We start from the raw sequence: 55,955 nt of genomic DNA on the forward strand, positions 1-55,955 counted from the left end.
ATGGCGTAGGTTACCGATGATCCACCGAGCCGTTCGACACGGATACCGGCGGTGATCCGGTCAGGAAACATTGCCTCCGCATGATAACGGCAGCCGGTTTCGACAACCAGACCAACAATGGCGCCGCCGAGTGGATCGAGCAGTCCCGCTTCAATCAGCCAGTGATTGATGGCTGTATCAAACAGCTGATAGTGCACCACATTGTTCATATGGCCATAGACATCATTATCGGCCCAGCGGGTCTGCAGGCTGCGGAAGACTTTGAAGTCGGTGAGAAGGGGTGGGGGCGTGCGTGTCATGAGTCTGCTTTCACCATGTCATGCGTGTGTGCACAAGAGTGCTGGTTTGCCAGAGCATCGCTTTCGGGACGTGTTGAAAACAACCGGCCATAAAAGCGCACCCCCAAATGATTCTGGACTTTGCTTTCAGAACTGTCGAGACTAAAGGATCAGCCCGAAATTTCGGAAAGAATTTCGGTCAGCCCCACACGTCCGGTCAGCGGGACAAGCGGTGTTCGAGTTTCGGATTTGCGATGTGATGCTCTGGACCGAAGGACGCGCCCATGAGCGGATTGTGATGGCGAACATGAAAATGACGAGGCGACATGAACGATATTGCCATTGAGCTGAAGGGGATCGACAAGAAGTTCGGCCTCGTTCACGCCAACAAGAACATCAACATGCGTGTTCGCAAGGGCACGATTCACGGCATCATCGGCGAGAACGGTGCTGGCAAGTCGACACTGATGTCGATCCTGTACGGCTTCTACCAGGCCGACAATGGCCACATTTTCGTTGATGGCAAGAAGACCGTCATCAAGGACCCGAATGCCGCCATCTCCGCGGGTATCGGCATGGTTCATCAGCATTTCATGCTGGTGGAGAATTTCAGCGTGCTCGAAAACATCATGTTGGGTGCGGAGGAAAGCCAGGTCCTCAATGCAGGCATCACCAAGGCCCGTCAGGAACTCAAGCGGCTGGAAAAAGAGTATGAGCTCGAGGTTGATCCAGATGCGATCATCGAGGAGCTGCCGGTCGGCATTCAGCAGCGTGTGGAAATCCTCAAGGCGCTCTATCGCGGCGCCGAGATCCTTATTCTTGACGAGCCCACCGGCGTGCTGACCCCGGCCGAGGCTGATCACCTGTTTCGCATTCTCGAGCAGCTCAAATCCCAGGGCAAGACCATCCTGCTGATCACCCACAAACTGCGGGAGATCATGGCGGTTACCGACGAAGTATCGGTGATGCGACGTGGAGAAATGGTCGCAACCCGGACAACGTCGGAAACCTCCGTGGAGGAGCTTGCCGAATTGATGGTTGGCCGCCACGTGCTGTTGCATGTGGAAAAGGGTCCTGCATCCCCGGGCGAGGTTCTGCTGTCCGTCGAGAATCTGACAGTGCGCGACAGCCGCGGCGTCGACATGGTCAAGAATGTCTCGTTCAATGTCCGGGCAGGCGAGATCGTCGGCATCGCCGGCGTTGCCGGCAATGGTCAGTCCGAATTGCTGCAGGCCGTTTCCGGCATTCGCCGGGCGGTGACGGGAAAGGTGCTGCTGCAGGGCGAGCCCATCCATGTCACCGGCAAGGTTGATCCTTCAGAGCTGCGTCACCGCGGCCTGGCCCATGTGCCCGAGGATCGGCAGCATATGGGGCTGGTGCTGAAATTCGACGAGAGCGAGAATTCGATACTCGGCTATCACGACGACCCGAAATATCTCAGCGGCATGTTTCTCAACATCGATGCAATCCGTAAGGATGCCGCCGAGAAAATCGAGAGATATGACATCCGGCCGCCCAATCCGCGGCTGAAAACCGCGAATTTTTCAGGCGGTAACCAGCAGAAGATCGTGCTGGCGCGCGAAATGGAGCGCGATCCGGCAGTTCTCATCATTGGCCAGCCGACCCGCGGCGTTGATGTCGGCGCCATCGAATTCATTCACAAGCGCATCATCGAAATGCGCGATGCTGGCAAAGCTGTCCTGCTGGTCTCGGTCGAACTCGACGAAATCCGGTCTTTGTCGGACCGGGTACTGGTGATGTTTGACGGCCGCGTTGTCGGCGAGCGCGCGCCGGATGCCAGCGAAGGCGAGCTTGGCCTGCTGATGGCCGGCGTGGAAGATACCAAGGAGGCAGCACAATGAGTGTGCCCTATGCAAAGCTGCCCGCCTGGGTGGATTACGGACTGATCCCGCTGATCAACCTGGCCGTCGCCTTTCTTGTTGCTGGCCTGGTGGTGCTGGCCGTTGGTGAAAGCCCGCTGCGCGCCGCAAGCCTGCTGATCGAGGGCGCATTCGGCTACGGCGAAGGCATCGGCTTTACGCTCTATTATGCCACCAACTTCATTTTCACCGGCCTGGCCGTCGCCATCGCCTTCCATTGCGGGCTGTTCAACATCGGCGGCGAAGGCCAGGCCTATGTCGCCGGCCTCGGCGTGGCGCTGCCCTGTCTGTGGCTTGACCAGTTTGCACCCTGGTATGTCATCTTCCCGGTCGCCATTCTCGGTTCCGCGCTGGTTGGCGGCTTCTGGGCGATGATCCCTGGATGGCTGCAGGCCAAGCGCGGTAGCCACGTGGTGATCACGACCATCATGTTCAATTTCATCGCCTCGAGCCTGATGGTCTATGTGCTGGTTGATGTGCTCAAGCCTGCGGGCTCTATGGCACCGCAAACTCGCACATTCGCCGAAAGCGGACAGTTGCCGCGGCTCGACTGGCTGCTGGCATCCTTCGGGCTCGATATCGGTGGCGCGCCGTTCAACCTGTCTTTCCTGCTGGCATTGGTCGCTGCCTTTGTGGTCTGGGTGGTCGTCTGGCGCACGAAGCTTGGCTATGAGATCCGCACCATGGGGCACAGTCCTTCGGCGGCAAGTTATGCAGGCATCCGCCAGAGTCGCATCATCATCATCACCATGATGATGTCCGGTGCGCTGGCCGGCATGATGGCGCTGAACCCGATCATGGGCGACCAGCACCGCATGCAGCTCGATTTTGTCGGCGGCGCCGGCTTTGTCGGCATCGCGGTGGCCCTGATGGGCCGTTCGCATCCGGTCGGTATTGTTCCGGCGGCTATTCTCTTCGGCGTGCTCTATCAGGGCGGCGCTGAAATCTCGTTCGAGATGCCGCAGATCTCGCGTGACATGATCACCATCATCCAGGGCCTGGTGATCCTGTTTGCCGGAGCTCTCGAGAACATGTTCCGTCCGGCCATCACCGCGTTTTTCGCGACGCTTGGTGGAGCCCGCTCCGACAAACCCCTGCCAGCGGCGGAGTAAGACCATGGAATATTTCGACACCCTCATCGTCATTCTGCAGTCCACCGTCCGTGTGTCGGTGCCGTTGATCCTGGCAGCACTCGCGGGTCTCTACTCCGAGCGCGCCGGCATTTTTGACATCGGGCTGGAAGGCAAGATGCTTGCCGCAGCCTTTGCCGGAGGCGCCGCGGCTTCTGTGACCGGTTCGGCTTTCATCGGGCTCTGTGCCGCCATCTTCGTCTCGGTCTGTCTGGCGCTGGTGCATGGCTTTGCCTCCATCACCCAGCGCGGCAACCAGATTGTCTCCGGTGTGGCAATCAATTTCATCGCGCTCGGCGCCACGGTCATTCTGGGCCAGGCCTGGTTCCGGCAGGGCGGCAGGACACCGCAATTGAGCGGTGATGCCCGCTTCACCACTGTCGAACTTCCTTTTGCCGCCGAGATTGCCGACATTCCGGTCATTGGCTCGATCTATTCGAACCTGCTGTCGGGCCATTTCCTGCTCACCTATCTGGCTTTCGCCCTGGTTCCGTTCACCTGGTGGGTGCTCTACCGGACCCGCTTCGGGCTGCGGCTGCGCGCGGTCGGGGAAAACCCGGGCGCGGTTGATACCGCCGGGATTTCGGTCACCTGGATGCGCTATCGTGCGGTGATCTGCTGCGGCATCCTCTGCGGCATCGCCGGAGCCTATCTGTCGATGGCCATGACCGCTGGTTTCGTCAAGGGAATGACCGCCGGCAAGGGCTTCATCGCACTCGCAGCGCTGATCTTCGCCAAGTGGAAGCCGGTTAACGTGATGTTTGCCTGCCTGCTGTTCGGTTTCCTCGACGCAATGTCGATCCGCATGCAGGGCAACGAGCTGCCAATCATCGGCGTGGTGCCGGTGCAGTTCATGCAGGCCTTGCCCTATCTGCTGACCGTGATCCTGCTCGCAGGCTTCATCGGCAAGGCCATCCCGCCGCGCGCTGGCGGTGTGCCCTATGTGAAGGAACGATAAGATGGCTCATGATCTGTTTGAAGCTGCCCGCGACGCCATGGCCAAATGCCATGCGCCCTACTCGAAGTTCCCGGTCGGCGCGGCCATTCGCGCCGATGACGGCAAGATCCACGCAGGCGCCAATATCGAGGTCCTTTCCTTCCCCGAGGGCTGGTGTGCGGAAACAACCGCGATCAGCCACATGGTCATGGCCGGCGGCACACGTATCCGCGAAGTCGCGGTGATTGCCGAAAAGCTCGAGCTGTGCCCGCCCTGCGGCGGCTGCCGGCAGCGGCTGGCCGAATTTGCCGATGCCGACACGCTGATCCATCTGTGTGATGCGGAAGGCGTCAAGCAAACGCTGCGAATGGACGAACTGCTTCCCTATGCCTTCAAGACTGAGGTGATTGGATGAGTTCGGCGATCGACGTCCTTATCGACCGTCTGCATGGGCTTATGCCGCGTCATGCGCTCGTGCTCGGGTCCGGACTGGGGTCACTGGTCGAAACGGTGACGGATCCGATCCGCATTCCCTATGCCGATTTGCCGGGATTTCCCGAAAGTGGCGTTTCCGGTCATGCCGGCGAGGTTGTCGCCGGGCTGATTGGCAAGACGCCGGTGGTCATCCTGTCGGGCCGCGTGCACTATTATGAGCATGGTAAAGCTGATGCCATGCGGGTGCCGCTGGAAGCTCTCAAGGGGATTGGCGTGACCGATCTGATCTTGACCAATTCGGCCGGATCGCTGCGTCAGGACATGCCGCCCGGATCCGTCATGCGGATCTCCGACCACATCAATTTTTCCGGCACCAACCCGTTGTTTGGCGAACCGAGCGATCGCCGTTTTGTCGGCATGACAAATGCCTATGATGTCGAGCTTGGTGACCGCATGAAGACGGCCGCCCGAAATACCGAAACCGAACTGCATGAAGGTGTCTACATGTGGTTTTCCGGCCCGAGTTTCGAAACCCCGGCTGAAATCCGCATGGCGCGAACCTTTGGCGCTGATGCGGTGGGCATGTCCACTGTCCCCGAAGTCATCCTCGCCCGGTTTCTGGGAATCAACGTGATTGCCGCATCGGTGATCACCAATTACGGGGCAGGCATGACCGGCGGCGAACTCAGCCACCAGGAAACCAAGGACATGGCGCCCATAGGCGGCAAGCGCCTGTCCACGATCCTGACCGCAATGTTTGAAAACACGGACCAATCCCATGGCTGACCCGATCGATCTCTCGTCCCTCAAGGCCGTTGCCGCCGCAGCATTTGCCTGCCTCGATCTGACCGAACTTGGCGATTCCGCCACCGAGGAAGCAACGCTCTCGCTGGTGGAAAGGGCAATCAACGATCATGGATCAGCGGCGGCCGTCTGCATCTGGCCGCGTTTCGTTGCAGCCGCACGCAAAAAGCTGGGCGAAAATTCACCGGTTCGCATCGCCACCGTGGTCAATTTCCCCTCTGGCGATTTGCCGGTCGATAAAGTCGTCGCGGAGACCGCGGGCGCCGTGGCTGACGGAGCAGACGAGATCGATCTGGTCATTCCGTGGAAGGCATTTGTCGCAGGCGACGAGAAGGCAGTGCGCGAGATGATCCGCGCAGTCCGTGCTGCAGCCCCGGCACCGGTCACGCTCAAGACCATCCTTGAGACCGGAGAAATCAAGGACCCGGCGCTGATTGCGCGCGCGTCCGATATTGCCCTGGAAGAGCAGGCTGACTTCATCAAGACCTCTACCGGCAAGGTGGCAGTCAACGCCACCCTGGAATCGGCCCGGATCATGCTCGAGGCGATCAGGCGGTCAGACCGCAAGGCAGGCTTCAAGCCCGCCGGCGGCATTCGCACGGTTGAGGATGCACGCGCCTATTTCGCCCTGTGCGACGAAATCCTCGGCCCGGGCTGGGTTGCGCCGGCGAATTTTCGTTTCGGCGCCTCCGGGCTGCTGGGAGACATCATCGCCACGCTTGAAGATCGCTCCAAACTCGCCGGTCAGGGAGAGGCCTATTGAGTTTCCTTCCGCAGGAGATCATCCGCACCAAGCGCGATGGTGGTGAGCTTGATCCCGCCGACATCGCTGTTTTCATCCGCGGCCTCACCGATGGAAGTGTAAGTGAGGGTCAGGTCGCCGCGTTCGCCATGGCGGTGTTCTTTCAGGATATGAGCCGCAGTGAAGCGGTGGCGTTGACCGTCTCCATGCGCGATTCCGGCGAAGTTCTGTCCTGGCCGGAACTCGACCGACCGGTGGTCGACAAGCACTCAACGGGCGGCGTCGGCGACAACGTCTCCCTGATGCTGGCCCCGATCGCTGCAGCCTGCGGACTGGCGGTTCCGATGATTTCCGGCCGGGGATTGGGTCACACCGGCGGAACGCTCGACAAGATGGAATCGATCCCCGGTTACACGGCGATGCCGGACAGTGTCCTGTTTCGCAAGGTTGTCGGCTCGTCTGGCTGCGCCATCATCGGCCAGACCGGCAATCTCGCGCCAGCCGACAAGCGATTTTACGGAGTGAGGGATGTGACCGCCACGGTCGAATCCGTTCCCCTGATCACAGCTTCGATCCTGTCGAAAAAGCTTGCCGCCGGGCTTGGCGCCCTGGTGCTCGATGTCAAATGCGGCAACGGCGCATTCATGGACAGTCCGGACCGGGCCAACGAGCTGGCGCGCTCCCTGGTTGAAGTGGCCGTTGGCGCGGGGATGCCGACCACCGCGCTCGTCACCGATATGAACCAGCCACTGGCTAGTGCCGCCGGCAATGCGGTGGAAGTCAGGAACGCAGCCGATTTTCTGACCGGAAAAGCCCGCGACGGCCGGCTGCTGCAAGTCACTCTGGCCCTTGCCGCCGAAATGCTGGTGTCAGGTGGTCTGGCTGCAGATGTGGAAGAGGCGACAACGCGCGCGCTTGCGGTGTTGGACGATGGAAGTGCCGCCGAACGGTTCAACCGGATGGTGGCTGAACTCGGCGGGCCGCTGGATTTTCTTGGCGATCCGGACAGTCATCTGGAAAAGGCCCCGCTTGTCTCTGCCTGTCTTGCAGGACGGGACGGATATGTAACCGGCTATGATACGCGCGCTGTCGGATTGAGCGTCGTGGCGCTCGGCGGTGGGCGGACCCGTCCGGGCGACCCGGTGGATCATGCCGTGGGTCTGACCGGATTGCTGCCAGTAGGCACCCGTGTCGAGAAAGACACGCCGATCGCTCTTGTCCACGCACGCAACGCCGACCAGTTGGCCGGTGCCGAGCAGGCGCTGCGCAAGGCGATCCATTTCGGCGATGCCGCTATCGCCGATGTGCCGGTTGTGATCGGCCGGCACGGATGATGCAGGGCCCTTGGCCTTCAGACGGCTCCATCCAAAGATGATCGGCTAGTTGACCAGCTCCAGTTTGTTGTTCGTGACGCGATAGGAGTGGAGCTTGTTCATGAAACTCATGCCGATCAGCGTTGACGAAAGCGCTTTGTCATCAAGCACAAAGGCTTCGACATTGTCGACCGAAATAGATCCGATCTCCATCCGGTTGAGGGTAACCAGCGCTGCGGTCGTGGTTCCGTTGGCGGTACGCACCTGGTGCTTGAAATCCGAAGAGGCCAATCCCAGTCCAAGAGTGCGCGCGGTCGAGGTGTTGATCGCAACATAGGTCGCCCCGGTGTCGATCAGTCCCCGGACATTGCGCCCGTTGATGCGGAAGTCCCCAGTGAAATGACCATCACGGTTTATCGGCACCAGCGCAGCTCGAACACCCGTTGTGTAATGAGCCACCGGCTTGGCAGCGGTCTTCTTTGCCGGGACGGCAGCGGACTCATGACGGGCACCTTCCGATCCGGTGTTTGCATCCGTGAGAGCTGATATGTCCTGCGCATAGTAGGGCAGGCCCGAAACGACCAGCACCGCGCAGAAAACGAAAAACAGATTTTTGATCACGCCGGTACTCCATATAATACCGGACTATTGAACAGGCTCTGCGCTAATGGTCGATGAACAGGCGGGCCTTTGCCTGCAAATTCCGCCAGTTTGGTTAAGAGCTTCCGAAAACGGCCTGCAAGATCCTATTTTGTGCCGTACATGCGGTCGCCAGCATCGCCGAGGCCGGGAACAATGTATCCCTTCTCATTGAGGTGGCTGTCGATCGATGCTGTGTAAATCGGCACATCCGGGTGGGCGGCCTGGAAATTGCGGATGCCCTCGGGTGCCGCGAGCAGGCAAAGAAACCGGATATTGCGTGCGCCGCGCTCCTTGAGCTTTTCGATCGAGGCGATGGATGAGTTTCCCGTGGCCAGCATCGGGTCGACAACAATGATCAACCGATTGCTGACGTCTTCAGGCGCCTTGAAGTAATATTCGATGGCTTCCAGCGTTTCGTGATCGCGGTAGACACCGATATGGGCGACGCGGGCGGAGGGAACCAGGTCCAGCATGCCTTCCAGCAAACCGTTGCCGGCACGCAGGATCGAGGCAAATACCAGCTTCTTGCCTTCAAGAACGGGCGCTTCGATCTCCACCAGAGGTGTCTCGATCGTCTCCATGGTCAATTCCAGATCCCTGGTGACCTCGTAGCACAACAGTGTCGAAATCTCCCTCAGCAGCCGCCTGAACCCCGCCGTCGAGGTTTCCTTCTTGCGCATGATGGTGAGCTTGTGCTGCACCAGAGGATGATCGATGACCGTTACACCGTCCATGTCGTTCTGCCTTGAAGCTATGATCGGGCGTCACGTTGATCGTGAAAAATCCATGCGCGGAAACTGCCCGGTCTCGTGAAACACTTCACCGGCACAAGCGTCTAAGACGCTCGGATGCACGGTGCTGACCTGTTTTGATTTAGACACAGATTACCGGGTCCGGGCAACCACTGGGTAGGCTTTCAGTCAAGCTGTCCCAAGAGAAATGTCCTTGTTGGCTCGTCTATGAACGCAGCCTCGATAGATGTGCGGCTGATCGCAGTCAGTTCCGCCGCATCATAGCCCCATGCGTCCGCAGCCATCTGATATTCCCGGCCTACGGAAGATCCGAAATGGGGTGGGTCATCAGAACTCAGTGTGACTTTCACTCTGGCCCGCCGAAGCCGGTCAAACGGATGGCTTGAAATGTCAGGATACACATTCAGCGCCAGGTTGGATCCGGGGCAGACTTCCAGAACCACGCCGGCATCAGCGATCCGCTGCACAAGGGCGCTATCTTCAGAAGCGCGCACGCCATGGCCGATCCGCGACGGGCGGACATGATCGAGCGCATCGCGGACGCTGTCCGGTCCCGCGAGCTCTCCGGCATGAATGGTGATGCCAAGACCGGCGTCGCGCGCGATGTCAAAGGCGCGGGCAAAATCGGCGACTTTGCCGAACCGTTCCTCTCCGGCCATGCCAAATCCGGTAATCAACGGGTGTGGTCTGCTGCTTGCGACCCGTGCCGCCGCTTCCACCTTTTCCGCCCCCAGATGCCTTATGCCGACAATGATCATGCGGCACTCGATCCCCGTCGAGGCCTTCGCCGCAGCGATGCCATCGGCCAGTCCGTCAAAATAGGCTGATGGTGACAGTCCCGCAGCCACCGCATGATCGGGCGAAACGAAGATTTCCGCATAAATCGCGTTCTCCGCGGCAATACCTTCAAGATAGGTCCGCGCCAGCAAAGCGTAATCTTCCTCGCTGCGAAACAGCGATGCGGCGCCGTCATAGGCAACAAGAAATTCTGTGAAATCCGACCAGACATATTTATCGCCGGAGATGAAGCCAGACACATCGGCATTGTATTTCCGGGCCTGCGTCTTCACCAGTGAAGGAGATGCGGCGCCTTCGATATGGCAGTGCAGCTCTACCTTCTTGATCTTTGCCGTCACAGGAAGCTCCTTCCATTGCCGGTTGCCGGCAGGCCCAGATGCTGGGCCAGCGTGGCGCCGATATCGGCGTAGCTTGTGCGAACTCCGATGTCGCGTGCCGCAATCCCGGGGCCAAACCCCAGAACCGGAACACGCTCGCGGGTGTGGTCAGTGCCGCGCCAGGTTGGATCACAGCCGTGATCCGCAGTCATGATCACCAGATCGCCGCGCTTTAGGAGCTTGGCAAAACGTGGCAGCATCGCATCGAGCTGTTCCAACGCCGCGGCGTAACCCGCCACATCCCGGCGATGCCCGTACAGCATGTCGAAATCCACGAAATTGGTGAACACCAGATCACCATCCTTGGCGTCCTCTGTCGCCTTCAGCGTGGCCTCGAAAAGTGCGGGGTTGCCGCTGGCCTTGCGCACATCGGTCACTCCCTGATGGGCAAAGATGTCACTGATCTTGCCGACCGCAAAAACCCGGTGGCCGCTGTCGCTGACCTGGTCCAGCAATGTCGGCCCTGGCGGCGGCACTGAAAAGTCACGCCGGTTTCCGGTGCGGTCAAACCCGGTCTTGGCAGAGCCCACGAAAGGCCGCGCAATAACCCGGCCGATATTGAGCGGATCGATAAGCTTGCGCACGATCTGGCACAGATCGATCAACCTCTCGAGCCCGAAGCTTTCTTCATGAGCGGCAATCTGGAACACAGAGTCCGATGACGTGTAACAGATAGGCTTGCCGGTTTTCAGATGCTCCACGCCCAGCCGGGCAATGATATCTGTTCCGGAAGCATGGCAGTTGCCCAATATGCCAGGCAATCCCGCTTCCGAGACTATGGCCGCAACCAGCTCCTCGCTGAACGCAGGTCCGTCATCGGGGAAGTAACCCCAGTCGAACATGACCGGCTGGCCGGCAATTTCCCAGTGTCCTGAAGGCGTGTCCTTGCCGTGAGAGACTTCGCTGGCGGCACCGTGGATCCCGCGTGGCCGGGACGCGAGCGCCCAGCCTGCGGGCAAATCGCCCGTTGCATTCACCGCCGCTTCAGCCAGCCCGAGCGATTGCATGTGCGGCAATGACAATGGCCCCTTGCGCAACCCCGGACGATCGGCGAGGCCTGCCGCGCATTGCTCAGCGATGTGCCCGAGCGTGTTGGAACCCAGATCACCGTAGGAGTCCGCATCGGGACCTCCACCGATCCCAAAGGAATCGAGAACAAACAGAAATGCACGCGCCATGAAAATTGTCTCCCAGTGATTGGCAATTTAGCCGGTTTCAAGCGCAACCGGAAGGCTTGAGATTGCCCTCGCCTGGTAACCTTGTTTTCACCATAACCGTGCATTTCACCGCGGTCGTGGTATAGACCGGCCATGGTTGTGATCAAGCGCATAGTCAGATTTGCAGGATGTTTTCGCGCACTCGGCTGCGCGACAATGCTGCTTGTGATGGTCTGGGCCGGCGCGGCACGGGCTGATTATCGTGATTCGGTTTCTGCACTGCGGATAGGCCTTGTCGAAACGCATGTGGCGGCAGCCGACCCTATCAAGCTTGAAGCGATCCGGCTCGCTTTCGCCAACACCTTGGGAATACCTGTCGAGATTATCAAACTGGGCAGTTATGCCGCCCTGATTGACGCGCATGCGAGCGGCCGCGTGGGCTATGCAATCCATTCCGCAAGGTCATTTGCAGCCACCGAAGCTGCCTGCGGTTGTGTTCGGGCTTTTCGCAGCCCTGTTGCCGCCGACGGCTCCACAGGTTTCCGGTCAGTGCTTGTTGCGCGCGACAGCGTGAACAAACCTGTTGCCGAACTGAAGGTTGGCTATTCCAACGAAGCATCGGTTTCAGGGTGGCAAATTCCCAATCAGGCAATGAGTGCTGGCAGCCTAGAGCAACCAAACCTGGTTCGTGGTGGAGGCGTTTCGGCCGTCATTGATCTGTACCAGTCCGGCAAGATAGATGGTTTTTTTGCATGGTTGCCGGATGTTCCCGGAGACGCAGGATCGGACCTGAAACACCTGTTTGGCGGCTGGAATCAGCCAGTGATTTCGGCCGCCGATCCGCTGCGGATTATCTGGTCTTCGCAACGTATTCCCTACGGCCCGCACGCTGTGCACCGGTCTATGCCCGAAGATCTGGTTGATGCACTGGGCGTCTTTCTTGATGAGATGGCGTTAAAAGCCCCGGGTTTGCTCGATATTTTCGAGCCGGCTTACGGCGGCGGCTACGTCATCCCGGATCCGGAAGATTATCGCAACATCAGGGGACTGGTCGAAGCACTGTCCGATCGGCAATCTGCGTCAAGGATACCCTGACCGATCAGACACGCATTGGTGCAGATCATATATTGGGGAGTGATGCCGTTTGATGCTCCTAACAGTTGGAGCAGGTCACGCTATCGCCAATGCGCTGGCGAAGATGGTAGGTCTTCTTCATGTTGAGTGTACGGATATCGACGTCTGAAAGCCCCGGCATGATCAGCAGAAGTTTGTGATCAAACTCTATTTCGGTGCGAACCAGAAACGTGTTCGGGATTGCAAGATCCTTGGGAAGCGTTTGTGTGGAATCTTTGGCATAGGGCTGCGTATTGTCTTGCTGCCAAGACCATGTGGCTTTGCCAACGCCGCTGCCATCAATGTTAATTCCCGTGATTTTCACCTTCATGCCGTCCGTGCGAAACGGCATCATTACACTTTGCGCCACGTTGACCATGGACTTGAGAAAGGCCTTGTCGACAGTTTCGCCCTGGGTCACGAGATCAGCAACGGTGCTTGACGCGCGGGCCAGCTTCTTGCTGACCGACATGGCTACGGATATCTCCAAAGATCCCATGTAGAGTACGATCAGAACCGGCGCGATCAACGCAAATTCAACAGCGCCCACGCCGGATTTGTCGCCACGAAGCCTCGTAACTGCTCGGTTCAACTTTACCAGGATGCCATTCATGGCCGTGTTTCCTTGTGGTTTTCGCCTGTCGAGATTTTCATGATTTCACTCACGGGTAGTTCTCGTTGCGAAAAGCAGCCGTTGCCACCATGAGGTAGTCTCGCGGCATCTCACCGTCCTTGCGGATGTTGGTGATGAAAGGCCTGACCAGATCGGTCATCACCTCCCAGCGATAATAGGCCCGGACAATATTGATGCTCTTTGGTCCCCCCGGGCTATAAGCGAAATCGCTCGAATCCAGGTCCGAAAACTGGTCGTTGCTGACCTTTGGAATGTTATTGGGAATGTCTGCAAAAGTCGCAAACTCCCGAACATCGAGATAGAGCTTCTGGTCGTTTGGATCTTCTTTGGCTGCGCACTTGATCATCAGGCTAATTTCGGCGCAGAACTTGGTGCGGAAAGCAGCTTCGTCCAGATTCTTGATCTGGCCGGTGCGAACCTGCCGCGCCATCGTATCCACGGCGTTTTCAAGCAGTTGCTCGCCGGCAAATGCGATGAAGGCTTCGATCGTTGCAAAGATCAGCAGAAAAAAGGGAAACGCGAGCAATGCAAATTCGATTGCCGCAGTTCCGTCGCGTGACTTCCGGAAACGCGCCAGCATCAGCCGCGGCGGCCTTCGCATTGTGTTGATTTGATCGTCGACACTCATCGTCGGACTCCCGGAGATTCGTTTCCTGGGGACGACGCTAGGATAAACAGGTTGAATATTGGTAACGCAGCTTTGGAAGCTGCTCGAGTGGTAAACAAATACCTAAACGGCACTTTCGCTTACCCAGGAATAAAAATACTGGATCAGGGGTTTGGTGTTGCCGTTGTCACATGTTCTTCACATGCTGGCGAACAAGAGAAGACCGACCTTGATGTCTGTTTGAAAACGCGAAGCGTGTTTGCTTCATCCACCGACACAAGAATGCGTTCATCAACGATCGCATCGCCCGCCTGATCAAGAATCACCAGATTTGTGGTGCCATAGGATTTGCCGGTTAGCACAATGGTCTGCGGATCGGAAACCGTCACATCCGCAACATTGGCATTTCCGATGATGACTTTGCTCACGGGACGGTCAAGTTTGAGAATCCGGGCATGATCCATGAATACGCGGATGACATCCTCGGCAGCCTGAGCCGGAAGCGAAAGCATCGCGGCCAAGGTCAGGCCGCATGCCATGGTGGCAAGCCGACGATGCACAGAGATGGTTTGGGTCATGCCGTTTCCTCGGAACTTCGGATATCCTCCCTAAAATCGCCGGGATTGGTGAATGAAGGCTTAAGGTCTGCCGATAGGAGCGAATTCTTTATCCAGGACCCATCTGTGACTTCGGCTGAGCCTCACAGAGCGAGCCCGGGTGATGAAGGCACACTTTATAATAACGCAGGCCAACAGGATCTCGGGCAGGTCTCCTGGCGGGTGCGTTTGCCATAGCAGGAGTATGATTGTTTGGGGGGTAGATTAGTGAGCCAAAATTTAGTGCATTGTTTACCATGCGATGTGCTTTGGCCGTGAAAGAATTTGCTAACCTTGTTCATTAAGTGGTTTGAAAACCCCCTCTCCTATGATCGTGACATCCGACCAACCAAAGCAGCTGGCGGAGTGCTGAAAACACTAGTGGATGAAGGAACAAACCCATGAAGAATCTTTTGAACCGTTTTGTCAAAGACGAATCTGGCGCGACCGCAATCGAATACGGCTTGATCGCGGCTCTCATTTCCGTTGCTCTGATCACAGGCGCAACCACGCTCGGCAACACACTGAACAACCAGTTCCAGTTCTTGTCGAACAAGATGAACGACTCGCAGTAAGACATTCTGTTGGTCGATATCATTTGATTGAAAGGCCGCCCCGTGGGGCGGCCTTTTCCATTGGCACTGGAAGCGGTTTCTTAAGGACTCGTCGCTAGGCTGACACAAAGCGCAGGAGAACATCGATGGTAGAGGCCGCAATATTTGTCATTCTTCCGCTTTGCCTCGCCATGGCGGCATTCTCCGATATCCTGACGATGAAAATCCCCAACCGTATTTCGGTCATCCTGGCGTCGTCGTTCTTTGTGATTGCCCCATTCAGCGGCATGGACCTTGTTACTTTCGGGTGGTCTGTGGTTGCAGCTCTTGCGGTCTTTGCCGCCTGTTTTGCGTTGTTCGCTGTCAATGTGATGGGCGGAGGCGATGCCAAAATCCTCACCGCGGCCACGCTTTGGTACGGATATTCATCGGATCTCGTCTCGTTACTCGCGCTCACCGGCCTCTTGGGCGGCGCGCTTGCGGTGCTTGTGCTCACAATTCGCGCCAATCAGAATTTTCTGCTTGTCGCTCCAATTCCGATTCCGATGCATTTCTTCAAGGACCGCGCCGGAATTCCTTACGGCGCGGCCATCGGCGCTGCGGCTTTCATGACCTTTCCTGATTCTCAGATCTTTGTTCAGGCGCTCGACCGTCTGAACTAAGCTGAAGTCTTGGATTGCGGCTGTTGCCATCTGCATGGCCATTGAGCCAGGTCGCCGACAAGCTGACAACCTGACATCTGAGGCAACAAAACACCGCGGGTTCACATGAGCACGCGGCGTTTTGAGTTGTCTGATTTCTGGTTCGGCAAAAGCACGCCAACCATCCCGCCACATCGCAACACGCGGCACGCCATCACGTCGGCAATTTTACGTTAACCGTGTTTGCTATCGGGTCATTAACCATAATTACACGATTGCGAATGCATTCTCCGGCGAGAGTACCCAATATCCGTTTGAGGAAACAGTATGAAAACCGCCCGCGTCGTCATCATGTCAGTGGCTGGACTGGCCGCAGCAATGGCCGGGTATCTGGCCGTGAACCTGACTTCACCAACAGTTCAGGTAACCGAGGTCTCCTCAGAACCTGTCATCCAGAAAATGCCGACCATTGACGTGCTTGTGACAACCGCCAATTTGCCGGTTGGCGCACGTCTGGGAGAAGATTCCCTGGAATGGAAAGGCTGGCCGGAAGATGGCGTCATCGAAGGGTTGATCCGCCGCGACAACCGTCCCGAAGCCATAACCGAGCTTACCGGCGTGGTTGTTCGTCTACCGTTGTTCGCCGGTGAGCCGTTGCGCAACGAAAAAATCGTCGATTCGTCCTCTCGCATCATGTCATCGCTGCTTCCGGCCGGTAAACGCGCCATAGCGACTGAGATTTCTGTGGCAACCAGCGCCGGCGGGTTCATCCTGCCCAACGACCGTGTGGACGTGATCATGGTGCGCCGCAAAGCTGCGGAAGAGGGATTTCTGACCGAAGTCATTCTGTCCAACATCCGGATCCTCGCCATCGATCAGCGCATTGAAGAGAATGCGGACGGAAGTCGGACCGCGGTTGGCACAACGGCCACTCTCGAGCTGACTCCGGAGCAAACCAAAATCATCACAGTCGCGCAGCAGATGGCTGACCGGTTGACCCTCGCATTGCGCAGTGTTGCCGATGTTCAGGAACCCGACAGCGACGGCGCGAAATATCTACTGAGCGGCGAAGACGGCAGCGCAGCCATCCAGCTGATCCGCTCTGGCACCATAACCAAAGTTGGCGCCACCAACTGAAGCGGAGAATGAACGTGCGTCATATTGCAAAATCGCTCCTGTCATCCATTACCAGCATTGCGCTGGTGAGCACGACTATGTTTGCCGGGATGAGTATCGATCCTTCCAGCGGCCGATTTCTGTCCGCAGCGCAGGCTGCTCAAAGCGTCATCAAGATCAAACGCACCGGACCTGGTGTCAGCAAACGGGTCAAGCTGGGCTTGAACAAGGCGCTTGTGATCGATCTGCCGACTGATGCCCATGACATTCTGGTGGCCGATCCCAGCCTGGCAGATGCAGTGACACGAACCTCTCGCAGGCTTTACCTGTTCGGCAAGACTGTCGGTCAAACCAATATTTTCATCTTCGGACCGAACGGCGAGGAAATTGTCGCCATCGAACTGGAAATTGAACGCGATGTGACGGGTCTGCAGGCTCACCTTTCCCGCTTCATTCCAGATTCGGACATCAATGTTGAAATCATCTCCGACAACATCGTCCTCACCGGTTCAGTGCGAACGCCGCAAGATGCGTCGCAGGCAGCAAGGCTGGCAGAGATTTTCCTGACCGGTGGTGAAGCCACGACCCGTGTGACAACGGCAACCGGAGCCGCTGACGGTGGCAGCGCAGCGATCAACGCGGAAGCCCGTCAGAAATCCAAGATCGTCAATCTGCTCAAGATCGATGGCGAGGACCAGGTAACTCTGAAGGTCACCATCGCCGAAGTCAGCCGCCAGGTGCTCAAGCAGCTTGGGTTCAATTCTTCGATCACAGGCGACTCGGGAACCTTCGTCAATTCCAATCCGTCGAATCTGGGATCATTGTCGACCGGCCTGAATTTTGCGCAGATTGCCAGCGGCGCTCTGAATGGTCGCAGCATATCAAGTTATGTCAATGCCATGGAGCAGGCTGGTGTCATGCGGACGCTCGCCGAGCCCAGCCTGACAGCTATTTCAGGCGAGAGTGCCAAATTCTACGTCGGCGGCGAGTTCCAGCTTCGCGACGAAGTCAGTTACGACGACGCCGGCAAGGCCACCTATACGGACCGCGAGGTCGAATACGGAATCCGGCTTAATTTCACGCCGGTTGTCCTGTCGCCGGGCCGTATCTCGCTGAAAGTGCAGACCGAAGTGTCTGAGCCGACATTCGAGGGGTCCACATCGATACAGGGTGCTGCCGGCAATCCCGGAATGTCCAGACTCTCGATCAAGCGACGCGAAGCGGAGACTGCAGTTGAACTTCCTTCCGGTGGTTCAATCGTGTTGGCCGGCCTGGTCAAGGACAACATTCGTCAGGCAATGTCTGGTTATCCCGGGTTGTCCAAGGTTCCAATCTTCGGCACGCTCTTCCGCAGTCGGGACTTCGTCCGCAACGAGACCGAGCTGGTCATCATTGCCACCCCCTATATCGTCAAGCCGGTCGCGCGCAACGAACTCGCGCGTCCCGATGACAACTTCAATCCAGCCAGCGATGGTGCCGGATTCTTTCTCGGCCGTGTCAATCGGGTCTACGGCCGGATGGAAACCAAACTACCGCCGGGTCGCTACCATGGCGTTGTCGGCTTCATTTACAAATGATCAGGAACCTCATCATGTCGAGCAAGATCTCTGTTCCCGCCAATCCTGATCTGCGTCTGTTGAGGGTCGCGGCGGCACCATTGCTGGTCGCTGTCTCGCTGCTTTCAGGCTGTGCCGGCTGGCCTGGTCACAGCGTAACCGTGGGCGCAGTCCCAGATGATTACCGCACCAATCACCCTATTATTGTTGCTGAGAGAGAGCGTACCGTAGATATTCCGGTCGCTTCCGGTGACCGCAAACTGACGACATCCATGCGGGAAATCGTTCGTGGTGCTGCCCAGAACTATCGGTCAAGTGCTTCTGGCGCTGTCCGTATCATGGTTCCGGTCGGTTCTGCCAATGCGGGAGCGGCCTCGGTGCTGTCGACCCAGGTCGCCGATGCCCTGCGGAAGGAAGGCGTTCCGGGAGACCGCATTCTCTCATCGCCCTATCAGGTGTCCTCACCTCAGGATGCGGCGCCGATCCGCATCGCCTACATGGCAATCACCGCTTCCACTGGAGAATGTGGACGTTGGCCTGAAGATCTGCTCGCCGACACGACAGACAACAAGCATTACGCCAACTTTGGTTGCGCCACCCAGAACAATCTGGCCGCCCAGATCGCCAATCCCGGGGATCTCATCGCTCCGCGCGGCATGACCGCAATTGATGCAGAGCGGCGGTCGACCGTGATTGAGGCCTATAGAACAAACGGCGCGGTAGCGGGCAATTGATGTGTAGGCAAAACCGAAACGTGCTCTTTGAAGCAGGACAATGTTCATGACCAATCTTGACTATGAGCTCCAGCAGAAAACCCAGTCGGACGAGGGCGACACTGCCCCGGCCCGTGCTGATTTCGAGCGGGTACGCCCGCTGCCGCGAATTTCGGTGCATGCTTTCGTTGAAACCGAAGGTCTGGCCAAGACCATGGAACGGTGCTCACAGGACCGTCGCATGGCCAAGGTCAATCTCCGCATCAATTCAGGAGGCGTCTCGGCTGCGGCCAACATGTTTGCGGGCTCGCCGACGCCCAACCTTCTGATTCTGGAAACGCGTGCCGACGGTCAGGCGTTGCTGGAAGATCTCGGTGAGCTGGCCTCGGTTTGCGACCCGGACACCCGCGTGGTTGTTGTTGGTCATGTCAATGACGTGTCCTTGTACCGCGAACTGGTACGCAACGGCGTCTCCGAATACATTGTTGCTCCGGTATCAATGGCCGATGTCATCGGCGTCATCTCGACGATTTTCGTCGATCCGGATGCCGCTCCTCTGGGCCGTTCCATCGCCTTTGTCGGCGCCAAGGGTGGCGTCGGATCGTCCACACTTGCGCACAATTGTGCCTGGAGCATTTCTAACCTGTTTTCCAGCGAAGTCATTCTGGCTGACCTTGACCTGGCTTTTGGAACCGCAAACCTCAATTTTGATACCGATCCGACGCAGGGAATCGCCGAAGCGGTGTACTCGCCCGACCGTCTTGATGAGGTGTTTCTGGACCGTTTGCTGGCGAAGTGTTCCGAGCACCTTTCCATGCTTGCCGCGCCATCTATGCTGGACCGGACCTACGATTTTTCGGGTGACGCCTTTCTGCCGATCCTCGACATCATTCAGCGCAATGCGCCTGTTTCGGTACTCGATGTTCCTCATGTCTGGAACGACTGGACACGAAAGGTGCTCTGCGCCGCCGATGAAATCGTCATCACCGCAACGCCCGATCTGGCCAATCTTCGCAACACCAAGAACCTTTTCGACACCCTGCGCAAACTCCGTCCCAATGATCATCCGCCGCTGCTGGTGCTCAATCAGGTGGGCATGGCCAAGCGTCCGGAAATCGCGCCCGAAGCGTTTTGTGATCCGTTGGAAATCGATCCCTTGGCGATCATTCCCTTCGACGCCCCGCTCTTCGGCGAAGCGGCCAATTCCGGTTTGATGATCGCTGAATCCTCGGCCAAATCGCCAATCGCAGAATCGCTTTCACAGATCGCCCATGTCGTTACCGGCAGAGCGGAAGTGAAAAAGCGTAAAAAGGCGGGTTTGTCGTCCTTGATGGGCCTTTTGGGCCGTAAGTAAATTGTAAGTCTGGAGTGGAACGCAACATGTTCGGCAAACGCAGCAATGATGGATCGGGTAAGCTGCCGCAAGCTCCGGCGCCCAAGCCGGTAATCCATGCCGAAGCTCCGGCAACGCCCGCGCCTGAAACATCGGTCCCGGCACAGCCGAAAGTGATGCAGGCTCCTGCGGCACCGACACAGGCGCCTGCGCCTCAACCTGCGCCCCAGGCCGCACCGCGCCGCGAAGAGCCACCGGCCAAGCGCAAGTCTGCGCGCAACGAAGCCTATTACGATACAAAGAGCCAGGTATTCTCGGCTCTCATCGACACAATTGACCTGTCGCAGCTGGCAAAGCTCGATGCCGAAAGCGCGCGCGAGGAAATTCGCGATATCGTCAATGATATCATCACGATCAAGAATTTCGCCTTGTCCATCGCCGAGCAGGAAGAGTTGCTTGATGACATCTGCAACGACGTCCTGGGGTATGGGCCGCTTGAACCGCTTCTGGCCCGTGACGACATCGCCGATATCATGGTCAATGGCGCCGGCATCACCTACATCGAAGTCGCAGGCAAGGTTCTGGAAACCGATGTCCGCTTCCGTGACAACAGCCAATTGCTTTCAATCTGCCAGCGCATCGTCAGCCAGGTTGGGCGTCGTGTCGATGAATCGAGCCCGATCTGCGACGCGCGCCTACCCGACGGCTCTCGTGTCAATGTGATCGCGCCGCCTCTGGCGATTGACGGCACCGCGCTCACCATTCGTAAGTTCAAGAAGGACAAGCTGACCCTTGATCAACTCGTCAAGTTCGGAGCCATCACGCCCGAAGGTGCCGCAGTCCTGCAGATTATCGGCCGGGTGCGCTGCAATGTGGTGATTTCAGGCGGTACCGGTTCCGGTAAGACCACCCTTCTCAACTGCCTCACGGCCTATATCGATGCCGACGAGCGGATTATCACCTGCGAAGATTCGGCCGAACTTCAGCTCCAGCAGCCGCATGTGGTGCGGCTGGAAACGCGTCCGCCAAACATCGAGGGTGAGGGCGAGATCACCATGCGCGATCTGGTCAAGAACTGCCTGCGTATGCGCCCCGAACGCATCATCGTCGGCGAAGTGCGTGGCCCTGAGGTGTTCGACCTCCTGCAGGCCATGAACACCGGCCACGATGGTTCGATGGGAACCATCCACGCCAACAGCCCGCGTGAATGTCTGAGCCGTATGGAATCGATGATAGCGATGGGTGGTTTCACCCTTCCGGCAAAAACGGTGCGCGAAATCATCGCCGGATCGGTCGACGTGGTTATCCAGGCCACCCGTCTGCGCGATGGATCCCGCCGTATTACCCACATCACCGAGGTGATCGGGATGGAAGGCGACGTGATCATCACCCAGGATCTGATGAAATACGAGATGCTGGGCGAAGATGCCAACGGCAAGATTATTGGTCAGCATCGTTCCACCGGCATCGGCCGCCCGAATTTCTGGGATCGTGCCCGTTATTATGGCGAGGACAAGCGCCTTGCCGCTTCGCTTGATTCCATGGAAAAAATGACCTCTTAAGGAGACGATCGCGTGTTTGGTCTGGATACAGTGGTAGTCGCCATCATCGGCCTGGCCGCGCTTTCGGCGGGGGCGCTGGGTTATGGCGTGCTCTATTCTCGTATCGAGGGGGAACGCAAGGCAGAGAGCCGGGTCAAGCGGGTCAAGTCGGCTGAAACCGATCGCTCCAAAGCAACCGCTGCCCGCGACAGGCTCAACGAGGCCAACAAGAGACGTAAATCCGTTCAGGATTCGCTCAAGACGCTTGAAGAGAAAAACAAGGAAAATGACCGGCGCAAATCGCCGGCATTGAAAGACCGGATCGCTCAGTCTGGCCTGACGATCTCGGTCCAGAAATTCTATGTCTTATCGATGATACTCGGGTTTGCAGCCGGCTTTCTGGCATTCATTTTTCAGGGAAACCTCATGGTGGCCATGGGTGTGCTGATTATCTTCGGTGCGGGCCTGCCACGCTGGATCATCGGCTTTCTGCGCAACCGGCGGATGAAGGCGTTTCTTGCCGAGTTTCCCAACGCGCTCGACATCATGGTGCGGTCAATCAAATCGGGCCTGCCTCTCAATGATGCTATCCGCATGATTTCAGCCGAAGGTCAGGAGCCTGTCCGCACCGAGTTCAAGCGTATTGTCGAAGCCCAGCAGATGGGGATGAACATTCCCGAGGCTTGCTCCCGCCTCTATGCCCGTATCCCGCTGTCGGAAGCCAACTTCTTCGCAATTGTGATCGCCATTCAAGCCCAGGCGGGCGGCAACTTGTCAGAGGCGTTGAGCAACCTGTCCAAGGTGTTGCGCGAGCGCAAGAAAATGAAGGGCAAGATCAATGCGATGTCGATGGAGGCAAAGGCCTCGGCCGCCATCATCGGTGCCTTGCCGTTCATCGTGGCATCACTGGTTTACCTCACCTCGCCCGAATACATCATGATTCTCTTCACCGACAGTCGTGGCCATTTGATCCTTGGTGCTTCTGCCGTCTGGATGTCGATTGGTATTCTGGTGATGCGCAACATGATCAATTTTGACATTTAGGGACCGAAACAAATGATATCCGATCTCGCGTCGTCCCTTACCGACCCAGCCTATCTGGTTCCGATCCTGATTTCGATTGCGGTCTTTGCCACGCTCTACACCGTTCTTGCGCCGTATTTTGAACGTGGAGATCTCGATTCCCGGATGAAATCCGCGGCTCTGGAGCGCGATGAAATCCGGGCCAGGGAACGGGCTCGCCTCAACGCCGAGCAGTCCAAAGCCGGATCGAAGAGTGCTGGTCTTCGCTCGCGCGACAATGCTTCCGTGCGCGGCATCGTCGAGCAGCTCAACTTGAAGGACGCGCTTGCAGATGCCGCCACTCTGGCCAAGCTGCGCGCGGCCGGTTACCGCACTCAGAATGCGCTGAACATGTTTCTGCTGGCGCGCTTTGTGCTGCCGTTCATTTTTCTTGTCGTCTCTATCGTTTATGTTTTCGTGCTCGACAATCTGGTCGACAAGCCACTGACAGTCCGGATTCTGGCCTGCATCGTCGGCGCCTACATAGGCTTTTACACCCCGAACATGTTTGTCTCCAATCAGGCCAGCAAACGTCAGGCGTCGATCAAGCTCGCTTGGCCTGATGCGCTTGACCTGATGCTGATCTGCGTGGAATCGGGTGTTTCCATTGAAGCTGCAATGAAACGCGTGGCCGAGGAAATCGCAGTCCAGTCAACCGCTCTGGCCGAGGAGTTCGTGCTGACAACGGCTGAATTGTCCTATCTTCAGGATCGGCGGATGGCGTTTGAAAACCTGGGCAGCCGCACCGGGCTGGACGCGGTCAAATCCGTCACCCAGGCTTTGATCCAGTCCGAGCGCTACGGCACACCCATCGCCCAGGCCCTGCGCGTACTCGCCCAGGAAAGCCGTGACCAACGCATGACAGAGGCCGAGAAAAAGGCCGCCGCCTTGCCGCCAAAGCTCACGGTTCCAATGATCCTGTTCTTTCTGCCGGTGCTTATCGGCGTGATTCTCGGACCGGCTGCGATCCAGGTCATGGACAACTTCAACGGCGGATAAAGGCCAACGGCAGCCTTGTTTTCAGGGCTCTCGCGTTCCAATCAAGGTGCCAGCGCCTGAATTGCCGCGTGAACGTTCGCTTCGTTGATGTCTCGACGATGGTCAAGAGCAACCACCTTTCTCAGATGCATTCCTGACTGCAGCTCATTGGTGAGCGAAGGATTTCCTCCCGCCAGGCGGATGCGGATAAATTGAAGCTGACCCAAGCCCTGGCCGAAGTTAACGCGCAAGCGTGTGGATAATCGTCTCTAGGAGACTGGGAGGCGTGAGAGATGAGGCTCAGGTTGGGTAGGTTCAACCTGACATCAGGCAGGGCGCAGCCATCGACAGTTTGCATCACAACGACCGGGCCCGAAGACGCAATGCTTGCGGCACTCAGGTGGGCGCATTCAGGGTGATAATGCAATTGCGCGATCTGACGGCAAATTGCGATGGGGGAAGATCGGACAGTCCCGGTCAGTTGGACTTCTTTTTGTCCGAATCCTTGAGCTTGTTCCAGGCGTTCTGCTGCGACAGCATGGCGCGCAGGTAAGTCACGTTCGCGCTCGCCTGTTCGGCGGAGAGCTCGGAACCGGCGATTCTCTCGGCTTCCTGGAAACGGCCCTGAAGACCAACCACCAGTGCAAGGTTTTGTCGAACCCGGCTGTCCGCGCCCGGCTGCTGGACGGCGGAGGAAAGATAGCTCTCTGCCGTTTTCAGATCGCCCTGCAGGACGTAGGACATGCCCAGGTTCGATAGGATAGAAGGTTCGTTTGGCTGGATATCCAGCGCTTTGCGATAACGTTGCCGTGCGGTCGCGGGATCGCCCATCTGATCGTGAATAGCGCCTTCCGCCGACAGCAATTGCCAATCCGGTCGGTCAGGAGTCTGGGCGCGCTGAATGGCATCCAGCGCCTTGTCAAACTGGCCTGCGCCGGCAAGTGCCTTGCCATAGGCAGCCAGAACATTGCGGTCAGTCGGATTGTGAATGGCGACCTGCTGCATGACTGCAAGTGCCTGCTCCGAGCGCCCACCCATGGTGAGCACGGAAGCGTACTTCATGCCCACTGCCGGATCCTTGGGGTTTTTATCATAGACCCTGCCGATGCTTTCGGCCGCTGAATGCAGCTCGTTCGCATTCATGTTCTCCAACGGTTTGTTCATCGACGGAATCGAGCCGGTGGTCAGTTGTCCCTTGGACGCGCATCCCGCAAGCGAGACGGCGAGCGCCGCAATACAGACGGCGCTGAGCAGCCGGCGTGGGAGGATGGAGGGTGTATGGGTCGCTGACATTGGTCTGATCCCGGAAATTGATTCGTCGTGGTGCCCTCAAACGTCGGCGCCACAGTCTTCTCACCAGCAATAATCTGTTAACCCTAATCAAGAGTTAACGAGTGATTCTCCGCCCGCCAGAAGTGGAGAACGAGAGGAGAAACCATGTCGCCCTACAGTCACATTGATCGGCCATCCCCGTTCGCACCGATGTCCGGAGAGACATTGCCGGTCTGGGCGGTCTCGCGCGCTGATATCGAGCGCGGCCATTTTGACAAGACAGCGTTGGCCTGGGCGAAAACCGCTGGTTTCCAGGCTGCTGAAGGGGCGGTGCTTCTTGCGCCAAACCGCCACGGCAAGCTTGCCGGCGCCCTGTTTGGCCTGGGAGAGGAGGGCCAATGCCATCCTTTCATTGGCGGCAAGCTGGCGCGTGCCCTGCCAAAGGGTGACTGGCACATAGAGACATCATCCATCCCGGGCGCGGTGATGGCGCTGGCGTTTGGCATGGGTGCCTATCGTTTCGAGGCCTACAAGAAACCCGTAGTCGATAGCCCAAGGCTGGTTATTCCGGCCGATGCGGATGCCGATGCTATCAGCCGAACTGTGGCGGCCGTCGGCCTGGCGCGCGATCTGGTCAACACGCCGGCAAATGATATGGGACCTGACGCATTGGAAGCCGCCTTCCGCGGCCTTGCCGGTCATTACAAGGTCGAAGTCAGCGTCGCTTCCGGCGATGACCTTATCTCCAAGGGCTTCCCGATGATCCACGCGGTTGGCCGCGCAGCCGATCAGGCACCGCGCCTTCTGGAGATGCGATGGGGCAAGCCCGGCGCGATGAAGCTGACGCTGGTGGGCAAGGGCGTCTGTTTCGACACCGGCGGTCTCGACATCAAGCCGCCTTCGTCGATGCTGAACATGAAAAAGGATATGGGCGGCGCCGCCAACGTGATGGCGCTGGCGATGATGATCATGGACGCGGGACTTCCGGTTGATTTGCGGGTGCTGGTGCCCGCGGTCGAGAATTCGATTTCGGCCTCGGCCTTCCGGCCCGGCGATGTGCTCAAGAGCCGAAAAGGGCTGACGGTCCAGATCGACAACACCGACGCCGAGGGTCGTCTGGTTCTGGCCGACGCTCTGACCTATGCCTGCGAGGAAAACCCGGATCTGCTGATCGACATGGCGACGCTCACCGGTGCAGCGCGGGTGGCGCTCGGCCCGGATCTGCCACCGTTCTACACCGATGACGAGACTCTGGCTGGCGATATCGCTATCGCATCGGCGGATGTCGTCGATCCGCTCTGGCGGATGCCGCTCTACAAACCCTATGAAGCCGACGTCAAAGCCAGGATTGCCGACCTCACCAATGCGCCAGCGGGCGGCTTTGCCGGATCGATCACGGCAGCACTGTTTCTCAAACGCTTTGTCGCGCCCGAGACGAGATGGGCGCATTTCGATATCTTCGCCTGGTCGCCAAAAGACAAGCCGCATGCGCCAATGGGTGGCGAAGCGCAAGGCATCCGGGCCTTGTTTGATGTGATCAGCAAGCGCCTTCCTGGCTGATGGTCTACGGTCGGCGGTTGGCTTGCGCGTTCTCATTGTTTCGGTCAGTGTTGTTCGGTACCGAAACGATACAGGCACGTCGCGATGCAACTCGATCTCCGGCCGTCAGATGCACTTGGGTTGTGGCACGCCGCCACCCTCGAACATGTTCGCGTCATCGGGCCGGACCTGACCATCAGGCAACTGGCGATTTTGCTGCACATCTACATGGCGCCTCCGCCTCACACGGTGCGGGGGCTTGCCGCGATGCTTGGCGTAACCAAGCCGGTCATCACTCGCGCGCTCGACACCATGGGCCACATGGGGCTGGTCCGCCGGGTGCGTGATGAGCGCGACCGACGCAATGTCATCATCAAGCGAACGGTGGACGGCGCGCTGTTTGTCGAAAGACTGGGCGACATCATCATCGCCGAAGGCCGCAAATTGTCCCTGGCCGAAAGGTCTGGCACATGAGTGATAAACTGGACCAACGGTCATACGCCTACCGGGCGGATCTGGCCGACAGTCGTCTGAAAGGCCAGGTCGAGGCCGAACGCTACACGGAGGGCACACCAGCCGAGGTGATTGCTCCTGTTGCGGATCTTCGCCCAAGGCCCGACCCCGACTGCGGCATCGATACCCAGGGACTGTTTGGCGAAGCCTTGACCGTGTTCGACATCGCTGGCGGCTGGGCCTGGGTCCAGCTGGCCGCGGATGGCTATGTCGGCTATGTACGTGAAGAGGCCATCGGGCAGGGCCATAGCCAGGCTACACACATCGTTTCGGTTCCGCGCAGTTTCGTCTATCCCGGACCTGACCTGCGCTTTCCGCATCTCATGACCCTGTCGATGGGAAGCCGGGTCAGGATTACAGGGGCTGCGGAAACGCGGGCCACGCCCTATGCGCTTCTCGAGGATGGGTCGGCCATCATCGCCGCACATTTGCAGCCGGTCGGCGAGCCCTTGGATGCGGACGCAGTTGCTGTAGCGGCACGGTTTCTGCACACGCCCTATCTTTGGGGAGGACGATCCGGTCTTGGCATTGATTGCTCGGGCCTGGTCCAGATGGCGCTGGCCATGACCGGCAAAGCCTCACCGCGCGATTCCGACCAGCAGGCGGCAAATCTGGGTACTGTCATCGATCCCGAACAGGATGGCCTGCAGAGAGGCGATCTTGTGTTCTGGAAAGGCCATGTCGGGTTCATCGAAGACGATGAGACACTCCTCCACGCCTCTGGCGGGACCATGTATGTCACACGTGAGCCGCTTCAGGCGGCCATCGACCGGATCGCAAAACTCTACGGCTTACCCACGCTCTACCGGAGGCCGTAAGCCGGCTCAGTACCCTGCATTGCGATCAACAAGATTGATCAGGGCCTCACCCCGTTCATGGGCATCCATCTGGCGCACCATCGGTGCAATAAGAGAGGATGGGTTCGATGCTGCCGCGGCATGCGGCGTGAGTGTGACCTTGGGATGGGACCAGAACGGGCTCGCGGGATCGAGCGGTTCCTGCTGGAACACATCAAGGGACACAGCCGAAAGCAGCCCCTCATCCAGCGCCGCGAGGATATCCGCCTCATTTTGCAATCCGCCACGCCCGGCATTGATCAGCACAGGTGCGCCCAAAGCCCCGCGTTTGCTCATCTTCTGGAACAGATCGCGGTTGAGGATCTCGTGCGTGTCCGGCGTGAGCGGAAGCAGCACCACGAAGATATCGGCCGATGCCAGGAACGGTCCGAGCCCGTCATCGCCTGCATGGCAGGTAACACCTTCGACCTGCTTCTGCGTCCGCGACCATCCTGTAACGTTAAAGCCCATGACGCGAAGCTTTGCGGCGGCATCGCGGCCCAGTTCACCCAGACCCATGATGCCCACGGTGATGTCGGCGGCAGCTTTCTGGTCGCGATCCTCATGCCAGACCCGGTCTGCCTGCTGCGCCCGGTAGCGCGGCCCAAGCCTGTGGTGATCGAGCACCTGCCAGACAACATATTCGCTCATCCGCCTGGTCAGGTTCTCGGAGACGACACGAACGATCGGCACATCCGGCAGGTCCGGATCACCAAAGACATGATCGACACCTGCCCCGAGCGAAAATATCACCTTCAGGTTTGGCAGTCTCGCCAGCAGGCCGGGAGTCTGCTTCCAGACAATCGCATAATGGATGCTGGGATCGACTTCGCCATCGGGTGCAAGCGTAACGGGCCGGCCGGGTGCTGCCTTGTGCAACTCGTCGATCCAGAACTCCGGCGCCATGCCGGTGAGCGCGAGCAGGATACGCCCGCTTTCAATGCCATTCGTCATAAATATACGCCTATTCGCTAACAACGCCGCTGGTTACGGCCTCAAGATTGAAGGCCGCCGCCATCAGCGCCTTGGTGTAGTCTGTTTGAGGTTGGTCGAAGATCTGGTCAGCCGTGCCCTGTTCGACCACCTTGCCTGACCGCATGACGATCACGTCATTGGCCAGTGCCCGCACGACCTTCAGGTCATGGCTGATGAACAGATAGGCCAGATCATGCCGCTTCTGCAGATCGCGCAGCAGGTCCACCACCTGGGCCTGCACGCTCATGTCGAGCGCTGATGTCGGTTCATCCAGCATGACAAACCGTGGCTTGAGCACCATTGCCCGCGCGATTGCAATCCGCTGCCGCTGGCCGCCTGAAAACTCGTGCGGATACCGCCAGCGGGTGGAGGCGTCGAGGCCCACTTCCTCGAGCGCTTCGGCCACGCGTCGGTCACGGTCACGCGCCGAGAGATCGCTGGCATGGATGGCCAGCCCTTCACCGATGATGTCAGCGATCGACATGCGCGGGCTCAGCGACCCGAACGGGTCCTGAAACACCACCTGCATGGAACTTCTGAGCGGCCGCATCTGCTTGAAGGTCCGCTCATGCAGCGGCAGCTTGTTGAAGTAAATCTCGCCTTCGCTGCGAATGAGCCGCATCAAAGCAAGCCCGAGCGTTGTCTTCCCCGAGCCCGATTCACCCACAACACCGAGTGTCTGGCCGGCTTTGAGCTCAAGCGACAGCCCGTCCACCGCCTTGACGTAATCCACAGTGCGCCTGAGAAAGCCCTGTTTGACCGGAAACCAGACCTTGATGTCACTTGCGCGCATCACTTCAGGAGCGTCTTCTTTGCGCGTGGGTGGTCGACCCTTGGGTTCTGCGGCAAGCAGGTGCTTTGTGTAGGCATGCTGCGGGTTGGCGAATATCTCGGCGGTTGGGCCAGTTTCGACGATCTTGCCATCTGTCATCACGCAGACCCGGTCGGCGAATTTGCGCACGATGCCGAGATCATGGGTGATGAACAGCATCGCCATGCCGTGCTCGTTCTTCAGGTCACGCAGCAATTCGAGGATCTGCGCCTGTACTGTGACGTCGAGCGCTGTGGTCGGCTCGTCGGCAATCAGCAATTCCGGACGGTTGGCCAGCGCCATGGCGATCATCACCCGCTGCCGCTGCCCGCCTGACAACTGGTGTGGATAGGACGCAAGCCGCTTTTCAGGATCCCGGATGCCGACCTGGTGCAGAAGTTCCAGCACCTGCCTGCGCGCTTCTTCCGGCCGGATTTGTTGGTGCAGATGCAAGATCTCCGAGATCTGCTTTTCCACCGATTGCAGCGGATTGAGCGAGGTCATCGGTTCCTGGAAGATCATCGTGATGTCGTTGCCGCGTACATCCCGGATCTGCGGCTCCGGCGCCGACAGCAGATCCTCACCCTTGAACAGGATCTTGCCGGAGGGATGGCTCGCCGCCGGGTAGGGCAGCAGTCGCAGCACTGAAAGTGCCGAAACCGATTTGCCGGAACCGGATTCGCCCACCAGCGCTACCGTCTCCCCGCGCCTGATATCAAACGAGATATGATCGACGGCAATCTGGCTGTCACCCGCCTGATGGAATTCCACCGAAAGGTCCTGCACCGACAAGAGCGGATCATTCACTGCGCCACTCATCGAAATGTCTTTCGCGGATCAAAGGCATCCCGGGTGGCTTCACCGATGAAGATCAGCAGCGAAAGCATGATCGAAATCGTGAAAAACGCGGTCAGGCCCAGCCAAGGCGCTGTCAGGTTGCGCTTGCCTTGCGCAATCAGCTCGCCCAGCGACGCCGATCCCGGCGGCAGGCCGAAACCGAGGAAGTCGAGCGAGGTCAGTGTGGTGATCGAGCCCGACAGGATGAAAGGCAGGAATGTCAGCGTTGCCACCATGGCATTGGGCAGAAGATGCCGGAACATGATGGTGCCGTTGCCGACACCAAGCGCCCGGGCCGCGTTGACATACTCGAAATTCCGGGCCCGCAGGAACTCTGCCCGCACGATGCCGACAAACGACACCCACGAGAACAACAGCATGATCCCGAGCAGGATCCAGAAACCCGGCGGCAACACCGCGGCGATGATCAGCAGGATGTAGAGCACCGGCATCGATGACCAGATCTCGATGAAACGCTGCATCAGAAGGTCAGTCCAGCCGCCGAAATAGCCCTGAACCGCACCGGCGGCGATACCGATCACCGCAGAAAAAATGGTCAGGATCAGCCCAAAAAGAACCGATATCCGGAAGCCGTAGATCATTCTTGCCGTGACATCGCGGGCCTGGTCGTCGGTCCCCAGCCAGTTCATGTTGCCAAGCGTGCAGCCCGGATCCTCATCCTTCAACGGATAGGCGGAACAGCGGGTCTCCTTGTCCAGCATCCAGAAGGGTGCGGTCGGCGCCGAGTGCGGGACATAGGAATTGGCAGTGGTGTAGGAGTAACGGATCGGCGGCCAGATCAGCCAGCCATTGGCCTTGATCTCATCCTGGATGAACGGATCACGGTAATCGGTACGCGCCAGAAAACCGCCGAATTTCTCCTCGGGATAATCAATCAGCACCGGATAGAGGATCTCGCCCTTGTAGGATGCCAGGATAGGCCGGTCATTGGCAATGAACTCGGCCAGCAGGCTGGCTATGAACAGGAACAGGAACAGCCAAAGCGACCAGTAGCCACGCCGGTTGGCCTTGAAGTTGGCCCAGCGTCGCTTATTGGTCGGCGACAGCCAGCCCTTCGGCCGACCTTCGGCGTCAAATGCCTGGGGATTGGTGGAAGCCGGCGCGCTCATCCGACATCTCTCTTTTCAAAATCGATGCGTGGATCGACCCAGGTGTAGACAAGATCGGAAATCAGCCCGACCACCAGGCCCATCAGCGAAAAGATGAACAGCGTTGCAAACACCACCGGGTAATCGCGCTTGATGATGGATTCAAAGCCGAGCCGTCCAAGCCCGTCGAGCGAGAAGATCGTCTCGATCAGCAGCGATCCCGAGAAGAAGGCGGTGATAAAGGCACCGGGAAAACCGGCGATGACGATCAGCATCGCATTGCGAAACACATGCCGGTAGAGCACCTGGCTTTCGCTCAGGCCCTTGGCCCGCGCGGTGGTGACATATTGCTTGCGGATTTCATCAATGAACGAGTTCTTGGTCAGCAGCGTCGTGGTGGCGAAAGCTGCCAGCGACAGCGCGATCAGGGGCAGCGTCAGATGCCAGAAATAGTCAACGACCTTCCCGAACAAACTCAACTGGTCAAAATTGTCCGACGTCAGGCCCCGCAACGGGAACCAGTCGAAGAATGATCCGCCGGCAAACAGCACGATCAGGAGGATGCCGAAAAGGAAACCGGGCACCGCATAGGCGATGATGATGAGGCCGGATGTCCAGACATCGAAACGGGAGCCGTCCGAGACCGCCTTCTTGATCCCCAGCGGGATCGAGATGATGTAGGACAGAAGCAGGATCCAGATGCCGAGCGAGATGGAAACCGGCATTTTCTCGAGGATCAGGTCGATCACATCAATGCTGCGGAAATAGCTCTCGCCGAAATCGAAGCGGATGTAGTTCCACATCATCAGTCCGAAGCGCTCGAGCGGTGGCTTGTCGAAGCCGAACTGCGCTTCCAGCTTGGCGATGAATTCCGGATCGAGCCCCTGCGCGCCGCGATATTGCGAGCTCGCCGGATCCCCGAAATCCTGGCTTTGCAGGCCAGGAGTATCGCCGCCGCCGCCGGAAATCCGATCAGTTGCCGAATCGCCCTGGCCGGTCAGCTGGGCAATCACCTGCTCGACCGGACCGCCGGGTGCGAACTGGATCACCGCAAAAGAGATGGCCATGATCCCGACAATGGTCGGGATCATCAACAGCAGACGCCGCAGAATATAGGCGCCCATCAGGCTCCGTTCCCCTTTGTCGCAGCGATTGCATCGCACATGTCAATTCGTGTCCCGGTCAACCCTGCTTCCTTCCAGCCTCAGTTACATCCTGCGGCTGATTCGTCTCGCTCTCATACAGAATCGAATGTCGGATAGGGTGCAAGGCCGAATGCGCGTCAGTTCGCCTCAGCCGACCACCAGACTTCCGGAAACCCTAGCCCATAATAGGGAAGTTCCTCGGGGTGCATGAGTTTCTTGCGGTAGGCCACCTTTGCTGCTTTGCTGTAAAACAGCGGCACCACGTAGTGATGTGCCAGAAGCACACGGTCGAGTGCTCGAACGGCAGCGGTCTTTTCCTCGCGGGTTTGTGCGAAAATCACCATCCGGATCAATTGGTCCACCGCAGGATCGGAGATGCCCGCATAATTCCTCGATCCTTCGCGATCCACCGAAGCCGAGCCCCAGTAGCCGGACTGCTCGTTGCCCGGATTGAGCGTTTGCCCCCAGACATTCCAGATCATGTCGTAGTCGAAGCTTCTCACCCGATTGGTGTATTGCGAGGCGTCAACGGTGCGGATCCGGGCATCGATGCCAAGTTTTTTCAGACTGGCAACATAGGGCAGCACCGATCTTTCAAGCGAAGGGCTCGAAAGCAGGATTTCGATCCCGAAGTGCTCGCCGGTCTTCGCGTCGACAAGCCGACCGTCCTTCAGCTCATACCCGGCCTCCTTGAACAGTGTCAGCGCCTGGCGCAGATTTCCACGGGTCTTCTGTGGGTCGCCCCCAACCGGATTGGTGTAGGGTGTGGTGAAGACCTCTGGTGGCACCTGGTCCTTCAACCCTTCGAGGATTTCCTTCTCGCGGCCCTCCGGCAGGCCGGAGGAGGCAAGCTCGGTGCCCCAGAAGTAACTATCGACCCGGGCCAGCGCATCAAAGGCCAGATTGTGGTTCAGGTCCTCGAAATCAAAGGCAAAATTGAGCGCTTCGCGAACCCTTACGTCCTTGAACTTGTCCCGACGCATGTTGGGCACCATCGCCTGCATGATGCCGACAGCGCGGAGCGGGTTCTCGATTTCCTCGCGCTTGATGTCACCGTTGTTAACGTCCGGGAAATCATAGGCAGTTGCCCATTTGCTGGCTGAATTTTCCTGCCGGTAATCGACCGTGCCGGCGCGGAAGGCTTCGAATTCAACATTTGAATCGGAAAAATAGACATACTCGATACCGCCAAAATTGTGCTGCCCGACATTGGAGTTGAGATCCTTGGCCCAATAGTCGTCGCGCAGCTCGTAGCGGATTGTCGATCCGGCATTGAAGGATGCGATCCGGTAGGGGCCCGATCCCATCACTGGTTCAAGCGTCGTGCGGCTGATGTCGCGCACGTTGCCGTCCTTGTCGGTGCCCTCCCACCAATGTTTGGGAAGGACAAGGATCTGGCCAAGGATCTGCGGCAATTCCTTGTTGTTGTTCTCGTCAAACAGGAAGGTCACCTCCCGCTCGCCCGTCTTCTCGGCGGAGACAACGTGGGAATAGTAATTGGCCTGAAGCGGATTGAGTTCCTTGGCCTTGTCGAAACTGAAAACCACATCATCCGGGGTCACGGGCTCGCCATCGGCCCATCTGGCTTCTGCGTTCAGCCGGAACGTGACTTTCGAAATATCGTCGGGAAAGGCAATGCTCTCGGCCAGCAGACCGTAAGACGATGAGACCTCGTCTTCCGAAGATTTCATCAGCGTGTCGAAGACCAGACCCAGTCCCACTGCCAGTTCGCCCTTGGCCAAAATCGGATTGAAACTGTCGAAGGTGCCTTCCTCGGACAATTTCAATGTGCCTCCCTTTGGAGCCTCCGGATTCACATAGTCGAAATGGGCGAAGCCGTCGGCGTATTTCGGCTCTCCGATCGTCGCCGTGGCATGGCGCCATGCAGGTTCTTCGGCTCTTGAAGGAATAGCTGACACGAACAGGCCGGCCAACGCCAGCATGAGAGGAGCAATGCGGATGGTCATTTTGGCGGGGCCTCCCGTAATCTTTACAATGCAAAAGAGAATAGGCAACTTCTGCCTCGGTTACAGGGGTTAACCCGAAAACAGTCCGAAATTGTGATTTTTACAGCAGTCTCTGAGGGCAGAAACAAGCGAGCGTCAAACCACGGCACCAAAGACATACCCAACGCCGGATGTGATGGCCATGGCAACGATGCCCCAGAAAGTCACGCGCGCGATCCCCTTTGGCACACTCGCACCGCCGGCTTTCGCCCCAAGGCCGCCAAGAACCGCGAGCACGACCACGGTGGAAATCACCACGGACCACATCAACATTTCAGGGGGTGACACCAGAACGGCTATGATCGGAGGTGCCGCGCCAATTGCAAAAGTGAACGCCGAAACGATCGCGGCCTGCAGCGGTTGTGCGGACGTAAGGTCTGATATGCCAAGTTCTTCCTTCGCATGCGCTCCCAGAGCGTCCTTCGCAGTCAGTTGCCTGGCAACGCTCAGGGCGGTGTCTGGCGCTACACCACGGGCAATGAACGACTCCGCGAGCTCCTGAAGCTCCAGGTCCGGTTGCTCGACCAGTTCCCGCCGTTCTCTCGCCAGATCTGCATTCTCTGTATCTGCCTGAGAACTGACGGATACATATTCCCCTGCGGCCATCGACATCGAACCGGCCACAAGGCCCGCAATGCCTGCCGTGAGAACTTCACCGGTGGCAGCGGAGGCAGTGGCGACCCCGAGCACCAGGCTGGCGATGGAGACGATGCCGTCATTGGCCCCCATGACCGCCGCCCGGAGCCAGCCGATCTTGTGGACACTATGATTTTCGGAATGCAGTCTGCTCATCGCAACCAACCATCTGTTCGGGTTTCCCCATGGTAGCACGTCGCATGAACGAACCCTGTGCCATTTGCATGAATTCCATCTTTTCAACCGGGATGGACACAGCATCACAAAGAGGCCGGGAACATAACAAAAAAGCCGGGCACATGGCCCGGCTTTCAAACTCTCGAATGTCTTGCTTACTCGGAAGGCAACGGTGCCGGAGTGTCGCCAAGCGTACGAAGATAGGCGATCAGGTCTGCCCGCTCTTCAACTTTCTTCACACCGGCAAAGCCCATCGCCGTGCCCGGGATGTACTTTTTCGGCGCAGCCAGGAATTCGCTGAGGTGCTGGTAATCCCATTCGACGGAACCGCCCTGCGAGAATTCTGTCATGGCGGAGGAGTAGTTGAAGTCCGCATGGGAGGCGACCGGCCGATTGACGATGTTCCACAGGCCAGGTCCGACCTTGTTGGCGCTTGCTGCATCATTGCTGTGGCAGGCGGCACATTTCTTGAACACTGATTCGCCCTTGGCGGGGTCTGCGCTGGCGAGAAGCGGCACAATCATTTCAGGCGCAGCTTCTTCAGCCGGGGCCGCGGTGTCGCTGCTGCCTTCTGCCACTTCGATGGCAAAGCCTTCGGTTTCCGGTTCCGGTGCTTCATAGATACCTTCCGAAACGATCGAAAGTGTCATCACAACAAACAGGATACCGAGAAAAGCGCCCGCCGCCGAGTTGAAATATGAGGAGTTCATGTTCCGTAGCTCCATTTTGGTTCGGCGTCCCGCCCAGTTTCCTGCAATAACCGAACCAGTCTTGAAATCGCGCGGAACCTATGTCTTTTGCAAGTTCGTTGCAACACCGTTTGTAACAGCGGCGGTGAGACTTTTTGACACTTGTGCCGCAAACAGGGGAAGAGATGCGCCATGGCAGCAGGTTCGGAGCATACGCTCGTTATTATTCCGGCCCGAATGGCGTCGGCCCGGTTGCCCAACAAGCCGCTTGCGGACATCGGTGGCGAGCCAATGGTGGTCCGTGTGGCGCGTCAGGCCGCACTCGCCGATGTTGGCCGCGTGGCTGTCGCAACTGATTCGCGCGAAATTGCCGATGCGGTCGAGGCTGCGGGTTTTGAAGCGGTCATGACCAGCGCTGATCACCAGTCCGGCTCGGATCGGGTGTTCGAAGCTGCTACCATCATGGATCCGGATGCGAAGGCTCAGATCATTCTCAATGTTCAGGGTGACATTCCAGCCATCGAGCCGGAAACCATACGCCTGTCTGCCTTGCCGCTTGCCGGTTCGCCTGCCGACCTTGCCACGCTCGCTGTGGTCATTGCTGATGAGGCGGAGAAGACCAATCCGAGCATCGTCAAGGTTATCGGCACGCCGATTGGCGAGGGGCTTCTGCGCGCACTCTATTTCACACGTGCAACGGCGCCCTATGGCGACGGCCCGCTCTACCACCACATAGGACTTTATGCCTGGCGCCGTTCGGCATTGCAGCGATTTGTATCACTCAAGCCTTCAACGCTTGAGAAACGCGAATCGCTCGAGCAGTTGCGGGCGCTTGAAGACGGCATGCGCATTGATGTGGCGATCGTTGACTCGGTGCCTCTGGGTGTCGATACTCCGGCCGATCTTGCCCGCGCCCGCCAAATCCTGGCACCCAAATAAGCGCATATTTCTCAAAACGGACAGACCCGATGACCGCTTCCACCAACCGCATCGCCTTTCAGGGCGAGTTTGGCGCAAATTCTGATATGGCGTGCCGCGACATGTTTCCCGACATGGATCCCTTGCCTTGCGCCACGTTCGAAGACGCGTTCAACGCGCTGACCCAGGGTGATGCGGATCTGGCAATGATTCCGATCGAGAATACCATCGCCGGTCGTGTTGCCGACATCCATTACCTGTTGCCGGAATCGCAACTGCATATTGTCGGCGAGTATTTCATGCCGATCCATTTCCAGCTGATGGCGCTGCCCGGCGTCGATCTCTCGGAGATCCGCACCGTGCACAGCCATGTTCATGCCGTCGGACAGTGCCGCAAGATCGTCCGTGCCAATGGCTGGAAAGCCGTTGTTGCCGGTGACACTGCCGGCGCCGCGCGGCTGGTGTCCGAGAGCAACGACCGGACCATGGCAGCCCTTGCTCCGCGCCTTGCCGCAGACCTCTACGGCCTGAATATTCTGCAGGAAAACGTCGAGGACACCGAAACCAACGTCACCCGCTTCGTCGTGCTGTCGCGTGAGACCAGGACCCCGCCGCGCCCTGTGGCCGGTGAGGTGGTTGTCACCACATTTGTCTTCAAGGTGCGCAACATTCCCGCAGCCCTTTACAAGGCGATGGGCGGCTTTGCCACCAATGGCGTCAACATGACCAAGCTTGAAAGCTACCAGATCGGCGGCAAGTTCTTCGCTACCCAATTCTACGCCGATATTCAGGGACATCCGGATGAAGCGCCTGTGGCGCGCGCCATGGAGGAACTCGGCTTCTTCTCGAAGGAGTTGAGGGTCCTGGGCGTTTATCCGGCCCACCCGTTCCGCCTCGCGCAGAACGGATCACATGCGGAAGAGGCGGAGGGCTGAAGAAGGCCGTTATCGGCCCCAGTCTAGCCAGTCGCGCATCAGCCGGTGCGCGATCGCGCCCGGTGGCGGCGCAGAGGCATCCGCCTCACCCAGCGTCGATGCCAGCATCGCCTCTGTCTCGGTACGATCAAACCAGCGGCAATCTTCCAGCTCATTGGTATCGCGGGTAATTTCCAGGCTCTCGGCTTCGGCGAAGACGCCGATCATCAGAGTGTGCGGCATCGGCCACGGCTGGCTCGCGTGATAGCGGACCCGTCCAACCTTGATGCCGGATTCTTCCATCGTCTCGCGCCGGACGGCGTCTTCCATGGTTTCACCGGGCTCGATGAAGCCGGCCAGACAGGAATACATCCCCGGTGGGAAATGCGGACTGCGCCCCAGCAGGCAGCGGTCGCGGGCTTCGTCGACGGTCAGCATGATGGCAACGGGATCAGTGCGCGGAAACACCGTGTGCTCGCAGGCCCTGCATTTCCGCCGATAGCCGCCCGCCTCCGGGGTCATCAGGCCGCCGCAGACGCCACAATGCCGGTTGGCCAGCGCCCACGAAACCAGGCTGGTGCCTTGTGCATAGGCGCCAAGCGTTTCCTCATCCATTAACGCTTGCCGGTAGACAGACCTTGTATCAATGGCCTTGAAAGGTTCTGGCAGGTCGTCGGGCTCAATCCCCACCGGCATTGCTATGCGCGCCGCATTGGCCGCATCCCAGCCGATCAGCACTGCGTCGGCGTTCTTTGGCTGCATCACGGCCAGATCGGCGGCCGTAAGCAAACCGTCCGGCCCGTCACCATCGACCCGCATTGCCAGCCGGCCTTTGGTGATGGCGAAATAACGCGTTGCCGGATTGTTGAGTGCTTCGCCCAGTTCCGTCTCGCTGCGGTGTTCGGAACGCCGGTCAAGCTGGTTGCCGGCAAAAGCCACCAGACGGCTGGCTTCGCCATGCGGTGCATCATGGTCAAAGAGGGAAAATGTCATGAATCAGAGGGCCTCGAGAAGTCTTTCGATAAATGCGGAGCGGGCGTTTGCGTCCCAGGGCGTGGCTTGGCCATGACCCCAGACCGGTCCGGGCCAGGCCGGATCGCCCTCGTTGCGGGCAATGATGTGAAGATGGAACTGGCGAACCTGATTGCCAAGGGCGCCGATATTGACCTTGAGGCATTCGGACGCTTCCTTGAGCGCCTTGGCGGCAATTGCCGTCTCGAAGGTCAGCATCGTCTGATCGAGCGGAGTCATGTCGAATATCTCGGTAATACCGTTGCGCTGCGGGATCAGAAGCACCCACGGCCAGCGCGAATCCTCCATCAGCCTGAGTTGGCACAATCCCAGCTTCATCAGCAAGGTGGTGTCCCGTTCGAGACGTGGATCGAGAACAAAATCAGACATGGGGACTACCGCCGGACAGGGTTGGAGAACAACTCTAGCAGTTTTTTTCGGCTCTGGCTTGCTTTTGCCTGTCTGATTGACGATATGTGGCCTCGGGAGGTTGGTGGTGGACGAGCCACTCGCCAACCGGGTCAGGTCCGGAAGGAAGCAGCCCTAACGAGCTCGGCACGGGTCACCGTGCCAGCCTCCCACCCTTTCGCCCGCGCCTTGCTGCGGTGTCCGCTTGAGCGAGCACGCAGCAGTCACTGCAAGTCTTTTGCGGTAAGCAGCAGCTCCCGTGATTGACGGGACTCGACCGGGGTGCAAACATTCCAATTGAATGGCCATCGGGCCAGCGCGAGGGCGGCACGAGGATCATGGACGAAACAACCGGCACGACCATAGTTTCGGCGGGGGCAAACTCCGAGAGCCAGGCGGCGTACCGGGTTCTGGCGCGAAAGTACCGTCCCAAGGATTTTACCGACCTGATCGGCCAGGAGCCGATGGTCCGCACCCTGACCAATGCCTTTTCCTCAGGCAGGATTGCCCAGGCCTGGATGCTGACCGGCGTCCGCGGTGTCGGCAAGACCACCACCGCCCGCATTCTGGCGCGGGCGCTGAATTACCAGACCGCCGAAATTGACAAGCCGACCATCGATCTGACGGTTCCGGGCGAGCATTGCCAGGCCATCATGGAAGGCCGCCACGTCGATGTGATCGAGATGGATGCGGCCTCGCACACCGGTATCGATGATATTCGCGAGATCATCGAGCAGGTGCGCTACCGGCCGGTGTCGGCGCGCTACAAGGTCTACATTATCGACGAAGTGCACATGCTCTCCACGCAGGCCTTCAACGGCTTGCTCAAGACGCTGGAAGAGCCGCCGGCCCATGTGAAGTTCATCTTCGCCACCACCGAAATTCGCAAGGTCCCGATCACCGTGCTGTCACGCTGTCAGCGCTTTGACCTGCGCCGTATCGATTCGGGTCTTCTGGTTGCCCATTTCAAGAATGTTGCCGGTCAGGAAGGCATCGCGATCGATGACGAATCGCTGGCCATGATCGCACGCGCCGCCGAAGGCTCTGTGCGTGATGGCCTCTCCCTGCTCGATCAGGCGATCGCCCATGGTGGCGGCGCTGTCGACGCCGAGGCGGTGCGCTCCATGCTCGGTCTCGCTGACCGGTCCCGCATTGTCGGCCTGTTTGGTTCGCTGATGGCGGGCGATGTGGCCGGAGCGCTGGAAAGCTTCCGCGATCAGTATGATTCGGGCGCAGGCCCGTCGGTGATCCTCACCGATCTGGCGGATTTCACCCATCTGGTGACCCGGCTCAAATTCGTGCCGGAAGCCGGCGAGGATCCGTCGCTGACCCAGACCGAACGCGAGAGCGGCGCGGATTATGCGGTGAAGCTGTCGACCGTCATTCTCTCGCGCGTCTGGCAGATGTTGCTCAAGGGCATTTCTGAAACCGATACCTCGAGCCGGCCTGCTGCTGCAGCCGAGATGGCCTTGATTCGCATCGCCCATGCGGCAAGCCTGCCGTCGCCCGAGGATGCCTTGAAGGCTTTCCAGAACTCTGGCGGTGGATCAGCTGATGCCGGTGGGCAGTCGTCCGGAAGCGGCCCGTCGGGCGGCGGTGGGGCAACGGCCCGAGCCGTCGGTGAACGCCGGATGCCGCAGGGCGGTGGTGGAGGGCAACCCTCTATGCGTCTCGCCCACTCCGCCGAGCCTACGGTTGCCGCGCCGGCTGTTGCCGAGCCAGTTCAGGAAGTTGTCATAGGCTCGCTTGAAGATATGGTGGCGCTTGCCGAAAAGCATCGCGATATCGCCATGAAGGTCCAGATCCGCACCGGTGTGCGGCTTGTCAGGATCGAGCCTGGCCGTCTGGAGATCAATCTCGCTCCTGATGCAAGCTCAAGCCTGCCCGGCGAGTTGATCAAGAAGCTAAGTGACTGGACCGGTGCCAAATGGTCCGTGGCACTCAGCCGCGAAGAGGGCGCGCCGACGATTTCCGAGAGCGAGACCGCCAAGCGGGAGGCGCTGGTCAGCGACGCCCGCCAGGATCCCGATGTCGCAGCCATTTTGGCCCGCTTTCCCGGCTCTCGCGTCACCGATGTGCGCATCCAGGTAACCGAGGAGAGCATTGCTGGGGATGCATTGTCGCCATCCGAAGACGGGGACATTCTGCCAGACGAAACCGAACCCGACGACAGCTCGGACTGACAGGCGCGTATCGGTCCATTCGACCGGAGCGAAGCCGGCAAACTAAACTCGAAAAGGAGACCTAGATGAAAGACATCATGGGAATGATGGGCAAGATCAAGGACATGCAGGCCAAGATGGAGCGCATGCAGGAAGAGCTCGCCGAGCTCGAATGCGAAGGCGTGGCCGGTGGTGGAATGGTCACCGTGCGCCTCTCGGGCAAGGGCCTGATGAAAGGCCTCTCGATTGACCCATCAATGTTCAAGGAAGACGATGTCGAGATCCTCGAGGACCTGATTGTCGCCGCTCACAATGATGCCAAGGCCAAGGTCGAAGCCATGATGGCCGAGCGGACCAAGGAACTGACCGCCGGGCTGCCGATTCCTCCCGGCATGAAACTGCCGTTCTAGGCTTTTGCCCGCGAGTGTCACCCGGGAGTGTCAGTTGTCTATAACTGGAGAATGAGATGCAGAAGCGTGTAACGGGGCCGGAGATCGAGCGCCTGATCCAGCTGCTCGCCCGCGTCCCCGGGCTCGGGCCGCGCTCTGCGCGGCGCGCTGCACTTCACTTGATCAAGAAGAAGGATCAGCTGATGGGCCCGCTGGCGCTGGCGATGAACGAGGCCTTTGACAAGGTCCGCATCTGCTCGACCTGCGGCAATGCCGACACATCCGATCCCTGCACCGTGTGTACTGACCCGACACGCGACCAGAGCGTCATCATCGTCGTCGAGGATGTTGCCGATCTCTGGGCGCTCGAACGTGCGGCTGCAATGAATGCCGGCTATCATGTTCTCGGCGGGACCCTGTCGCCGCTTGATGGCGTAGGCCCCGATGATCTGTCGATTGCCCGGCTGGTTGACCGCGTGGCGGCTGGCGGTGTTCGCGAAATTCTTATCGCGGTCAACGCCACCGTCGAAGGCCAGACAACGGCGCATTACATCACCGAACAATTGACCGGCTTCGACATCAAGGTCACTCGACTGGCGCATGGCGTGCCGGTTGGCGGCGAACTTGATTACCTCGATGAGGGTACGCTGGCGGCAGCCATTCGCGCCCGCACCGCGTTCTAGGGGAGTAAAGTATGCCCAGGTTCTTCAACCCCGACACGATGCCGAAGCCGGCTTCCAATTATGTTCAGGTCGTCGAGATGGTTTCGCCGGGCCGCCGCCTGATCATCTCGGGGCAGATCGGCGTCACGCCGGATGGCAAGATGCTTGCCGGCTACCGCGCTCAGGCCGAACAGGCCTGGCGCAACGCCATTGCGGGCCTTGCGGCCTGCAACATGCAGATCACTGATATCGTGGCGATCAGGGTCTACGATGTGGCCCCGGGTGATGTCGGCGCCTACCGCGAGCTCCGGGATCAGTTCCTTGAGGGCCACGCGCCTGCCTCGACCTATGTTATCGTCGCGGGCCTCGCCCATCCTGATCTGTTGACGGAAATCGAGATCGAGGCGTTCTCAGAGCATTGAGCGACTGGTTCTTGTTGTGCCATTTTCCCGACACGCCGCTCGGGTTAGGCTGGTTCCATGATTCGCACCCTGCTTCTGACCCTCATCCTTGCCTTCACAGTGACCGTTTCTGCGGTTTCATCGTCCCATGCGGCGACCAAGGCCGGGGTGGAAGCGCAATTCCGCCAGTGGCTCGAAACTGATCTTTGGCCGGAAGCCAAACGGGCCGGGGTCTCCAAAGCGGTCTTCGACAGCGCTTTCTCCGGCGTCAATCTTGACTGGGACCTGCCGGATCTGGCGCCGCCCGGATTTCCCAAGCCCAAAGCCCGCGCCCAGAGCCAGGCTGAATTCAGAAGCCCTGGCGCCTATTTCAGTGAAAAGCGGCTTCAGGGCCTCGCTGCCTCTGGCCGTTCACTGATGAAGCAGCACGCGGGCCTCTTGCGAAAGATCGAGGACCGCTATGGCGTTCCGGCTTCCATCATTGTCGCCATCTGGGGACGTGAATCAGGCTTCGGCCGCGCCAAGATTCCTCATTCTGCAGTAAGGGTGATCGCCACCAAGGCGTTCATGTCAACGCGGCCCGACCTGTTTCGCAAAGAAATACTTTCCGCGCTCCAGATCCTGCAGCGCGGCGACATTGGCACTTCCGCGATGAAGGGGTCTTGGGCGGGCGCCATGGGCCAACCGCAATTCCTGCCGTCGAGCTATCTCGACCACGCGGTTGATTTTGACGGTGACGGCAAGCGGGATATCTGGAATTCGAGCGCCGATTCGCTCGCGTCTATCGCCAATTATCTGGCCCAGTCGGGCTGGGTGCGCGGCCGCGACTGGGGATTTGAGGCCGTCATCCCCGAAGGCGTCACCTGTGCGCTGGAAGGGCCTGACCGGGCCAAGCCGATCAGCGCCCTGACCGATATGGGCATCATTCGCATCTCCGGCAGGCCGTTTCCCGATCACGAGCGCCGGGCGCCCGGAATGGTGCTGGTGCCTGCAGGGATCTACGGTCCGGAATTCGTCGTCACCCCGAATTTCTACGTGATCAAGGAATACAACAACTCCGATCTCTACGCCCTGTTCATCGGCAATCTGGCCGACCGCATGGCCCATGGTGGCGGCGCTTTCGTCACGCCCTGGCAAAACAGCGGATCCATGCTGCGATCCGACATCGCACGACTGCAGTCTTCGCTGGAAACGCAGGGCTATGATGTCGGCGGGGCGGATGGCTTGCCGGGCTACAAGTCACGCCGGTCCATCGGTGAGTGGCAGGCTCGAAATGGTCAGAAGCCCACATGTTTCCCAACGCCGGCCCTTCTCGGGACCATCCGGTAGCCGTCTTCTGTCGAAAAAGGGCTGGTAGAAGCACAATTCATCCAGGCATCAATAACATTGAAGCTGTCGGGTGAAATCAAGGTTGCATTCCGCGGCCTTGAGCCCCTAGAGGATTGAGTTGAGACGATACGGTGCCTATCTGTGCCGTGGAAACAAGTTTGGAGAATGATATGATCGAGAAGCGCGAGTTCTACATCAATGGTGCGTGGGTTTCGCCTGCAAAGGCGCAGGACTGCGAGGTCATTGATCCGTCAACGGAAGAAGCCTGCGCGGTCATCTCGCTCGGTTCGACCGAGGATACGGACAAGGCGGTTTCGGCTGCCAAGGCGGCTTTTGACAGCTGGTCGCGGACCGATCCCGAAGTTCGCCTCGGCTATGTCAAGAAAATCCGTGAAATCTATGCCGAGCGCGCCGAGGACATGGCTCAGGCGATCAGCCTGGAAATGGGCGCGCCGATTGCGATGTCCCGCGCCAGTCAGGTCACGTCCGGCACATGGCACATCGACAATTTCATCACAGCTTTCAAGGAAGTTGAATTCATCCGGCCGCTCGGCTCCCACGCCCCCAATGACCGCATCGCCATGGAGCCGATTGGTGTCGTTGGCCTGATCACGCCGTGGAACTGGCCGATGAACCAGGTAACCCTGAAGGTGATCCCGGCGCTGCTGGCTGGCTGCACCATAGTGTTCAAGCCGTCGGAAGTGGCTCCGCTCTCATCGATCGTGTTCGCCGAGATTGTTCATGCCGCGGGCTTGCCTGCCGGTGTCTTCAACATGGTCAATGGCGATGGCGTGGGTGTTGGCACCGACCTGTCGACCCACCGTGATGTCGACATGATCAGCTTCACCGGTTCCGCACGCGCCGGCGCTGCCATCTCCAAAGCTGCAGCCGATACCTTCAAGCGGGTGTGCCTGGAGCTCGGTGGCAAGGGCGCCAATGTCATCTTCGCTGACGCCGATGCCAAGGCTGTCGAGCGTGGCGTTCGCCATTGCTTCAACAACACCGGCCAGAGCTGCAACGCGCCGACCCGCATGCTGGTCGAACGCCCGGTCTATGATCAGGCGGTCGAGAAGGCCATTGAGGTTGCTGCCACCGTCAAGGTTGGCTCGTCGCATGAGGACGGCAACCACGTCGGTCCAGTTGTCTCCGCAGCGCAGTTCGACAAGATTCAGGGCCTGATCCAGAAGGGCATCGATGAAGGCGCGCGGCTGGTTGCCGGCGGCACCGGTCGCCCGGAAGGCTTCAATCGCGGCTATTTCGTTCGCCCGACAATCTTCGCCGATGTCTCCAACGACATGACCATTGCGCGTGAGGAAATCTTCGGACCGGTTCTGTCGATCATTCCGTTCGACAATGAAGAACATGCGGTCGAGATCGCCAACGACACCATCTACGGCCTGACCAACTATGTGCAGAGCCAAGACGGTGCCAAGCGCAACCGCATGGCCCGTCGTCTGCGCTCGGGCATGGTCGAGATGAATGGCAAGTCACGCGGCGCAGGCGCACCCTTCGGTGGCGTCAAGGCTTCCGGCCGGGCCCGTGAAGGTGGCGTCTGGGGCATCGAGGAGTTCCTCGAGGCCAAGGCCATCTCCGGCTGGGACAGCGACGTCGCCTGATCCCAGGCTTTGAACCAGCGTTCTTTCAACGGCTCGCCGCTTAACGGGGCGGGCCGTTTCTCATTCTCGTTGGCAGTATCTTGCGCGGCTACTGTCTGCGCGTGCCTCAGCGGCGGCGATGGGTCGCTGCCACGCGGGATATTTCCTCATAGATGCCGGACAGAAGATTGATTGTCTGCGTGGCCGATCGAAGCCGCTCTGCCAGATCGGGAACATCCGCGACTGCGGCAATCAGCAGGCGTCGGCGCAAATCTCCATAAGCCTCTGTCACGGTGCGGCCCTTTTCCGTGACCTGATAGGTCACGCCTGACCGGCCTGCTCCTTTGCGCAGAACGAGCTCAGCACCAATCAGCTTGCGCAGGCTGTACTGGATATTTGGCACATCATCCCGGTTGGTCAGCCGCGCCAGATCCTTGATGGTTTTTGGGCGCTCGTTCATCCGTATGATGTGCAGAAGTGCGTTCTCGGGGCCTGAGGCCGCCAGATCGACCACGCCCGCCAGACACTCCGACTGCCAGCGCCCGAAGCCCTCAAACGTGCGCATCAGCGCAAACTCCAGTTCGGTCGTGCTGACTTCGACATCGCTCCTGGCCAGATGCCAGCGATAGTCGAGTTCGTAATGTGCGGGTTTGTCTTCGGGCGGCGTCGGGCCGTTCTTCATAGAGTACTCCTGAATTTCCGTTAAATTTTACTCCTAAAACATATTGACGCAATCGCATTTTAAGATAGATTTTCTATCATAAATTATAACAAATAAAGGAACGGCCACTATGACAAGGAACATGATGCTGGCGGATGACCGGTTTTTGCTCGGGACATTCTCGTCAAATTGCTCATCGGGAATGAGCGTCACCAAGGTCGAGGAACGTTGGGACAATTCCTGGGAAAACAACCTCAAACTTGGCCACCTGCTCGATGATGCAGGCATTGATTTCATGCTGCCGATCGCGCGCTGGATTGGCTATGGCGGCGAAACCGATTTTCATGGCGGCGTGCTGGAAACAGTCACCTGGGCCGCCGGATTGCTGGCCTCGACGAAGAACATCTCGGTCTTTGCCACCATCCACACAGCCGCCAATCACCCCGTGGTGGTGGCCAAGCAGATTGCCACCATTGACCATATCAGCAATGGCCGCGCCGGACTGAACATCGTCGCCGGCTGGAACAAGCCCGAATACGAGGCGCTTGGCCTGACCCTGCCTGATGACCATGAAACCCGTTACGGCTATGCGCAGGAATGGTTTGATGTTGTTCGCAAGCTTTGGGCGTCGAAAGACTATTTCGACTGGGATGGAGCCTATTTCAAGCTCAAGGGCGTGCACGGAGACCCGCTTCCAGTCCGTGGCGATGTGCCGATCATCAATGCTGCCGGTTCGCCGCAAGGCCGCGAGTTTGCCACTGACAACGCCAACTTCCTGTTCACCCCGGCGATTGATCTGGCGCGTTCGATTGATGAGATCAAGGAACTCAAGGCCCAGGCAAAGGCCAAGAACCGCAAGGTCGATGTGCTGACATTCTCCCATGTCATCTGCCGTCCGACCGAGGAAGAGGCGCTCAACTATCTCGAGCACACCGCCAAGACCAATGCCGACTGGGAAGCTGTCGACAATCTCGTGCGTCTGCAATTCGCGCACGCGCAAAGCTTCCCGCACGATCTGCTGGCGCTGATCCGCGACCGCTTCGCCATGGGTCATGGCGGCTTCCCGCTGATTGGCACGCCTGATCAGGTGGCCGAAGGCATTCTGTCGCTGCATCGCGCCGGGTTCGCAGGTACCACGCTGTCTTTTGTCGATTATGTGAAGGAATTCCCCTATTTCCGCGACAATGTCTTGCCCAAGCTCGATGCCGCAGGCATCCGCTGAGCGCGAAGGAGGCGCGGACGCCGTAATCGAGCGTCTGCCCTCCGCCGCTGAATTCCGCGATGCCATGCGGAATTTCGTTGGCAATGTCAGCGTCTTGACCGCCGGCAAGGACGACGACCGGTCAGGGCTGGTGGTGACATCCGCCATCTCGCTGTCGGCCGATCCGCCGTTGCTGCTTGCTTGCGTCAATCGGGCATCGTCAACCTGGCCGCTGATCAAGCGTTATGGCTGCTTTGGCTGGTCGGCGCTCGGTGCAGGACATCAGGCGATCGCGGAGCGGTTCACGGGTTTCGGCGGAGCCAAGGGCGCAGACCGGTATGCCGGGGCGTCCTGGGTCACCGCAAAGACCGGTGCTCCGCTGCTGGAAGACGCAGCCGTCGGTATCGATTGCACGGTCGAGGAGATGATCGATCGCGCCACCCATTCGATCATCATCGGCCGGGTTCAGGACATCCGTATACGCTCCGGACAGGGGGCAATGATCTACTGGAACGGTGCCTTCCGCGGATTGACTTGATGACAACCTTGGACCGGCGGGGCGCGAAAGCCCTCCGCCGGCTCAATCCCGGCAGGCCGTCTTCTAAAGATTACCGATAAACTGGTCTGAGACAAAAGCGCCGCCCGGCCATGGACCTTCACGAACCAGTGTCCCGCGCAGCACCTGACTACTGCGAACAGTCAGAAAAATCCTGTTACGACCGAACCACGGCTTTCAGCCTTGTTGGCCGTGCCAACGACTCTGCTGCCTTCTGCGCAACAAGGGCTTTGAAGTCCTCATCCGGCACGGGCCGGCCGAAATAGTAGCCTTGGAATTCTTCGCAGCCGCAATCGAGCAGGAACCGGTGCTGAGGCGCCGTCTCGATCCCTTCCGCGAGAACGACCAGGTCCAGATCGAGGCCCATTCTCACGATGCTTTTGACAAGTGATGCGCCGCTCGGGCTTTCAAGCGATGCCTGGACAAAGCTGCGATCGATCTTCAGCTGGCTGACCGGCAGCCTGCGCAGGTAATTGAGCGAGGAATAGCCGGTGCCGAAATCATCGAGCGCGAACTCGATGCCTGCAGCGCGCAAGATGTTCATTTTGGCGATCACCGGGTCCACGCCCGAAATGATGACGCTTTCCGTCAGCTCAAGTTTCAGCTTTGTCGGGTCGATACGGAACAACTCGACCGTTTCCAGCACAGATTGTTCGAAACCATCGACATTGAACTGACGCGCGCTCACATTGACCGCAAGTCTCAACTGGCTGAGCACAGAATCTTCGCTCCAGACCGCCAGGGTCTGGCAGGCTTCCTTCAGCACCCAGCCGCCGATCAGCGGCATAAGCCCGCTTTCTTCAGCGACTGGAATGAAGTCGATCGGCGGAATGTAGCCTTTTTGCGGATGTTTCCAGCGCAACAGTGCCTCGGCGCCGATGATTTTGCCCGCATTGTCCACCTGTGGCTGGAAGTACAATTCCAACTGGTCGTGCCGCACCGCTGTGCGCAATGCTCTGGAGATTTCGTTGTGCCCGGTGGATTCGCGATGGATCGCATAAACGCCGCCGCATAACATCGCTGTTGCCAGGATGGAATTGAACCAGATCGCGTAGTACCGCATGTCGTCTGGAATAATGAACGCTGAGGGAAGCGCGAATTTGGTGCTGGAGAAGAAGATGAAGGCCAAAAGGGACGTCGCAATAACGACAATCTGGAATGTCGATTTTTGCCTCAGGTAGTTGAAGTAGGCGACAAGGGCGATAACCGGCAGATAAAGATGCGAGATCCTCGGCATTTTGTCGCTCGGCGCATCAAAGACCAGACAGAAACTGATTGCAAACACCAGAAAGGCGATCTCGGACCCAATCAACGCGGCATTGATCCTGCCGGTTCTGATCATCAGCCAGCCCGTGCCCCCGATTGCGGCGAGCAACAGGTCGGCAAAAGCAAGGGGCCAGTTTTGCTGCCAGCCGAAAAAGCAGAACCAGCACAGGCCCGCACAGAGGATAATCAGGCAAGCGGCCTCATAAGCAAAGATCAATCGCTGCGACTGCTTCTTTGTATTGGCCGGCAGTGATGTGTCAGGCGTGGACTCGGTCAAGATCATCTTAGCAACTTCATTCAACCCCAACGGAAAAGGCGGCCTCTCTTAGGCCTTGATACAAGGATGGGATTAATGAAAAGACCTTGAAACTTGGATAGATTTAGCATTTTAGCAAACCTGAAGAATACGCCGGATTTCTCGAATATCCGTTGGTTCTTCATACCGGCTCACATCATTTAGTGACGTGTAATATATACGATCAATAGATGTTGGGCTTGCGATCACATCTTGAAGGTACGCGAAGCCTGAATCACCGGAACGGATTGCATCCACAAGATCCACTATTCGATATGCAGCTATCGCGAAGACGCTGTTGTCGGGAGAACAACGGCCGCCTCGATACCGCCTGTCTGCCCGGCAACCGGAGAGGTCAGGGTAAACGTGCAATCCGCACGATCTGCAATGGTGTGAACAATCGCCAACCCCAAACCGCTTCCCTTGCCGGATCCCGATCCGCTTTCAAAGCGGCGGGCCAGGCGGGCGAGTGTTTCGGGAGCGATCACCGGGCCCTCATTTTCCACCGACAGCCTTCCTGACGCTGAAAGCCTGATCTTGACCGGCGAGCCCGGCGACCCGTGCTTGAGCGCGTTTTCAATCAGGTTGCGACACACTATGCCGAAGGCATCGGGATCGATGTCAGACATCACCGGATCGTCCGGCGGGATGAAGTCTATCTGGCTGGCCCAGGAGGTTCGTTCGAAATCCGAAACAATCAGGCGCAGAACCATGCGCAAATCCGCAGGCTTGCCCGTTCGTAGCCGCCCCCCTTCCGCGCGGGCAAGCTGGATCAGTTTTTCCGACAGCCGCGTGAGCCGTTTGAGGGTTGTCTCGATGTCTGCTGCACGGTTTGCAGCGACAGGGTCGGAGGTCTCGCTTTGCAATCGCTGCGCCTGGGCAATGGCGCCCGCAACCGGGGTGCGCAACTCATGGGCGGCATTGGCGGCGAAGCTGCGCTCAGCCTCGAAGGCCGCGTTCAACCGCGCCAGAAGCTCGTTCGTGGCCACGGCGATGGGTGCAAGCTCGCTCGGCAGATCAAGATTGGAGGTCGGCGAGAGATCATGCGCGCCGCGGCTGGCCAGCGCGTTGCGGAACTGCCTGACCGGCCGGAAACTGAAGCCCACGGCCCCGAATATTGCCGCCAGACAGAGCGGTATGACCACCAGCAGCGGCAGTCCAAGGCCAAGCTGCATCTCGCGCGCCATCAAGGCGCGGTGTTCGAGCGGCTCGGCCACGGCAATGGTGATGGAATCCTGCAGCGCAGAATCATAGTAGAGGCGGTGGGTGGCCGACTGGCGGAATCCGACACCGTCAAAGGGCGGAAACACCGATGGGTCTGCGGCATGAGACGAAATCAGCACGCGCCCCTCAGCATCGCGCACGATGTAGGTCAGAAACTCGTCATGTTCCCTGAGCTTGGTGATCTTCTGCGAGACACCTTCTTCCTCGCGGTCGATGATGTCGACAACAGCAAGCGGAAGCAGCCTTTGCGCGGTCTCCTGCAAAGCGGAATCAAACACCTCGTCCATTTGCTGGCGCAGCAGTGTCGCCGTTACGGTGGCTGCGATGATCCAGAGAACGGTCACGCCGAGCCCGATGAGGATAGCAAGCCTTGCCTGAAGTGAACGCGGAGCCCTCATGCGGTGCCCAGCCGGTAGCCGAGGCCACGCTCCGTCTCGATCACCTTGGCGCCGAGTTTCTTGCGCAAGCGGCTCACATGCACCTCGATCGCATTGCTGTCGATCTCGGTGTCAAAGGAATAGAGCCGCTCCTCAAGCTGCGCCTTGGACAGAAGCTGCCCCGGACGCTGCACGAAGGCCTCGAAAAGCACCCATTCGCGCGCGGTCAGCGGCACCATACGGCCCTCCTTGCGCAAGGACCGGGCAGCGAGATCAATCTCGAGGTCGCCAAGCTTGATGATCGGATTCGGATTGCCTGAGTATCGCCGCGCGACCGATCCGATGCGGGCGGACAGTTCGGCGAGGTCAAACGGCTTGACCAGATAGTCATCCGCTCCTGCATTCAATCCCTCGATCCGGTCCGACACCTGGTCAAGCGCCGTCAGAATGATAACCGGGGTGACGTCACCCTTGGCGCGAAAGGCCCTGAGAAACGGAATGCCGCGCCCGTCGGGAAGCATCAGGTCGAGCAGCACCAGATCGTAGGCTGCCACCGCCACGGCATCGCTCGCCTCATCAAGCCGTTTGACCCAATCGAGCGAATGACCGTCGGCAGCGATCTGGTCATGGACGGCCGAGCCCAGAACCGTGTCATCTTCAATCAGGAGTATCCGCATTGCTGGTCGCCCGTGTTGTTCGTGCACTTTCTCGCATTGCCAACTGACGGCAAACTGAAGCGCGCTGCTGGCCATGTTCAGCCCGCCGTCAGCTTCGGGGCGCAGATGATCCCTCAAGAAGCCATTACAGGGAGTATGGGGTATGAGAAGGTCACTGGCCATTCTGTTTCTTTTCGCATCTCTCGGCGCCACGGGCCTGGCCCGCGCCGACGAGGATGATTGCACAGTGCCGATGGCGCAATGGCAGCCGCGCGAAGCGGTTCAGCGCATAGCCGCAGAGCAGGGCGTTACCGTTCGCAGGATCAAGATTGATGACGGTTGCTACCAGATCAATGGTCGCGACGCGTCGGGTCGGAAAGTCGAGATCAAGGTCAATCCGCAGACATTGGAAGTCATTGATATCGAATATGACGATTGAGGCTTCGAGGAGCGCCGGCGCCGGTGCGCCGCACCCATTGCTCCTCGGTCTTGTTCCTGACGCCAAGCTGAAGCAAATGGGTCTGGGACGTCAGTAAACGATAAGGCTGAGGGACGAGGTTCCGGGTGTCGATCAAATCAAAGGAGACACCCATGAAGACCACACTTGCTATCCTGACTGCAACCACGGCGCTCGCCGCTTTCCTCGCGATGCCTGCGGTCGGCGCAGTCCATTCCGTTTGGACGGGCGATTCCGGTCAGTTCGCCGGTATGCACGACGCGTCATCGAAGGGCGCGAGCTATCTGCTCGCCAGCAATGACGACGATGATTACCGGTCCAAAGCCGGTTACCGCTCGGATGACGATGACGATGGCGAAGATGACGATGATGATGGCGGCCAGGCAAGTGCAAGTCCTGCCCCTGCCGGTTCAGTAGCGCCCCCTGCCAATGGCCTGTTTGATACCGGCTCAGGATCAAAAGTTCAGGTGAACTGACCCAAATCCTGTGCTGCCTGCCTTTCAGCCCCGTCATCGTTCATCGATGGCGGGGCTTGTTTCATTCTGCCTTCCGTCAGCCGTTTCCGGAAAGCTGACGGCAAGCTGAAGCAAATTGTTGCGGTTGTTAAGGAAGGCATCAGGCGCGGAGCCCATTGAAGCACCATCAGATCAACCCGTGGAGAAAAATGATGAAATCGATCCTGGCAGCACTTGCCATCACCACCGCGCTGACACTTCCCGCCACCGCCTGGGCGCGACCTGTCACCCTCGACACAACACTGAAGAACTACAGTGGCAATGGCGCCTATCTGGCGATCTATGTGACCGACGCCAACGGCGTTTACAAAGGCAGCCTCTGGATGGCTGGCGGCAAGTCGAAATATTATCAGCATCTGAGCGACTGGCAGCGCGCCACCGGCGGAAGCCTGTCGGAGATCAACGGAATCACCGGTGCAAGTGTCGGTTCGGGCCGCAAACTCTCGATCACGCTCAACCTCGCGGACGCGCTGTTTGATGCCGGCTACCAGCTGCATGTCGATGCCGCCGTGGAAGACATGCGCGATAGCCCCTCCGAAGTGGTCGTCCCGCTCACAACCGCTGGCGCTGGCAAGGCAACACCCGGCCGTCGCTATATCGAGTCATTCACTTACAACATGTGAGAGCAACCAGCATGATCCGCTCCCTGCACAGATGGCCCGGCCTCATCGCCGCCGCCCTTCTTCTTGTCCTCAGCCTTTCCGGCGCCGGGCTGTCGGTTTTTCCGGCGCTCGAGACCGTGACGGCGCCTGCGCAGACGGAGGCCGGGCTCAGTATCGCTGACCTGACAGCACGGGTTCTCGTCACCCATCCGGGTGTCGAGCAGATCAAGCGCGCACCCTCGGGGCGGATCACTGCCTACTGGTTTGACAACGGCACGCCGGGTGCTGCCGTTGTCGATCCGGCGACCGGTCTCGATGCCGGCTCCGCCGACGCATCACCTGTCGAGCGTTGGGTGAAAACGCTGCACCGCTCGCTGTTTCTCGATGATTCAGGGCGAATCGTGGCCGCCATTGGCGCTGCAGCCATGCTCATTCTTTCGATGTCCGGCATTGCACTGGTTGTTCGCCGCACCGGCGGCTGGCGTCGTGTGTTCACGTCCCTGAAGGGACCGCTGCCATGCCGGTTACACGTCGAGATCGCACGCCTTTCCATCGTCGGCCTGCTGTTGTCGTCCGTGACCGCATTGTGGATGACCGCCTCGACATTCGGCTATCTGCCGGAAAACAACGTGACGCCAGCGATCCCCAACACCGTCAGCGGTGAGATTGGGTTCTCGGTGACGGATATTCAGGCACTGCGCACCGCGCCGCTGTCATCCTTGCGGGAGCTCACCTTTCCCTATCCTGATGATCCAACCGACGTCTTCACGCTGAAAACCGATGCCGGGCAGGGCTATATCGATCAGGGAACCGGTGCGCTCCTGGCCTGGGTCGAACCAGGCGCCTGGGACCGGATATCTGAAACCATCTACATGCTGCACACCGGCCAAGGTGCCGCGACGCTGGGCCTTCTGCTTGGGCTTATGGCGCTTGGCGTTCCGCTGATGGCGGTGACCGGCATCATCGTCTGGGCGGCAGGACGGCGCGCCCGGCCTAAGCTGCGGGGCAACGTGGCAGCTGGTCATGCTGATACTGTCCTGCTCGTGGGCAGCGAAGGCGGCAATGTCTGGGGCTTTGCGGCAACCCTGCAAGCGGCTCTGACCGCCGCGGGCCAGAAGGTCCACGCAGCGCCGATGTCTGCATTCGCTCCCGATCGTTATACAAATGCTGCCCGTATTATCGTTCTCGCCTCGACCTATGGCGATGGCGTCGCGCCGGCCTCGGCGAAGGGGTTTCTCGATCGTCTTGCCGCCTTACCCGCGCCTCCTTCCATGCCGCTCGCGATCCTGGGCTTTGGCGACCGCAGCTTTCCTGACTTTTGCGGTTTCGCAAAGCAGGTGGCCCGCGCCGCCGAAGCAAAGGGCTGGAGCACGCTGCTGCCCATGGACACCGTCAACCGCCAGTCGCCGCAGGATTTCGCCCGCTGGGGTCATTTGCTCGGTGCAGCACTGAACCTGCCACTCGAACTCGATCATCAGCCTGTGGCGCCGAGGACAAAAGCCCTCACGCTGATGTCGCGTCGCGACTACGGCGCCGAGGTACAGGCCCCGACGGCAATCCTGCGCTTCGCCCTGCCGCATATCCCCGTCTGGCGTCGGATAACCGGGCTTGGCGTTTCCCGTTTCGCGGCAGGAGATCTGATCGGAATCGTGCCTGAGGGATCGCCATCGCCGCGCTTCTATTCGCTCGCTTCGGGCGACAAGGACGGCTTCGTGGAAATCTGCGTCCGCAAGCATCCCGGCGGCCTGTGTTCGGGCCAACTTCTCTCGCTCGAACCGGGAGAGGCCATTCAGGGCTTCATCCGCCCCAATCCTGGCTTCAGGCCAGCGCGTGGCAAAAAGCCTGTGATCCTGATCGGCGCGGGTACCGGCATCGGTCCGCTGGCCGGCTTCGCGCGCGCCAACACAAGGCATCAGCCGATGCATCTGTGGTTTGGCGCCCGCCATCCCGACAGTGATCTTCTTTACCGGCCCGAGCTGACCGAATGGCACGAACAAGGAAAGCTGACCTCGGTCGCGGCAGCCTTTTCCCGAACAGAAACCCGCACCTATGTGCAGGACATTCTGCGCCGAGACAGGGCCCGGATTGCCCGGTTGATCGCCAATGGCGCAAAGGTTCTGGT

Annotated in this window: 56 protein-coding genes and 1 other RNA gene (2 of these 57 running past the window's edge); 35 read left to right on the top strand and 22 right to left on the bottom strand. The window is 59.0% G+C overall.

What is annotated here, in order from left to right:
* A protein-coding gene (locus tag WNZ14_RS04510) for a thioesterase family protein (protein WP_342867401.1) crosses the window boundary here: on the bottom strand, nt 1-299 show its 5' portion. Its footprint begins 136 nt before the window's first position; 299 of the gene's 435 nt are visible here — the first part of the coding sequence; its start codon is at nt 297-299; the stop codon falls past the left edge of the window.
* Between the two features lie 305 nt (nt 300-604).
* Between WNZ14_RS04510 and WNZ14_RS04515 the strand changes: the two genes are divergently transcribed.
* Genes WNZ14_RS04515 through deoA form a run of 7 tightly spaced genes read left to right on the top strand, consistent with a single transcriptional unit; the run spans nt 605 to nt 7,540 of the window.
* Nucleotides 605-2,140 (top strand): ABC transporter ATP-binding protein, encoded by a 1,536-nt coding sequence (locus tag WNZ14_RS04515; protein ID WP_342867402.1) that lies wholly within the window; start codon nt 605-607, stop codon nt 2,138-2,140.
* Entirely contained in the window at nt 2,137-3,270 is a 1,134-nt protein-coding gene (locus tag WNZ14_RS04520) for an ABC transporter permease (protein WP_342867403.1), read from the top strand. Before WNZ14_RS04515 ends, WNZ14_RS04520 begins: the two co-directional genes overlap by 4 nt.
* Nucleotides 3,271-3,274: 4 nt before the next feature.
* Nucleotides 3,275-4,246 carry an ABC transporter permease gene (locus WNZ14_RS04525; RefSeq protein WP_342867404.1) on the top strand — a complete coding sequence of 324 codons (972 nt, stop codon included), beginning with the start codon at nt 3,275-3,277 and terminating at the stop codon, nt 4,244-4,246.
* A 1-nt stretch (nt 4,247) separates the two neighbouring features.
* Nucleotides 4,248-4,640, top strand: coding sequence for a cytidine deaminase (locus WNZ14_RS04530; protein ID WP_342867405.1), 393 nt, complete (start codon nt 4,248-4,250; stop codon nt 4,638-4,640).
* Nucleotides 4,637-5,446 carry a purine-nucleoside phosphorylase gene (locus WNZ14_RS04535; RefSeq protein WP_342867406.1) on the top strand — a complete coding sequence of 270 codons (810 nt, stop codon included), beginning with the start codon at nt 4,637-4,639 and terminating at the stop codon, nt 5,444-5,446. The genes WNZ14_RS04530 and WNZ14_RS04535 overlap by 4 nt, the downstream gene beginning before the upstream one ends.
* Before the next feature lie 4 nt (nt 5,447-5,450).
* Complete coding sequence (gene deoC, locus WNZ14_RS04540) at nt 5,451-6,227, top strand: deoxyribose-phosphate aldolase (protein WP_342868509.1); 777 nt, start codon at nt 5,451-5,453, stop codon at nt 6,225-6,227.
* Complete coding sequence (gene deoA / locus WNZ14_RS04545; protein ID WP_342867407.1) at nt 6,224-7,540, top strand: thymidine phosphorylase; 1,317 nt, start codon at nt 6,224-6,226, stop codon at nt 7,538-7,540. The genes deoC and deoA overlap by 4 nt, the downstream gene beginning before the upstream one ends.
* A gap of 45 nt (nt 7,541-7,585) precedes the next feature.
* Here the strand turns inward: deoA and WNZ14_RS04550 are convergent, their stop codons facing one another.
* From WNZ14_RS04550 to WNZ14_RS04565, 4 genes are all read right to left on the bottom strand, one after another.
* The gene (locus WNZ14_RS04550; protein WP_342867408.1) at nt 7,586-8,140 is read right to left on the bottom strand and encodes a TIGR02281 family clan AA aspartic protease; all 555 of its coding nucleotides are present in this window, start codon (nt 8,138-8,140) and stop codon (nt 7,586-7,588) included.
* Between the two features lie 125 nt (nt 8,141-8,265).
* The gene (gene upp, locus WNZ14_RS04555; RefSeq protein WP_342867409.1) at nt 8,266-8,895 is read right to left on the bottom strand and encodes a uracil phosphoribosyltransferase; all 630 of its coding nucleotides are present in this window, start codon (nt 8,893-8,895) and stop codon (nt 8,266-8,268) included.
* Between the two features lie 182 nt (nt 8,896-9,077).
* Nucleotides 9,078-10,049 carry an adenosine deaminase gene (locus WNZ14_RS04560; RefSeq protein WP_342867410.1) on the bottom strand — a complete coding sequence of 324 codons (972 nt, stop codon included), beginning with the start codon at nt 10,047-10,049 and terminating at the stop codon, nt 9,078-9,080.
* A complete protein-coding gene (locus WNZ14_RS04565) occupies nt 10,046-11,266 on the bottom strand; it encodes a phosphopentomutase (RefSeq protein WP_342867411.1) in 1,221 nt (406 codons plus the stop codon). Before WNZ14_RS04565 ends, WNZ14_RS04560 begins: the two co-directional genes overlap by 4 nt.
* Nucleotides 11,267-11,461: 195 nt before the next feature.
* Here WNZ14_RS04565 and WNZ14_RS04570 point away from each other — a divergent pair, with 195 nt between their 5' ends.
* Entirely contained in the window at nt 11,462-12,340 is an 879-nt protein-coding gene (locus tag WNZ14_RS04570) for a PhnD/SsuA/transferrin family substrate-binding protein (protein WP_342867412.1), read from the top strand.
* Between the two features lie 58 nt (nt 12,341-12,398).
* On the opposite strand, the gene WNZ14_RS04575 is transcribed toward WNZ14_RS04570, so the two are convergent.
* From WNZ14_RS04575 to WNZ14_RS04585, 3 genes are all read right to left on the bottom strand, one after another.
* Nucleotides 12,399-12,971: a TadE/TadG family type IV pilus assembly protein gene (locus WNZ14_RS04575; RefSeq protein ID WP_342867413.1), complete on the bottom strand. Its 573-nt coding sequence runs from the start codon at nt 12,969-12,971 to the stop codon at nt 12,399-12,401.
* 49 nt (nt 12,972-13,020) lie between these two features.
* Entirely contained in the window at nt 13,021-13,620 is a 600-nt protein-coding gene (locus WNZ14_RS04580) for a TadE/TadG family type IV pilus assembly protein (RefSeq protein WP_342867414.1), read from the bottom strand.
* Nucleotides 13,621-13,763: 143 nt separating this feature from the next.
* Entirely contained in the window at nt 13,764-14,138 is a 375-nt protein-coding gene (locus WNZ14_RS04585) for a pilus assembly protein N-terminal domain-containing protein (RefSeq protein WP_342868510.1), read from the bottom strand.
* Nucleotides 14,139-14,596: 458 nt separating this feature from the next.
* On the opposite strand from WNZ14_RS04585, the gene WNZ14_RS04590 reads away from it, so the two are divergent.
* The 9 genes from WNZ14_RS04590 to WNZ14_RS04630 all read left to right on the top strand — a co-directional run bounded on the left by WNZ14_RS04590 (nt 14,597) and on the right by WNZ14_RS04630 (nt 23,710).
* Entirely contained in the window at nt 14,597-14,770 is a 174-nt protein-coding gene (locus WNZ14_RS04590; protein WP_342867415.1) for a Flp family type IVb pilin, read from the top strand.
* Nucleotides 14,771-14,895: 125 nt separating this feature from the next.
* Complete coding sequence (locus WNZ14_RS04595) at nt 14,896-15,411, top strand: prepilin peptidase (protein ID WP_342867416.1); 516 nt, start codon at nt 14,896-14,898, stop codon at nt 15,409-15,411.
* A 306-nt stretch (nt 15,412-15,717) separates the two neighbouring features.
* A complete protein-coding gene (gene cpaB, locus WNZ14_RS04600) occupies nt 15,718-16,527 on the top strand; it encodes a Flp pilus assembly protein CpaB (protein ID WP_342867417.1) in 810 nt (269 codons plus the stop codon).
* 89 nt (nt 16,528-16,616) lie between these two features.
* Complete coding sequence (locus tag WNZ14_RS04605) at nt 16,617-18,083, top strand: type II and III secretion system protein family protein (RefSeq protein WP_342868511.1); 1,467 nt, start codon at nt 16,617-16,619, stop codon at nt 18,081-18,083.
* Between the two features lie 14 nt (nt 18,084-18,097).
* Nucleotides 18,098-18,796, top strand: a complete 699-nt coding sequence (locus tag WNZ14_RS04610) for a CpaD family pilus assembly lipoprotein (RefSeq protein WP_342867418.1) — start codon at nt 18,098-18,100, stop codon at nt 18,794-18,796.
* A gap of 46 nt (nt 18,797-18,842) precedes the next feature.
* Nucleotides 18,843-20,129, top strand: coding sequence for a CpaE family protein (locus tag WNZ14_RS04615; protein ID WP_342867419.1), 1,287 nt, complete (start codon nt 18,843-18,845; stop codon nt 20,127-20,129).
* Between the two features lie 26 nt (nt 20,130-20,155).
* Nucleotides 20,156-21,670, top strand: a complete 1,515-nt coding sequence (locus WNZ14_RS04620; RefSeq protein WP_342867420.1) for a CpaF family protein — start codon at nt 20,156-20,158, stop codon at nt 21,668-21,670.
* A 12-nt stretch (nt 21,671-21,682) separates the two neighbouring features.
* Nucleotides 21,683-22,693 carry a type II secretion system F family protein gene (locus WNZ14_RS04625; protein ID WP_342867421.1) on the top strand — a complete coding sequence of 337 codons (1,011 nt, stop codon included), beginning with the start codon at nt 21,683-21,685 and terminating at the stop codon, nt 22,691-22,693.
* A gap of 12 nt (nt 22,694-22,705) precedes the next feature.
* Entirely contained in the window at nt 22,706-23,710 is a 1,005-nt protein-coding gene (locus WNZ14_RS04630; protein WP_342867422.1) for a type II secretion system F family protein, read from the top strand.
* Nucleotides 23,711-24,166: 456 nt separating this feature from the next.
* Here the strand turns inward: WNZ14_RS04630 and WNZ14_RS04635 are convergent, their stop codons facing one another.
* Nucleotides 24,167-24,982, bottom strand: coding sequence for a tetratricopeptide repeat protein (locus tag WNZ14_RS04635; protein WP_342867423.1), 816 nt, complete (start codon nt 24,980-24,982; stop codon nt 24,167-24,169).
* 144 nt (nt 24,983-25,126) lie between these two features.
* Here WNZ14_RS04635 and WNZ14_RS04640 point away from each other — a divergent pair, with 144 nt between their 5' ends.
* From WNZ14_RS04640 to WNZ14_RS04650, 3 genes are all read left to right on the top strand, one after another.
* A complete protein-coding gene (locus tag WNZ14_RS04640; RefSeq protein ID WP_342867424.1) occupies nt 25,127-26,521 on the top strand; it encodes a leucyl aminopeptidase family protein in 1,395 nt (464 codons plus the stop codon).
* Nucleotides 26,522-26,605: 84 nt separating this feature from the next.
* A complete protein-coding gene (locus WNZ14_RS04645) occupies nt 26,606-26,974 on the top strand; it encodes a MarR family winged helix-turn-helix transcriptional regulator (RefSeq protein ID WP_342867425.1) in 369 nt (122 codons plus the stop codon).
* On the top strand, nt 26,971-27,831 hold the full coding sequence (locus WNZ14_RS04650; RefSeq protein WP_342867426.1) for an NlpC/P60 family protein: 861 nt from the start codon (nt 26,971-26,973) through the stop codon (nt 27,829-27,831). Before WNZ14_RS04645 ends, WNZ14_RS04650 begins: the two co-directional genes overlap by 4 nt.
* Nucleotides 27,832-27,837: 6 nt before the next feature.
* On the opposite strand, the gene WNZ14_RS04655 is transcribed toward WNZ14_RS04650, so the two are convergent.
* The 7 genes from WNZ14_RS04655 to WNZ14_RS04685 form a co-directional block, all read right to left on the bottom strand.
* A complete protein-coding gene (locus WNZ14_RS04655) occupies nt 27,838-28,803 on the bottom strand; it encodes a glyoxylate/hydroxypyruvate reductase A (RefSeq protein WP_342867427.1) in 966 nt (321 codons plus the stop codon).
* 10 nt (nt 28,804-28,813) lie between these two features.
* Nucleotides 28,814-30,454 (bottom strand): ABC transporter ATP-binding protein, encoded by a 1,641-nt coding sequence (locus WNZ14_RS04660; RefSeq protein WP_342867428.1) that lies wholly within the window; start codon nt 30,452-30,454, stop codon nt 28,814-28,816.
* Entirely contained in the window at nt 30,451-31,602 is a 1,152-nt protein-coding gene (locus tag WNZ14_RS04665) for an ABC transporter permease (RefSeq protein WP_342867429.1), read from the bottom strand. The genes WNZ14_RS04660 and WNZ14_RS04665 overlap by 4 nt, the downstream gene beginning before the upstream one ends.
* A complete protein-coding gene (locus WNZ14_RS04670) occupies nt 31,599-32,705 on the bottom strand; it encodes a microcin C ABC transporter permease YejB (RefSeq protein ID WP_342867430.1) in 1,107 nt (368 codons plus the stop codon). The genes WNZ14_RS04665 and WNZ14_RS04670 overlap by 4 nt, the downstream gene beginning before the upstream one ends.
* A gap of 158 nt (nt 32,706-32,863) precedes the next feature.
* Nucleotides 32,864-34,669: an extracellular solute-binding protein gene (locus WNZ14_RS04675; RefSeq protein ID WP_342868512.1), complete on the bottom strand. Its 1,806-nt coding sequence runs from the start codon at nt 34,667-34,669 to the stop codon at nt 32,864-32,866.
* Between the two features lie 159 nt (nt 34,670-34,828).
* The gene (locus WNZ14_RS04680) at nt 34,829-35,524 is read right to left on the bottom strand and encodes a VIT family protein (RefSeq protein ID WP_342867431.1); all 696 of its coding nucleotides are present in this window, start codon (nt 35,522-35,524) and stop codon (nt 34,829-34,831) included.
* Nucleotides 35,525-35,700: 176 nt separating this feature from the next.
* Nucleotides 35,701-36,255: a cytochrome c family protein gene (locus WNZ14_RS04685; protein WP_342867432.1), complete on the bottom strand. Its 555-nt coding sequence runs from the start codon at nt 36,253-36,255 to the stop codon at nt 35,701-35,703.
* Nucleotides 36,256-36,426: 171 nt separating this feature from the next.
* On the opposite strand from WNZ14_RS04685, the gene WNZ14_RS04690 reads away from it, so the two are divergent.
* Nucleotides 36,427-37,173: a 3-deoxy-manno-octulosonate cytidylyltransferase gene (locus WNZ14_RS04690; protein ID WP_342867433.1), complete on the top strand. Its 747-nt coding sequence runs from the start codon at nt 36,427-36,429 to the stop codon at nt 37,171-37,173.
* 29 nt (nt 37,174-37,202) lie between these two features.
* Nucleotides 37,203-38,087 carry a prephenate dehydratase gene (locus WNZ14_RS04695; RefSeq protein WP_342867434.1) on the top strand — a complete coding sequence of 295 codons (885 nt, stop codon included), beginning with the start codon at nt 37,203-37,205 and terminating at the stop codon, nt 38,085-38,087.
* Between the two features lie 9 nt (nt 38,088-38,096).
* Here WNZ14_RS04695 and nudC read toward each other — a convergent pair whose 3' ends face one another.
* Nucleotides 38,097-39,059: an NAD(+) diphosphatase gene (nudC, locus tag WNZ14_RS04700; protein WP_342867435.1), complete on the bottom strand. Its 963-nt coding sequence runs from the start codon at nt 39,057-39,059 to the stop codon at nt 38,097-38,099.
* Between the two features lie 3 nt (nt 39,060-39,062).
* The gene (locus WNZ14_RS04705) at nt 39,063-39,467 is read right to left on the bottom strand and encodes an HIT family protein (RefSeq protein ID WP_342867436.1); all 405 of its coding nucleotides are present in this window, start codon (nt 39,465-39,467) and stop codon (nt 39,063-39,065) included.
* A 95-nt stretch (nt 39,468-39,562) separates the two neighbouring features.
* On the opposite strand from WNZ14_RS04705, the gene ffs reads away from it, so the two are divergent.
* From ffs to WNZ14_RS04740, 7 genes are all read left to right on the top strand, one after another.
* Nucleotides 39,563-39,659, top strand: an RNA gene (gene ffs, locus WNZ14_RS04710) — signal recognition particle sRNA small type.
* A gap of 164 nt (nt 39,660-39,823) precedes the next feature.
* Nucleotides 39,824-41,668: a DNA polymerase III subunit gamma/tau gene (locus tag WNZ14_RS04715; RefSeq protein WP_342867437.1), complete on the top strand. Its 1,845-nt coding sequence runs from the start codon at nt 39,824-39,826 to the stop codon at nt 41,666-41,668.
* 65 nt (nt 41,669-41,733) lie between these two features.
* On the top strand, nt 41,734-42,057 hold the full coding sequence (locus tag WNZ14_RS04720) for a YbaB/EbfC family nucleoid-associated protein (RefSeq protein WP_342867438.1): 324 nt from the start codon (nt 41,734-41,736) through the stop codon (nt 42,055-42,057).
* A gap of 56 nt (nt 42,058-42,113) precedes the next feature.
* Nucleotides 42,114-42,719 (top strand): recombination mediator RecR, encoded by a 606-nt coding sequence (gene recR, locus WNZ14_RS04725; RefSeq protein ID WP_342867439.1) that lies wholly within the window; start codon nt 42,114-42,116, stop codon nt 42,717-42,719.
* An 11-nt stretch (nt 42,720-42,730) separates the two neighbouring features.
* Nucleotides 42,731-43,120, top strand: a complete 390-nt coding sequence (locus WNZ14_RS04730; protein WP_342867440.1) for a RidA family protein — start codon at nt 42,731-42,733, stop codon at nt 43,118-43,120.
* A gap of 57 nt (nt 43,121-43,177) precedes the next feature.
* Nucleotides 43,178-44,428 carry a lytic murein transglycosylase gene (locus tag WNZ14_RS04735; protein ID WP_342867441.1) on the top strand — a complete coding sequence of 417 codons (1,251 nt, stop codon included), beginning with the start codon at nt 43,178-43,180 and terminating at the stop codon, nt 44,426-44,428.
* Between the two features lie 170 nt (nt 44,429-44,598).
* Nucleotides 44,599-46,044 (top strand): aldehyde dehydrogenase family protein, encoded by a 1,446-nt coding sequence (locus WNZ14_RS04740; protein WP_342867442.1) that lies wholly within the window; start codon nt 44,599-44,601, stop codon nt 46,042-46,044.
* A gap of 106 nt (nt 46,045-46,150) precedes the next feature.
* On the opposite strand, the gene WNZ14_RS04745 is transcribed toward WNZ14_RS04740, so the two are convergent.
* Entirely contained in the window at nt 46,151-46,705 is a 555-nt protein-coding gene (locus WNZ14_RS04745) for a winged helix DNA-binding protein (protein WP_342867443.1), read from the bottom strand.
* A gap of 109 nt (nt 46,706-46,814) precedes the next feature.
* Here WNZ14_RS04745 and WNZ14_RS04750 point away from each other — a divergent pair, with 109 nt between their 5' ends.
* Together WNZ14_RS04750 and WNZ14_RS04755 are read left to right on the top strand one after the other, a co-directional pair.
* Entirely contained in the window at nt 46,815-47,906 is a 1,092-nt protein-coding gene (locus tag WNZ14_RS04750; RefSeq protein WP_342867444.1) for an LLM class flavin-dependent oxidoreductase, read from the top strand.
* Nucleotides 47,887-48,423, top strand: a complete 537-nt coding sequence (locus tag WNZ14_RS04755) for a flavin reductase family protein (protein ID WP_342867445.1) — start codon at nt 47,887-47,889, stop codon at nt 48,421-48,423. Before WNZ14_RS04750 ends, WNZ14_RS04755 begins: the two co-directional genes overlap by 20 nt.
* Nucleotides 48,424-48,598: 175 nt before the next feature.
* On the opposite strand, the gene WNZ14_RS04760 is transcribed toward WNZ14_RS04755, so the two are convergent.
* From WNZ14_RS04760 to WNZ14_RS04770, 3 genes are all read right to left on the bottom strand, one after another.
* Nucleotides 48,599-49,990 (bottom strand): EAL domain-containing protein, encoded by a 1,392-nt coding sequence (locus WNZ14_RS04760; protein WP_342867446.1) that lies wholly within the window; start codon nt 49,988-49,990, stop codon nt 48,599-48,601.
* Between the two features lie 293 nt (nt 49,991-50,283).
* Nucleotides 50,284-51,624: an ATP-binding protein gene (locus WNZ14_RS04765; protein ID WP_342867447.1), complete on the bottom strand. Its 1,341-nt coding sequence runs from the start codon at nt 51,622-51,624 to the stop codon at nt 50,284-50,286.
* Nucleotides 51,621-52,280, bottom strand: coding sequence for a response regulator transcription factor (locus WNZ14_RS04770; RefSeq protein ID WP_342867448.1), 660 nt, complete (start codon nt 52,278-52,280; stop codon nt 51,621-51,623). Before WNZ14_RS04770 ends, WNZ14_RS04765 begins: the two co-directional genes overlap by 4 nt.
* A 142-nt stretch (nt 52,281-52,422) precedes the next feature.
* Between WNZ14_RS04770 and WNZ14_RS04775 the strand changes: the two genes are divergently transcribed.
* From WNZ14_RS04775 to WNZ14_RS04790, 4 genes are all read left to right on the top strand, one after another.
* Nucleotides 52,423-52,698: a PepSY domain-containing protein gene (locus tag WNZ14_RS04775; protein WP_342867449.1), complete on the top strand. Its 276-nt coding sequence runs from the start codon at nt 52,423-52,425 to the stop codon at nt 52,696-52,698.
* A gap of 152 nt (nt 52,699-52,850) precedes the next feature.
* Nucleotides 52,851-53,192 (top strand): hypothetical protein, encoded by a 342-nt coding sequence (locus tag WNZ14_RS04780; RefSeq protein WP_342867450.1) that lies wholly within the window; start codon nt 52,851-52,853, stop codon nt 53,190-53,192.
* A gap of 191 nt (nt 53,193-53,383) precedes the next feature.
* On the top strand, nt 53,384-53,854 hold the full coding sequence (locus WNZ14_RS04785; protein WP_342867451.1) for a DUF2271 domain-containing protein: 471 nt from the start codon (nt 53,384-53,386) through the stop codon (nt 53,852-53,854).
* Between the two features lie 11 nt (nt 53,855-53,865).
* Nucleotides 53,866-55,955, top strand: the 5' portion of a protein-coding gene (locus WNZ14_RS04790; RefSeq protein ID WP_342867452.1) for a PepSY domain-containing protein. The gene runs 121 nt beyond the window's last position; the window shows 2,090 of its 2,211 coding nt (coding positions 1-2,090); its start codon is at nt 53,866-53,868; its stop codon lies beyond the right edge, outside the window.

This window comes from Hoeflea sp. AS60 (genome assembly GCF_038900115.1).
Lineage (GTDB): Bacteria > Pseudomonadota > Alphaproteobacteria > Rhizobiales > Rhizobiaceae > Hoeflea.

Bases quoted from the DNA above. Each gene is read 5' to 3' on its own strand.
- WNZ14_RS04515 (WP_342867402.1), top strand. From the start codon at position 605: ATGAACGATATTGCCATTGAGCTGAAGGGGATCGACAAGAAGTTCGGC.
- WNZ14_RS04520 (WP_342867403.1), top strand. From the start codon at position 2,137: ATGAGTGTGCCCTATGCAAAGCTGCCCGCCTGGGTGGATTACGGACTG.
- WNZ14_RS04525 (WP_342867404.1), top strand. From the start codon at position 3,275: ATGGAATATTTCGACACCCTCATCGTCATTCTGCAGTCCACCGTCCGT.
- WNZ14_RS04530 (WP_342867405.1), top strand. From the start codon at position 4,248: ATGGCTCATGATCTGTTTGAAGCTGCCCGCGACGCCATGGCCAAATGC.
- WNZ14_RS04535 (WP_342867406.1), top strand. From the start codon at position 4,637: ATGAGTTCGGCGATCGACGTCCTTATCGACCGTCTGCATGGGCTTATG.
- upp (WP_342867409.1), bottom strand. From the start codon at position 8,895: ATGGACGGTGTAACGGTCATCGATCATCCTCTGGTGCAGCACAAGCTC.
- WNZ14_RS04565 (WP_342867411.1), bottom strand. From the start codon at position 11,266: ATGGCGCGTGCATTTCTGTTTGTTCTCGATTCCTTTGGGATCGGTGGA.
- WNZ14_RS04570 (WP_342867412.1), top strand. From the start codon at position 11,462: ATGCTGCTTGTGATGGTCTGGGCCGGCGCGGCACGGGCTGATTATCGT.
- WNZ14_RS04575 (WP_342867413.1), bottom strand. From the start codon at position 12,971: ATGAATGGCATCCTGGTAAAGTTGAACCGAGCAGTTACGAGGCTTCGT.
- WNZ14_RS04580 (WP_342867414.1), bottom strand. From the start codon at position 13,620: ATGAGTGTCGACGATCAAATCAACACAATGCGAAGGCCGCCGCGGCTG.
- WNZ14_RS04585 (WP_342868510.1), bottom strand. From the start codon at position 14,138: ATGGCATGCGGCCTGACCTTGGCCGCGATGCTTTCGCTTCCGGCTCAG.
- WNZ14_RS04590 (WP_342867415.1), top strand. From the start codon at position 14,597: ATGAAGAATCTTTTGAACCGTTTTGTCAAAGACGAATCTGGCGCGACC.
- WNZ14_RS04595 (WP_342867416.1), top strand. From the start codon at position 14,896: ATGGTAGAGGCCGCAATATTTGTCATTCTTCCGCTTTGCCTCGCCATG.
- cpaB (WP_342867417.1), top strand. From the start codon at position 15,718: ATGAAAACCGCCCGCGTCGTCATCATGTCAGTGGCTGGACTGGCCGCA.
- WNZ14_RS04605 (WP_342868511.1), top strand. From the start codon at position 16,617: ATGAGTATCGATCCTTCCAGCGGCCGATTTCTGTCCGCAGCGCAGGCT.
- WNZ14_RS04610 (WP_342867418.1), top strand. From the start codon at position 18,098: ATGTCGAGCAAGATCTCTGTTCCCGCCAATCCTGATCTGCGTCTGTTG.
- WNZ14_RS04615 (WP_342867419.1), top strand. From the start codon at position 18,843: ATGACCAATCTTGACTATGAGCTCCAGCAGAAAACCCAGTCGGACGAG.
- WNZ14_RS04620 (WP_342867420.1), top strand. From the start codon at position 20,156: ATGTTCGGCAAACGCAGCAATGATGGATCGGGTAAGCTGCCGCAAGCT.
- WNZ14_RS04630 (WP_342867422.1), top strand. From the start codon at position 22,706: ATGATATCCGATCTCGCGTCGTCCCTTACCGACCCAGCCTATCTGGTT.
- WNZ14_RS04635 (WP_342867423.1), bottom strand. From the start codon at position 24,982: ATGTCAGCGACCCATACACCCTCCATCCTCCCACGCCGGCTGCTCAGC.
- WNZ14_RS04640 (WP_342867424.1), top strand. From the start codon at position 25,127: ATGTCGCCCTACAGTCACATTGATCGGCCATCCCCGTTCGCACCGATG.
- WNZ14_RS04645 (WP_342867425.1), top strand. From the start codon at position 26,606: ATGCAACTCGATCTCCGGCCGTCAGATGCACTTGGGTTGTGGCACGCC.
- WNZ14_RS04650 (WP_342867426.1), top strand. From the start codon at position 26,971: ATGAGTGATAAACTGGACCAACGGTCATACGCCTACCGGGCGGATCTG.
- WNZ14_RS04655 (WP_342867427.1), bottom strand. From the start codon at position 28,803: ATGACGAATGGCATTGAAAGCGGGCGTATCCTGCTCGCGCTCACCGGC.
- WNZ14_RS04660 (WP_342867428.1), bottom strand. From the start codon at position 30,454: ATGAGTGGCGCAGTGAATGATCCGCTCTTGTCGGTGCAGGACCTTTCG.
- WNZ14_RS04665 (WP_342867429.1), bottom strand. From the start codon at position 31,602: ATGAGCGCGCCGGCTTCCACCAATCCCCAGGCATTTGACGCCGAAGGT.
- WNZ14_RS04670 (WP_342867430.1), bottom strand. From the start codon at position 32,705: ATGGGCGCCTATATTCTGCGGCGTCTGCTGTTGATGATCCCGACCATT.
- WNZ14_RS04675 (WP_342868512.1), bottom strand. From the start codon at position 34,669: ATGCTGGCGTTGGCCGGCCTGTTCGTGTCAGCTATTCCTTCAAGAGCC.
- WNZ14_RS04680 (WP_342867431.1), bottom strand. From the start codon at position 35,524: ATGAGCAGACTGCATTCCGAAAATCATAGTGTCCACAAGATCGGCTGG.
- WNZ14_RS04685 (WP_342867432.1), bottom strand. From the start codon at position 36,255: ATGAACTCCTCATATTTCAACTCGGCGGCGGGCGCTTTTCTCGGTATC.
- WNZ14_RS04690 (WP_342867433.1), top strand. From the start codon at position 36,427: ATGGCAGCAGGTTCGGAGCATACGCTCGTTATTATTCCGGCCCGAATG.
- WNZ14_RS04695 (WP_342867434.1), top strand. From the start codon at position 37,203: ATGACCGCTTCCACCAACCGCATCGCCTTTCAGGGCGAGTTTGGCGCA.
- nudC (WP_342867435.1), bottom strand. From the start codon at position 39,059: ATGACATTTTCCCTCTTTGACCATGATGCACCGCATGGCGAAGCCAGC.
- WNZ14_RS04705 (WP_342867436.1), bottom strand. From the start codon at position 39,467: ATGTCTGATTTTGTTCTCGATCCACGTCTCGAACGGGACACCACCTTG.
- WNZ14_RS04715 (WP_342867437.1), top strand. From the start codon at position 39,824: ATGGACGAAACAACCGGCACGACCATAGTTTCGGCGGGGGCAAACTCC.
- WNZ14_RS04720 (WP_342867438.1), top strand. From the start codon at position 41,734: ATGAAAGACATCATGGGAATGATGGGCAAGATCAAGGACATGCAGGCC.
- recR (WP_342867439.1), top strand. From the start codon at position 42,114: ATGCAGAAGCGTGTAACGGGGCCGGAGATCGAGCGCCTGATCCAGCTG.
- WNZ14_RS04730 (WP_342867440.1), top strand. From the start codon at position 42,731: ATGCCCAGGTTCTTCAACCCCGACACGATGCCGAAGCCGGCTTCCAAT.
- WNZ14_RS04735 (WP_342867441.1), top strand. From the start codon at position 43,178: ATGATTCGCACCCTGCTTCTGACCCTCATCCTTGCCTTCACAGTGACC.
- WNZ14_RS04740 (WP_342867442.1), top strand. From the start codon at position 44,599: ATGATCGAGAAGCGCGAGTTCTACATCAATGGTGCGTGGGTTTCGCCT.
- WNZ14_RS04745 (WP_342867443.1), bottom strand. From the start codon at position 46,705: ATGAAGAACGGCCCGACGCCGCCCGAAGACAAACCCGCACATTACGAA.
- WNZ14_RS04750 (WP_342867444.1), top strand. From the start codon at position 46,815: ATGACAAGGAACATGATGCTGGCGGATGACCGGTTTTTGCTCGGGACA.
- WNZ14_RS04755 (WP_342867445.1), top strand. From the start codon at position 47,887: ATGCCGCAGGCATCCGCTGAGCGCGAAGGAGGCGCGGACGCCGTAATC.
- WNZ14_RS04760 (WP_342867446.1), bottom strand. From the start codon at position 49,990: ATGATCTTGACCGAGTCCACGCCTGACACATCACTGCCGGCCAATACA.
- WNZ14_RS04765 (WP_342867447.1), bottom strand. From the start codon at position 51,624: ATGAGGGCTCCGCGTTCACTTCAGGCAAGGCTTGCTATCCTCATCGGG.
- WNZ14_RS04770 (WP_342867448.1), bottom strand. From the start codon at position 52,280: ATGCGGATACTCCTGATTGAAGATGACACGGTTCTGGGCTCGGCCGTC.
- WNZ14_RS04775 (WP_342867449.1), top strand. From the start codon at position 52,423: ATGAGAAGGTCACTGGCCATTCTGTTTCTTTTCGCATCTCTCGGCGCC.
- WNZ14_RS04780 (WP_342867450.1), top strand. From the start codon at position 52,851: ATGAAGACCACACTTGCTATCCTGACTGCAACCACGGCGCTCGCCGCT.
- WNZ14_RS04785 (WP_342867451.1), top strand. From the start codon at position 53,384: ATGAAATCGATCCTGGCAGCACTTGCCATCACCACCGCGCTGACACTT.